The organism is Sphingobium indicum BiD32 (assembly GCF_000382885.1).
Taxonomy (GTDB): domain Bacteria; phylum Pseudomonadota; class Alphaproteobacteria; order Sphingomonadales; family Sphingomonadaceae; genus Sphingobium; species Sphingobium japonicum_C.
Window position 1 is genome coordinate 1 of sequence record NZ_CAVK010000014.1, and the last position, 45,910, is coordinate 45,910.

The 45,910-nt window shown below is 62.1% G+C and carries 33 protein-coding genes and 1 pseudogene; 23 read left to right on the forward strand and 11 right to left on the reverse strand.

Annotated features, from left to right (window positions below):
• On the reverse strand, positions 1-389 hold a 389-nt coding region (locus EBBID32_RS01605; protein WP_037488166.1), incomplete at its 3' end, for a response regulator transcription factor.
• Between the two features lie 341 nt (positions 390-730).
• On the opposite strand from EBBID32_RS01605, the gene EBBID32_RS01610 reads away from it, so the two are divergent.
• The 4 genes from EBBID32_RS01610 to EBBID32_RS01625 all read left to right on the forward strand — a co-directional run bounded on the left by EBBID32_RS01610 (position 731) and on the right by EBBID32_RS01625 (position 7,631).
• Positions 731-1,858: an efflux RND transporter periplasmic adaptor subunit gene (locus EBBID32_RS01610; RefSeq protein WP_231382080.1), complete on the forward strand. Its 1,128-nt coding sequence runs from the start codon at positions 731-733 to the stop codon at positions 1,856-1,858.
• Positions 1,859-1,868: 10 nt separating this feature from the next.
• Positions 1,869-5,030 carry an efflux RND transporter permease subunit gene (locus EBBID32_RS01615; RefSeq protein WP_006949545.1) on the forward strand — a complete coding sequence of 1,054 codons (3,162 nt, stop codon included), beginning with the start codon at positions 1,869-1,871 and terminating at the stop codon, positions 5,028-5,030.
• Positions 5,027-6,382, forward strand: a complete 1,356-nt coding sequence (locus EBBID32_RS01620; RefSeq protein ID WP_006949547.1) for an efflux transporter outer membrane subunit — start codon at positions 5,027-5,029, stop codon at positions 6,380-6,382. Before EBBID32_RS01615 ends, EBBID32_RS01620 begins: the two co-directional genes overlap by 4 nt.
• 106 nt (positions 6,383-6,488) lie before the next feature.
• The gene (locus EBBID32_RS01625) at positions 6,489-7,631 is read left to right on the forward strand and encodes a ThuA domain-containing protein (protein ID WP_006949549.1); all 1,143 of its coding nucleotides are present in this window, start codon (positions 6,489-6,491) and stop codon (positions 7,629-7,631) included.
• A 56-nt stretch (positions 7,632-7,687) separates the two neighbouring features.
• Here the strand turns inward: EBBID32_RS01625 and EBBID32_RS01630 are convergent, their stop codons facing one another.
• Together EBBID32_RS01630 and EBBID32_RS01635 are read right to left on the reverse strand one after the other, a co-directional pair.
• The gene (locus tag EBBID32_RS01630; protein WP_006949557.1) at positions 7,688-8,863 is read right to left on the reverse strand and encodes an FAS1-like dehydratase domain-containing protein; all 1,176 of its coding nucleotides are present in this window, start codon (positions 8,861-8,863) and stop codon (positions 7,688-7,690) included.
• A 305-nt stretch (positions 8,864-9,168) separates the two neighbouring features.
• On the reverse strand, positions 9,169-11,835 hold the full coding sequence (locus tag EBBID32_RS01635) for a glycoside hydrolase family 2 TIM barrel-domain containing protein (RefSeq protein ID WP_156022439.1): 2,667 nt from the start codon (positions 11,833-11,835) through the stop codon (positions 9,169-9,171).
• A 171-nt stretch (positions 11,836-12,006) separates the two neighbouring features.
• Here EBBID32_RS01635 and EBBID32_RS01640 point away from each other — a divergent pair, with 171 nt between their 5' ends.
• The 6 genes from EBBID32_RS01640 (at position 12,007) to EBBID32_RS01665 (ending at position 16,242) form a co-directional block, all read left to right on the forward strand.
• On the forward strand, positions 12,007-12,660 hold the full coding sequence (locus tag EBBID32_RS01640; RefSeq protein WP_006949560.1) for a TetR/AcrR family transcriptional regulator: 654 nt from the start codon (positions 12,007-12,009) through the stop codon (positions 12,658-12,660).
• Positions 12,661-12,836: 176 nt separating this feature from the next.
• A complete protein-coding gene (locus EBBID32_RS01645; RefSeq protein ID WP_006949562.1) occupies positions 12,837-14,012 on the forward strand; it encodes an amine dehydrogenase large subunit in 1,176 nt (391 codons plus the stop codon).
• 2 nt (positions 14,013-14,014) lie between these two features.
• Positions 14,015-14,545 carry a MauE/DoxX family redox-associated membrane protein gene (locus tag EBBID32_RS01650; protein ID WP_006949564.1) on the forward strand — a complete coding sequence of 177 codons (531 nt, stop codon included), beginning with the start codon at positions 14,015-14,017 and terminating at the stop codon, positions 14,543-14,545.
• 6 nt (positions 14,546-14,551) lie between these two features.
• Positions 14,552-15,154: a hypothetical protein gene (locus tag EBBID32_RS01655; protein WP_006949566.1), complete on the forward strand. Its 603-nt coding sequence runs from the start codon at positions 14,552-14,554 to the stop codon at positions 15,152-15,154.
• 23 nt (positions 15,155-15,177) lie between these two features.
• Complete coding sequence (mauA, locus tag EBBID32_RS01660) at positions 15,178-15,723, forward strand: methylamine dehydrogenase (amicyanin) small subunit (RefSeq protein WP_006949568.1); 546 nt, start codon at positions 15,178-15,180, stop codon at positions 15,721-15,723.
• A gap of 12 nt (positions 15,724-15,735) precedes the next feature.
• Positions 15,736-16,242: a hypothetical protein gene (locus EBBID32_RS01665; protein ID WP_006949569.1), complete on the forward strand. Its 507-nt coding sequence runs from the start codon at positions 15,736-15,738 to the stop codon at positions 16,240-16,242.
• Positions 16,243-16,320: 78 nt separating this feature from the next.
• Here EBBID32_RS01665 and EBBID32_RS01670 read toward each other — a convergent pair whose 3' ends face one another.
• Positions 16,321-19,053 (reverse strand): TonB-dependent receptor, encoded by a 2,733-nt coding sequence (locus EBBID32_RS01670; RefSeq protein ID WP_006949571.1) that lies wholly within the window; start codon positions 19,051-19,053, stop codon positions 16,321-16,323.
• A 424-nt stretch (positions 19,054-19,477) separates the two neighbouring features.
• Here EBBID32_RS01670 and EBBID32_RS01675 point away from each other — a divergent pair, with 424 nt between their 5' ends.
• A complete protein-coding gene (locus EBBID32_RS01675) occupies positions 19,478-21,454 on the forward strand; it encodes a tetratricopeptide repeat-containing sulfotransferase family protein (protein ID WP_006949577.1) in 1,977 nt (658 codons plus the stop codon).
• On the opposite strand, the gene EBBID32_RS01680 is transcribed toward EBBID32_RS01675, so the two are convergent.
• Entirely contained in the window at positions 21,442-22,869 is a 1,428-nt protein-coding gene (locus tag EBBID32_RS01680; RefSeq protein ID WP_006949579.1) for an APC family permease, read from the reverse strand. The genes EBBID32_RS01675 and EBBID32_RS01680 overlap by 13 nt on opposite strands.
• Positions 22,866-23,909, reverse strand: a complete 1,044-nt coding sequence (speB, locus tag EBBID32_RS01685; protein ID WP_037488182.1) for an agmatinase — start codon at positions 23,907-23,909, stop codon at positions 22,866-22,868. The genes EBBID32_RS01680 and speB overlap by 4 nt, the downstream gene beginning before the upstream one ends.
• A 106-nt stretch (positions 23,910-24,015) precedes the next feature.
• Between speB and EBBID32_RS01690 the strand changes: the two genes are divergently transcribed.
• A complete protein-coding gene (locus EBBID32_RS01690; protein ID WP_006949582.1) occupies positions 24,016-25,023 on the forward strand; it encodes an Ldh family oxidoreductase in 1,008 nt (335 codons plus the stop codon).
• Here EBBID32_RS01690 and urtE read toward each other — a convergent pair.
• Together urtE and EBBID32_RS01700 are read right to left on the reverse strand one after the other, a co-directional pair.
• Positions 25,020-25,733: an urea ABC transporter ATP-binding subunit UrtE gene (gene urtE, locus EBBID32_RS01695; RefSeq protein ID WP_037488173.1), complete on the reverse strand. Its 714-nt coding sequence runs from the start codon at positions 25,731-25,733 to the stop codon at positions 25,020-25,022. The genes EBBID32_RS01690 and urtE overlap by 4 nt on opposite strands.
• 61 nt (positions 25,734-25,794) lie before the next feature.
• A pseudogene (locus EBBID32_RS01700) lies at positions 25,795-27,777 on the reverse strand (glycoside hydrolase family 3 protein); the annotation flags it as partial.
• A 154-nt stretch (positions 27,778-27,931) separates the two neighbouring features.
• On the opposite strand from EBBID32_RS01700, the gene EBBID32_RS01705 reads away from it, so the two are divergent.
• Positions 27,932-29,011 (forward strand): LacI family DNA-binding transcriptional regulator, encoded by a 1,080-nt coding sequence (locus tag EBBID32_RS01705; RefSeq protein WP_037488174.1) that lies wholly within the window; start codon positions 27,932-27,934, stop codon positions 29,009-29,011.
• 48 nt (positions 29,012-29,059) lie between these two features.
• Here EBBID32_RS01705 and EBBID32_RS01710 read toward each other — a convergent pair whose 3' ends face one another.
• The 3 genes from EBBID32_RS01710 to EBBID32_RS01720 form a co-directional block, all read right to left on the reverse strand.
• Positions 29,060-30,463, reverse strand: coding sequence for a sugar porter family MFS transporter (locus tag EBBID32_RS01710; RefSeq protein ID WP_006949590.1), 1,404 nt, complete (start codon positions 30,461-30,463; stop codon positions 29,060-29,062).
• Positions 30,464-30,558: 95 nt separating this feature from the next.
• The gene (locus tag EBBID32_RS01715; protein ID WP_006949591.1) at positions 30,559-31,344 is read right to left on the reverse strand and encodes an SDR family NAD(P)-dependent oxidoreductase; all 786 of its coding nucleotides are present in this window, start codon (positions 31,342-31,344) and stop codon (positions 30,559-30,561) included.
• A gap of 17 nt (positions 31,345-31,361) precedes the next feature.
• Positions 31,362-32,453: a fumarylacetoacetate hydrolase family protein gene (locus EBBID32_RS01720; protein ID WP_037488189.1), complete on the reverse strand. Its 1,092-nt coding sequence runs from the start codon at positions 32,451-32,453 to the stop codon at positions 31,362-31,364.
• A gap of 155 nt (positions 32,454-32,608) precedes the next feature.
• On the opposite strand from EBBID32_RS01720, the gene EBBID32_RS23155 reads away from it, so the two are divergent.
• From EBBID32_RS23155 to ureC, 10 genes are all read left to right on the forward strand, one after another.
• Positions 32,609-33,091: a hypothetical protein gene (locus tag EBBID32_RS23155; RefSeq protein ID WP_051093246.1), complete on the forward strand. Its 483-nt coding sequence runs from the start codon at positions 32,609-32,611 to the stop codon at positions 33,089-33,091.
• A 4-nt stretch (positions 33,092-33,095) separates the two neighbouring features.
• The gene (locus EBBID32_RS01725) at positions 33,096-34,796 is read left to right on the forward strand and encodes a WD40/YVTN/BNR-like repeat-containing protein (protein WP_156022441.1); all 1,701 of its coding nucleotides are present in this window, start codon (positions 33,096-33,098) and stop codon (positions 34,794-34,796) included.
• Entirely contained in the window at positions 34,793-36,403 is a 1,611-nt protein-coding gene (locus EBBID32_RS01730) for a DUF5597 domain-containing protein (RefSeq protein ID WP_006949597.1), read from the forward strand. The genes EBBID32_RS01725 and EBBID32_RS01730 overlap by 4 nt, the downstream gene beginning before the upstream one ends.
• 35 nt (positions 36,404-36,438) lie before the next feature.
• Positions 36,439-39,303, forward strand: a complete 2,865-nt coding sequence (locus EBBID32_RS01735) for a TIM-barrel domain-containing protein (protein ID WP_006949599.1) — start codon at positions 36,439-36,441, stop codon at positions 39,301-39,303.
• A complete protein-coding gene (locus tag EBBID32_RS01740; protein WP_006949601.1) occupies positions 39,303-40,943 on the forward strand; it encodes an alpha-L-fucosidase in 1,641 nt (546 codons plus the stop codon). The genes EBBID32_RS01735 and EBBID32_RS01740 overlap by 1 nt, the downstream gene beginning before the upstream one ends.
• A 113-nt stretch (positions 40,944-41,056) precedes the next feature.
• Positions 41,057-42,415 (forward strand): cation:proton antiporter, encoded by a 1,359-nt coding sequence (locus tag EBBID32_RS01745; RefSeq protein WP_006949602.1) that lies wholly within the window; start codon positions 41,057-41,059, stop codon positions 42,413-42,415.
• 180 nt (positions 42,416-42,595) lie between these two features.
• Positions 42,596-43,444 carry an urease accessory protein UreD gene (locus EBBID32_RS01750; protein ID WP_231382081.1) on the forward strand — a complete coding sequence of 283 codons (849 nt, stop codon included), beginning with the start codon at positions 42,596-42,598 and terminating at the stop codon, positions 43,442-43,444.
• A gap of 4 nt (positions 43,445-43,448) precedes the next feature.
• Positions 43,449-43,751 (forward strand): urease subunit gamma, encoded by a 303-nt coding sequence (locus EBBID32_RS01755; RefSeq protein ID WP_006949605.1) that lies wholly within the window; start codon positions 43,449-43,451, stop codon positions 43,749-43,751.
• A gap of 40 nt (positions 43,752-43,791) precedes the next feature.
• Positions 43,792-44,097, forward strand: coding sequence for an urease subunit beta (locus EBBID32_RS01760; protein WP_006949607.1), 306 nt, complete (start codon positions 43,792-43,794; stop codon positions 44,095-44,097).
• Positions 44,098-44,143: 46 nt separating this feature from the next.
• Complete coding sequence (gene ureC / locus EBBID32_RS01765) at positions 44,144-45,856, forward strand: urease subunit alpha (RefSeq protein ID WP_006949608.1); 1,713 nt, start codon at positions 44,144-44,146, stop codon at positions 45,854-45,856.
• The last annotated feature ends 54 nt before the right edge of the window (positions 45,857-45,910 follow it).

Genomic DNA, 45,910 nt, shown 5'->3' on the forward strand with positions numbered 1-45,910 from the left:
CTTCGGGCCGACTGGGCCAGGTTGCGGATTCGCACCAGCAATTCGCGCGGCTCGAACGGCTTGGTCAGATAATCATCCGCACCCAGTTCCAGCCCCAGCACCCGGTCGATCGCGCTGCCACGCGCGGTCACCATGATGATCTGCACGTCCGATCCTTCCCCGCGCAATTCGCGACATAGCGACAGGCCGTCGCCATCGGGCAGGTTGAGATCAAGCACGATGAGGTCGACCGGATGATCGCGCAGCATTTGCCGCAATTGACCAAGGTTCGCCGCCGCCAGCAGCCGGTAATTTTCCTGGGCCAGCTGACCAACGATCAATTCCCTGATGTCCGCATCGTCATCGACGACCAGCACGGTGGCGGGACGGGCGGGGGCGGTATCGGGCATCCCCCTTCCCTAGCGTGTCACGCAGCGAAAGTCTGCCCGGCGGCCATCGATGATACAGGCTGATACAAAGCGATACGATAAGCCGCACAGTGCCACAGATCGAAGCCAAATTTCGCTATGCTGTCACGGCCAAAATAGCGAAGAGGCTGAGGTCGGCTGGCCCCCTCGCCGACACCATGCGGAGTCCTTGCGATGCCTGTTCGTCCACCGGGACGGACAATCGCCGCCATCGATCCGACCGTCAGCGTACGCCCCCTCCCCCCGTGCGCCCCGGCGGGTCGAACCAGGCGCGAAAGCGCATCGCAAGGCTCCGCCTGGTCAACAAGGAAATTTGCCCGACCATGTTTGCGCCTTTGTCTGCACGATCCCTGCCCTTGATGGCGCTTTGCCTGGCCATCGCCGCCTGCGGCGACAAGCCGCCGCCGCAAAAGGGACCGGTCGAGGTAGGCGTGGTGACGCTGAGCGCGCACAATGTCACGGTGGCAAGCGAATTGCCGGGCCGCACCGTATCGACGATGATGTCGCAGGTCCGGCCGCAGGTGGCCGGCGTTATCCAGAAGCGGCTGTTCACCGAGGGATCGCTGGTGAGTGCAGGCCAGCCCCTCTATGAGATCGACCAGCGACTGTACCGTGCGTCCCGCGACGAAGCGATGGCCGCGCTGGCGAGCGCGCAGGCGACCGCTGCGGCGGCGCAGGCGAAGGCGCGGCGCTACGCTACCCTGTCGGACAATGAAGCGGTGAGCGCGCAGGATCGCGACGATGTGACCGCGACCGCGCGGCAGGCCGCCGCCGCTGTCCAGCAGGCGCGCGCCAGCCTGGCCACCAGCAACGTCAATCTGCAATTCACGTTGGTCCGCGCGCCGATCAGCGGCCGGATTGGCCGCACCCTGTTCACGCAAGGGGCGCTGGTTACCGCCAGCCAGGCCGATCCGCTGACGACCATCCAGCAACTCGACCCCATCTATGTCGACATCACCCAGTCGAGCGCGCAGCTGTTGCAACTGCGCCGATCACTGGCGGCGGGCAGGACGCTGCCGGCCAGCGCGACGATCCGTCTGAAACTGGACGATGGCAGCGACTATCCGCAGGAAGGCCAAATCGAATTTGCCGAGCCGATCGTGGACGTCAACAGCGGCACGGTGACACTGCGCGCGCGCTTCCCCAATCCAGACGGGCTGCTGCTGCCCGGCATGTTCGTGCGCGTGGTCGCGCCGCAATCGGTGGTGCCGGGTGCGATTCTGGCCCCGCAGCAGGGCATCAGTCGCGATCCCAAGGGCAATGCCACCGCCCTGGTCGTGACCAGGGACAATAAGGTCGAACGGCGCACCGTTACCGCAGATCAGGCGATTGGCGACGCATGGCTGATTACCGCCGGGTTGAAAGCGGGCGACCGCCTGATCGTCGAGGGCACAGACAAGGTGAAGCCGGACGACAAGGTGAAGCCCGTCACCATTGCGACGAAGAAGTAGGAACAGGGTCTTGCTCAGTCGCTTTTTCATCGAACGGCCGATTTTCGCCTGGGTCATCGCCATCGGTGTGATGATCGCGGGCGCGGGGTCCATGCTGTCGCTGCCGATCGCCCAATATCCCGACATCGCCCCGCCATCGGTCGGCATCAACGCGACCTATCCGGGGGCATCGGCGGAAACCGTCGAAACCAGCGTAACGCAGGTCATCGAGCAGCAGCTGACCGGCGTTGACGGGCTGATGTATTTCTCGTCATCATCCTCGGCGACGGGACGATCTTCGATCACCGTGACGTTCGAGAAGGGAACCGATCCCGACACCGCGCAGGTGCAGGTTCAGAACAAGGTGCAGCAGGCATTGAGCCGTCTGCCCAACGCGGTGCAGCAGCAGGGGCTGACCGTCACCAAGTCGCAGACCGACTTCCTGATGCTGGTGGGCATTTTTGACGAGACCAACCGCGCGTCGCAGTCGGATATTTCCGACTATCTGGTCAATAATTTCCAGGATTCGATCGCGCGGATCAGCGGTATCGGCTCCTCCCAGATTTTCGGGTCGCAATATGCGATGCGGATCTGGCTCGACCCCTATAAGCTGGCCGCCGTCAAGCTGATGCCTTCCGACGTGCAAAGCGCGATCGCGGCGCAGAATGTCGAAGTGTCCGCCGGGCAGATCGGTGCCGATCCTGCGCCTGCGGGGCAACAACTCAACGCCACGGTCACGGCGCGGGCGCGGCTCCAGACGCCGGAGCAGTTCCGCAATATCATCGTCAAGACGCAGACCGACGGGTCGATCGTCCATTTGTCCGACGTGGCACGGGTGGAACTGGGCAATGAAAGCTATACCACCGCCGCCCGGCTGAACGGCCATCCCGCGTCCGGCATGGCGTTGCAGCTGGCACCGGGTGCGGACGCGCTCAAGACCGCCGAACTGGTCAAGACGCGGGTGGCGGAGCTTTCGACCAACCTGCCCGACGGCTACAGAATCGTATTTCCGCGCGACACAACGCCCTTCATCCAGTTGTCGGTGAACGAGGTGATCAAGACGCTGATCGAGGCGGTGTTGCTGGTCATTGTCGTGATGTTCCTGTTCCTGCAAAGCTGGCGCGCGACGCTGATCCCCGCGATCGCGGTGCCGGTGGTGCTGCTCGGTACGTTCGGCGTGCTGGCGCTGTTTGGCTATTCCATAAACACGCTGACCTTGTTCGGCATGGTGCTGTCGATCGGCCTGCTGGTCGATGACGCCATCGTGGTGGTCGAGAATGTCGAGCGCATCATGGAGGAGGAAGGGCTTTCGGCGCGCGAGGCGACCATCAAGTCGATGGAGGAGATTGGCAGCGCGCTGGTGGGCATCGCGCTGGTCCTGTCCGCCGTGCTGTTGCCCATGGCCTTTTTCGGAGGATCGACCGGGGTGATCTACCGGCAATTTTCGATCACCATCGTGTCATCGATGCTGCTGTCGGTGCTGGTCGCGCTGATCCTCTCCCCCGCTCTGTGCGCCACGATCCTGAAACCCATCGCGGAGGAGCGCCGGACTCAGGGCTGGTCGGGCAAGTTCAACCGCTGGTTTGAGCGGCTGACCAATGGCTATGTCCGCCGCACCACGCAGATGCTGGGCAAGCGCACCCTATTCTGGGGTGGCTATGGCGTCATCCTCGCCATTCTGATTCTGTTGTTCGTGCGGCTGCCTACCAGCTTTCTGCCGGTCGAGGATCAGGGGCAGGTGATGGTGCAGATGACCCTGCCCGCCGGTGCCAAGTCCAGCCGCACCGCCCATGCGGTCGAACAGATGCAAAATTATTTCCTGAGTGACGAGAAGGACAATATCTCCTTCGCTTTCGTGATGACCGGTTTCAGTTTTGCCGGGCAAGGCGAAAATACCGCGCAGGGCTTCATCAACCTGGCACCCTGGGGCGATCGACCGGGGGCGGTGAACAGTGCCAACGCGATTGTCGGGCGCGCCAACAAGCAACTGGCCGCCATTCGGGACGCGCGGGTGCTGGCGATGACGCCACCCGCCATTCGCGGGCTTGGCCAGTCCAACGGCTTTACCTTTGAGCTGCTCAACACCGGCGGGCTGTCGCGCGCGCGCTTTCTGGAACTGCGCAACCAGTTGCTCGCCGCCGCGCAGAAAGACCCGCTGCTGGCCGGGGTGCGCGCCGCGACGCTGGAGGATACGCCCCAGCTCAAGGTCGATGTCGATTCCGAAAAGCTCGCCGTGCTGGGGCTGACCCAGAGCGATGTCGACAATGTGCTGACGTCCGCCTGGGGTAGCCGCTACGTCAATGACTTTGTCGATCGCGGGCGGGTGAAGCGTGTCTATATGCAGGCCGATGCGCCCTATCGCGCGCTGCCGACCGATCTCGACAAATGGATGGTGCGATCCGGCAGCACGGGGGAGATGGTCCCCTTCTCCGCCTTTGCCACCAGCCACTGGACGATGGGCCCGACCACGGTGGCGCGCTTCAACGGCCAGTCCGCCTATGAAATTCAGGGTCAGGCCGGCCCCGGCGCGAGTTCGGGCGAGGCGATGGACCGGATCGTCGCGCTGCAAAAGCAGCTGCCGACCGGCACTAGCTATGCCTGGAGCGGCCTGTCCTATCAGGAGCAATTGTCGGGCGGGCAGGCGCCGTTGCTCTATGCGCTGTCGGTGCTGATCGTGTTCCTGTGCCTGGCAGCGCTCTATGAGAGCTGGTCGATCCCGTTCGCGGTGCTGCTGGTGATCCCGCTGGGTCTGGTCGGTGCCGTCGTTGCCGTGTGGGCGCGGGGGCTGGAGAATAATATCTATTTCCAGGTCGGGTTGCTCACCACCATGGGTCTGGCGGCGAAGAATGCGATCCTGATCGTCGAATTTGCCGAACTGGCGCACCGGCAGGGCAAGGATGCGCTTTCGTCTGCGCTGGAGGCGGCGCGATTGCGGTTCCGGCCGATCCTGATGACCAGCCTGGCCTTTATCGCGGGCGTCATCCCGCTTGCCATCGCCACGGGCGCGGGCGCGCAGAGCCGCATCGCCATCGGCACGGCAGTGGTGGGCGGCATGGTGACGGCGACGGTGCTGGCGATTTTCTACGTGCCGCTCTTCTTCGTCACCATCGCCCGGCTGTTCGGCAATGATCGGCCCGTGCGGCCAGACCCTGGGCCGGAACCGACGCCGCCCGGCGCAGGCGTGCCCGCATGACCCGCGCCGTCCTTCCTCTGGCCGCTGCGTTGCTGCTGGCGGGATGTAATATGGCCCCGGCCTATGTCCGCCCTGCCCCGCCCGTGCCTGCGGCGCTGCCGACGGGCGAGGCTTATACCCCGACGCAGCTTGGCGTGCAGGCGGGTCTGGCGTGGGGGCAGCTGGTGAGCGATCCGTCGCTGCGCACGGTGATCGAGCGGGCGTTGGCGAATAATCGCGACCTGCGCGCGGCGCTGGCCAATATAATGTCGGCGCGCGCCCAATATCGGGTGCAGCGGGCGGCGCAGTTGCCGACCCTGACCGGCGATGCTGGCGCGAATGTGACGCGGCAGAATGACAGCTATAGTGCGGATATCGGCATCAGCGCGTTCGAGATCGACCTGTTTGGGCGGGTGCGCAATCTCAGCCAATCAGCGCTGGAATCCTATCTGGCGACGCAGGAGGGCGCGCGCGCGACGCGCATCGCCCTGATCGCCGAGACGGCGACCGCCTATGCGACGCTGGCGGCAGACCAGGAGGTGCTGGCGGTGTCGCGTCAGACGCTGGACAGTGCACAGCGCAGCCTCACCCTGACCCAGTCGCTCAATGAGGCGGGGCTGAGCGGCAAGCTGGACGTCTATCAGGCGCAAACCATAGTGGAGCAGGCCGCGTCCGACGTCGCCGCCAATGTGACGCAGGTGGCGCAGGATCGCAATGCACTGGACCTGCTGGCCGGCGCCCCGGTCGAGGAGGCGCTGCTCCCCGCCTCGCTCGACGCTCTGATCACGGGCGTCGCCAGAGTACCCGCCGGTCTGTCGTCGGACATGCTGCTCCAGCGTTCCGACGTGTTGCAGGCGGAACATCAGCTCAAGGCCGCCAATGCCGATATTGGCGCGGCGCGCGCGGCGATGTTTCCCAGGATCAGCCTGACATCGGCCATTGGCGTCGCAAGTTCTGCCCTGTCCTCGCTGTTCACCGGCGACGCCTTCGGCTGGTCGGTCAGCCCGTCCGCCAGCCTGCCGATCTTCGGTGGCCCGGCGCGCGGCAATCTGGACTATAGCAAGGCGCAGCGCGATCTGGCGGTGGCGCAATATGAGAAGGCGATCCAGACGGCATTTCGCGAGGTCGCCGACGCGCTGGCGCGGGATGGCACGATCGATGCGCAACAGGCGGCGCAACGTCGCCTGGTCAACGCCAGCGCGCGTGCCTACGACCTTTCGGAACAGCGCTACCGATCGGGGATCGACACGTTCCTGAATATGCTGGTCAATCAGCGGTCGCTCTACGCGGCGCGACGCACGGCGATTGCGACCGATCTTGCGCTCGTGCGCAACCGGTTGCTGCTCTACCGCGCTATTGCGGCCGACCAGTAGGATCTCAAGGTGAGGCAGGCATTTGCCGGGGAACAACAGACCATTGGTCCCCAACGATGCACATTGGTATGACAGGCGCGACACTCACGCCAAAGGATCAAAGGCCATGCGCGTCAAACAGGCATTTCTGGGTTGCATCGCAGTTCTGGCTGCAACGCTGGCTGCGTCCGGCATCGCCAGAGCGGACACTACCAAAGCCGTCATTGCCAAAGCCGTTACTGACTGTCCCTTGCGCGACGCGCCTTTTTCGGTCGGGTCGCCGCTGATCGACATATTGCTCAGCCCGGCGGCGCGGGCGGTGCTGGACAAGGCGGCTCCCGGCCGCCTCGACAAGCTGCCGCCATTTTTCGCCAGCACGACGCCACCAACCTTCGCCGCCATTCTATCGCTACGTGAAGCAGTCGACATTCTCCAGATCAAGCCGGACATGATCGCCACGATCGATGCCGAACTCAAGGCGTTGCCCGTAACCGCCGCCGACAAGGTGGCGCGCTGCGCCCGCTACGATAATGACGTGCCCATATTCACGCTGCCCGCTGGCCGTCTCCGTCTGCTGCTGTTCGAGAAGATCAACGGCTTCCGCTATGGCGCCTCGGTCAATGCCGCGCGGGAGGCTTTGCAGGCAATGGCCAATCGCAAGGGCTGGTCGATGCTTGTCACCGACAAGGCTGGCGCGTTCAATCGCGCCACGCTGAGCAAGTTCGATGCGGTGATCTGGAACAATGTCAGCGGTGACGTGCTGACGCTTTCGCAGCGCCGCGCGTTTCAGGACTATCTGGCGCGCGGCGGCGGCCTGGTGGGGATGCACGGCACGGCGGGCGACCCGGTCTATTTCTGGGACTGGTATGCCGACACGCTGATCGGTGCGCGGTTCAAGGGACATCCGCAGACGCCGCAGTTTCAGGAAGCCCGCATCGCCGTCAACAAGGCGCATCCTCTGGCCAGCGCCCTGCCCGCCGAATGGCGGATGACCGACGAATGGTATTCGTTCAGCACCAACCCGCGCGCAGCCGGTGCCGATGTCCTGCTGACGCTGGATGAAAGCAGCTATCAGCCGGTAGGGATGATGGATCAGGACCTGCGCATGGGTGACCATCCGCTGGCATGGACCAATTGCATCGGCAAGGGACGGATATTCTATTCCGCCATCGGCCACATGCCCGAAACCTACAGCCAGCCGGAGCATGTCGCTTTGCTGGAAACAGCGATCGACTGGGCCGCGAACCGTCGAGCCGTTTGCAAGCCTTAGGGCAGAAGCGATCACTGGACGGGCTTGCGACACCATCGCAAGCCCGTCCATCCCGGTCATTTTTTGGGGAGCATTACTTCCGCCTTGGCCGTTGCCAGCACGGTGCCGACCTGATTGGCCATTCGCACGTCCACCTGCACCACGTCGCGGCCTTCATCATCGACGAATTTGTCGACGATGGTGCCGGTCATGATCGTGATGTCGCCGGTGAAGGCGGGACCGCGATAGGAGGCGACCGAATGGGTCACCATGCCCCATTCGCCGGCCCAGCCCGACAGATAATCGACCACCCACGCCCCCATCGACGCGCCATAGCCATAGGCGCGCGGCATCCCGATGAAGCGCGCCCAGCGCGGGAAGAGATGCCCGCGCGACGGGCCGAAATAGGCGCCATCCGTCAGCTCAGGATTGATCCGCTCCATCACCGGATCATTTTCATGGCCCGCCATTTCATCGACAAAGCCAAGCGCGGCCAGGTCAAGGTCCGTCCGCCGATGTGTGCCGCCCCAAATGGTGAACAGATAGGCGCGCCATTCTGTGGTGAAGCTGGCAATGCTGTGCGGGCCGAACACCCGTTCGGGCAGGGCATCGCCCACCGCCACATCATCCAGATAGCGTTTGCCATGACCCAGATCGTGCAGCATCTGGACCCAGCGGAACTTGCGCTCCTGAATCCCGGCCAGTTCCTGATCGGTCCAGACCGGATCTTCGGTATTTTCGACAACCTCGGCGGATGTCTTTTCCCGGCCCGCTTCCGCCGAATAGCGGATCGCGGTCGATCGCTGCTTCGCCAGCAGATCGCCATTTTGATTGTAGTAATTATTGTCGCCGCGCTGGAAGCAGGTGGGACCGGCGAATTTGGTGTCCTTGACGACATAGTCGAACGGCACCCGCTCATTATGAACCATGTCGCCGCCCTGGATGCGCGGGCCATAGAACCACCATTCGTCACCGCCGAACAGCAAGTGCGAATTGGGGATGCTGCCGACACAGGCTGGTCCGGCACCATGGCCATCGTCCATCGTCACGGCAAAGCTCTGCGGCGCGACCAGTTTGCCCCAGCGGCTTTCCTCGGCATAGCCGGCGTCATAATGGAGCAGGTTGGGATAGTGCATCGCCTGCACCCAGCGGCGAATGTCGTTATTGTGGATCGGTTCGCGCATCCGGGCGGGCTGCATCGGCTTGCCGAGATATTGGTCGATGTCCGAACAGTCGAAGATGGTCTCGCTCACAGGTCAGATGCCTCTCTTGCGCAATCATGGCGTTGGCCCGCACCCTCGGTTCAGCGGGGCGCATGGCATGGGCGGCCATAACAGGCGGACAAGGCACATCTGCCAAGACCGGGTCATCGGTCCGGGCGCGGACCTGCCGTTCGACCCCGCGATTTTTTGGCGGATTTGCGGGCGTTTTCCGACTTTATCGTCGTGCCGATCTTTGCCATGCCGTCCAAACGAGACGCCAGGCCCGACGATGGGCGCAATGCAGGCTGACTTTGCCGCCAGTGCGACGAATCAGGCGATGCCCGACGCCTACGCTGCTATTTCGATATCTCGATCGCCGCGACCACCGCCTTGCCACCCTGCCCCGCAAAATCGAGCCGCAACAGCCCGTCCCTGACCCTGACAGGGAAGGTCATGGCAAAGCCCTTGAGCGGACCTGCTGCGGCCCTGGCGATGTTGAACGCGGGCACCGCCGTCTTGCCCTGCGCGGTGATCGCCATGCTCTGCCCCTCCGTACCCTCCGTGCGTGGCTCGAAGCTGTGGATGGTCACGCGCCATTTTCCATTGGGTACAGGAATGGCATAGGAAAAGGCATCGCCTTCGCGCCAATAGGCGTAAAGGTCGGGTTCGGTGGCTTCCACCGTCCTTTTCGGTCCCGAACTACGGCCCCCGAAACTGCCCAGATTGAATACGGCAGGCTGGCCGCCGGTGACGAAATGATCCGATCCAAACCGGCGATCGCCCAGCACCCGGCCCGCAATGTCACCCGCATCGATATGGATGCCCAGCGCCGGATCAGGACCATGCCAGACCATGGAATCGCGCACCGTCTGGCCATGCGCCACCGCCGTCACCACCGCATCGTTCGCGCCCGGCGCCAGTGGCACGTTGGTCCAGTTGCAGATGCTGCCGCCACAGGCGACGTCGCCGACCACCCGCCCGTTGATGGTCAATGTCGCCCGCTCGGCATTGCTATAGGCCTTGACGTCCATGATCGGGTAGGCGCGGTCGATATAGCGCTTGCCGGTCAGGTGCAGGACCGGCTCACCCGACCATTGCGCCTTGTAATAATAAAATGCGTCCTTCTTCACTTTGCGATCGAACGTCACCAGCCCCTTGGTATTCAGATCGACGGAATCGCCTTCCTCGCGCAGGTTCGACGGGAAATCGAACATGTTCCATACCCAGCTGGCGAAGATATAGTCGCGCTCCCGGATCGCGGGCCAGTTCGCCTCATGCACCCAGCCCAGATATTCCTCGGTCTGCGGCCGACCGATCGCGTTGATGAACCCGGTCCTGATATTGTCGCTGTGCTGGCTGATTGCGCCACCGGCACCATATTCGCTGACCGATATCGGCAGCGCCGGATGTTCGGCATGGAATTTGTCCATCTGCGCGCCCAGTTGCTGCCGCGCCTCCAGAGGCTTTGGATAATACCAGCCAAAATAGCGATTATAGCCGATCAGGTCCGCCGTCCCCGCCAGTTTCTCCCCGGCGGTCTGGATCATGCTCAACCCCTCGCAGCAATCGGCAAAGGCGGTCGGACGGAACGGATCCTCCTCCTTCGCCACCGCCTGCAAATGTTGCAGCAGTGCCAGCGGTTTGGCGGGTTCCCTGCCCACGCCAAAGCCCTTGGCGGAATCCACTTCATTGCCCACCGACCACAGCAGGATCGAGGGATGATTGTAATTCTGGCGGATCTGTTCGCGCAACTGCTCTTCGGCATTGGTCCATAAAGCAGGCGCGCCCGTGCCACCATCGAGCGACGGCGCGGTCACATAGGGGAGTTCGGCCCACACGACCATGCCCGCGCGATCCGCTTCCCCGGTCCATTCGTCGGCATGTTGATAATGGGCCTGCCGCACCGTGTTGGCGCCCATTTCCCTGATGAGCGCCATATCATCGGCATGGTCCTGCGCCGACAAGGCCCAGCCCTTGCCCGCCCGGTCCTGATGGCGCGACACGCCATGCAGCTTGATCCGCCGACCATTCAGAAAAAAGCCGGCATTGGCGTCGAAGCGAAAGCTGCGAATGCCCAGTGGCTGGTCGACCCGGTCGAACAGCCCGACCTTGTCGCGCAGCTCTACCGTCACCGTATAGAGATAGGGGTCCGCCGTGCCGTTCCACAGATGTGGCCGGGCCACATCCAGGTCGAGCGTAGTCGTCATGCTTCCTGCGGGCAGCTTCACGGGCATCGTCCTGCGCGCGACCTCCACGCCTGCCGCGTCCCGAATGATGGCGCTCGCCATAGCCACCCGCGCCTTGCCCTGATTGCGCAGTCTGGCCAGCACTGTGACATGCGCCGTCTCCGCCGTGATGCTGCTGGCCCGCGCATAGATGCCCGGCCCGGCATGATCGAGCAGGTCGATACCCGCATCGGGCGCTGTAATCAGCGACACACCGCGATAGATGCCGCCATGCACGAAAAAGTCCCCGGCCAGCGGGATGACATATTCGGTCGAACTGCCCTTGGCAGGTTTGCTATTGTCGGCCTTCACCACGATCAGGTTCGGTGCGCCCGCGCGCCAGAAGCGGGTCACGTCAAAGCGGAAGCGCGAGAATGCGCCCTTGTGCTGGCCGACATGCTGGCCATTCACCCACAGGTCCGCGATCGTCCCGACAGCGGCGAAATCCAGATAGTGCCGCTGCTCGCCGGTTGCCACCGGGGCATCGACCGTGCGCCTGTACCATCCCACACCCTGCGCGCTGTTGGCCCCGGCCGACCGCTTCAGGCCATATTCGCCAAAATGATTCCAGCTATGGGGTATGGAGATCGCCTCCCAACTCCCGTCATCATAGCCCGGAGCGGTCACGCCGCTGTCATCGCCGCCAAAACGGAAACGCCAGCCATCGTCCAGCGACCGGACCATGCGAGGCGATGCGGCTTCGGCCACACCGGTTCGCGAGGGCGGCGCATCGGTCGCCAGCGCCTGAACCGGCGTCGCGATCAAAAGCAACGGGGCCAAAAGAGACAATCTATTCATGCGGATATCCATTCCCCGGCCGATGCCAATAGACTTTATGATAACGTTATCATTATGCGGCTGTCGAGCCGCATCCCCGTCGCCGGTGCGATATTCGTCGCGGCGATCAGGACAGGAAGGGTGGCGGCGCGTCCGAATGGATGGTAGGACCGGCGCAAGGCGGATAGTGACATGATATTCTCACCCTCCCGTCCCGGCATCTACGCGCGCGGGACAGAAACGGTCGATCAGATCCTCAAGGCAGCGCTGGCGGTGTTGATCGACGAAGGTTCCGATGCCTTCACCCTGCGCCGCATCGCCGCGCGGTGCGACATGAAGGTCGGCAATGTCAGCTATCATTTCCCGCGCAAGGAAATGTTGATTCAGGTGATGCTGGACGAACTGGTCGATTCCTATGGCGCGATGATGGACAAGACGGTGCGCAGGCCCGGTCTGACAGCCGAAGAAAGGCTGAGGCGCGTCATCATCTTGTGCCTGGACGACATACAGACCAAGCGTACCACCCATCTATTCACCGAATTATGGGCGCTGGCCAATCATAGCGATTTCGTCGCCGATCGGGTCCGCGTCTTTTACGAGCGGGTACATGGTGCCATCGGCGAATATGTCGCAGAACTCAACCCGGCGCTGTCCGCCGACGAAGTGCATAGCGTCGCCCTGTTCATCAGCGCGTCGATGGAAGGATCGACCCCGTTTCTGGGCCATGGCAAGCCCTGGGCGCACAAGATGCCGGCTTTCACCGCGCTTGCCGCTACATCGTTGGTTCACCTCGCTAAAACGGTGACATCGCGCGACCTTGCTGGGTTGATGGCGCAGACCGCATAAGGCCAGCAAACAATCCGGCTCTGCGGCGCATTGCTGCATCGCAAAATATATTTCTGCCCCGCCCGCCAAAGCGCTTGACCAATACCGGACAGCTGTCCAATCTTTGCCCAGATGCCGTTGTGGGGGACCCGATGAGTCCGCCTGGGCGTCCGCACGATCAAGGGGGATCACGCCAGATGCCGAGAACCGCCGCCAGGGGATTGTTCGCTGCCGCCGCATGGGGCTGGGCGCTGCTTGTTAGCCCGGCTCAGGCCGCGCCCGCCGATACCGGCACCGTGCTGGAAATGGAGACATCCGACGTCCTGACCATCACCCCGCCCAAACCGACCTGGTTCTTTGTCGATGGCGGGTGGGACATGCCGGGCACCAGCATTTTCGACGGCGAAACCGGCAAGATGAAGGGCATGGTCGAAACCCGCCGCCTGGCCGACTTCGCGATCGATCCGGCGGGCAAATATTATTATGTCGCCGAAACCATCTGGTCGAAGGGGGATCGCGGCACGCGGCAGGACATGGTGTCGGTCTATGACAGCCAGACGCTGAACCTGATCACCGAAGTCCCCCTGCCCGGCCGCATATTGATCGGGTCGCGCAAGAATAATTTCATCGTCAGCGACGATGGCAAAACCGCCTTTGTCTATGATTTCAGCCCTGTATCCGGGGTGAATGTCGTCGATCTGGTCAAGCGCAAGTTCGTGACTGCGGTGGAACTGCCCGGCTGTGCCAGCATGATGCCCAATCCGGGTGTCGGTTTTTCCGCGCTGTGTTCGGACGGTTCACTCGCCACCGTGGCGATCAAGGGGAGCAAGGCGGACATCACCCATAGCGCGCCCTTTTTCTCGGCCACCGATGATCCGATCTTCGACAATTTCACCTATGACAAGCGCAAGAAGGAAACGACCTTCCTGACCTATACCGGCCAGATCTATCAGGCCAAGTTAGGCCCGACGCCGACCATTTCCGCGCCATTCTCCATTCAGGCCGCTGCGGGCATCCGTCCGGGCGAAACCAAGCCGCTGGAGCTGAACTGGTATCCGGGCGGTCGCCAGCCGATGGCGCTTCACCGCCCGTCCGGCCATTTGTTCGTGCTGATGCATATGGGCGAATATTGGTCGCACAAGGCATCGGGCACCGAAGTCTGGGAGGTCGACCTGGCCACGCAAAAGGTCGTCAAGCGCCGCGCGCTCAAGGAGCCGATGAACAATATCGAAGTGTCGCAGACCGACAAGCCGCTACTGTTCATGAATGGCGAGGAGGCTAGCGCCATCGTCATCGACGTCGCCACCGGCGAGGAAAAGCACAAGATCGAAAAGGCCGGGGGCAGCACCATTACGGTTGCGGACCCGTCCTGACCATGGCGCTGGGGCTGGCAATTACCGGACTGGCCGCATCGCTGGGCGTTGGCCTGATCCTGCTGATCGCGGGCCTCGACAAATGGCGTCATCGCATGTTGCTGCCCGGCGTGATCGCCAATTACCGGCTGCTCCCCACCGGGCTGGTCGTACCTGTCGCGAAAATCCTGCCGATCGCTGAAATAGGGATCGGCGGCGCACTGATCGCGGGCTTCGCGCCACTGCCGGTGATATTGGCTATCCTGCTCCTGACGCTGTTTGGGGTGGCGATGGCGATCAATATCCGGCGCGGTCGCACCCATATCGATTGCGGTTGCGGGCGGTCGCAGCTGCGCCATCCGATCGGCTGGCCGCTGGTCGCCCGCAACATTGTGCTGGCCCTGCTGCTGGTGCCACGCCTTTGGCGCGCGGCTCCGCTCGGCGCGATGGATATCGGCACGGCCATGGTTGGCGGTGTTGCACTCTATCTGGCCTACCTGCTCTGCAATTCCATCGGCGCGCTGATCGCGTCGCCCGCCGCCTACCGGAGATAAGCATTCATGATGACATCGCTCATTCTCTCGCAAATCCTGTCATGGATCGTGATCCTGGGACTTGGCGTAGCGCTGCTCGCGGTAGCGCGCCAGGTCGGCGTGCTGCACATCCGCGTCGCGCCAGCCGGTGCGCTCACCACCAGCGGCGGCCCGTCGGTTGGCGACGCCACGATCAAGGTCGATGCCCGCGCGCTTGACGGTACGCCCGTGACGATCGGCGGACATGCCCATGACGTGCCGCTGCGCCTGTTGATGTTCGTGTCGGCCCAATGCCCGCTGTGCAAGTCGATCATCCCGATGGCCAAATCCTTCGCCCGCGACGAGCGTGTCGCGCTCAGCTTCGTAGGCGATGATGATGCCGCAGCCCAGCGCGCGATGATCGCGCAGCATGGGCTGGAGAGCTATATGTTCGTCAACGGCCCTGAAGTCGGGCAAGCCTTTGGCGTTGCCAAGCTGCCCTATGCTGTGTTGCTCGACGCGGAAGGGACAATCCTGTCCAAAGGACTGGTCAACAGCCGCGAGCATCTCGAAAGTCTGGTCATCGCTCATGAAATGGGGATCAAGACCGTGCAGGAATATATCGGATCGTTAAAGGCGCAGGCAGCCTGAGCGGCATATAGGGGGTCAGTGACATGAAAAAGTTCGACGCCGACGCCATGGGCGAACGATTGTTGCGCAAATTGGCCGGGGGTACTTCGCGCCGCTCAATGCTCTCGCGCCTCGGCGCAGCGCTGGTTGCCGCGCCTGCCTTCCCGCTGCTGCCGGTCAGCCGCGCCGAAGCGGCCAAGCCGGACCGATCACCCGAAGCCAAGACCGGCTTCGCGCGCAATGCCCAGACCAAGGATGACACCAAGTGCGATTATTGGCGCTATTGCGCTATCGATGGCGCGCTTTGCACATGCTGTGGCGGCGGTATCCACAGCTGTCCGCCGGGCGCGGAGCCATCGCCTGTTTCCTGGGTTGGCACCTGCATCAACCCGGACGATGGCAAGGCCTATCTGATCGCCTATCGCGACTGTTGCGGCAAACCCGCCTGCGGCCAGTGCGGCTGCGACAATACCGACCGCGAAACCCAGCTCTACATGCCGCAGCTCAATAATGACGTGATCTGGTGCTTTGGCACGACCAGCATGGAATATCATTGCTCTACCGCGGTGCTGGTGGGGTCTGCCAGCTAGGACTTTATCGCGATGCGCAAGCTATTGCTGGGTTCCCTGCTCCTGATAGGCGCGGTCGGCATAGGCCGTGCCGCGTTGCCGCCATTGGGCGTGTTGCCCGCTGCGATCACCGACCCGGATTTGGCGCGATCCGACTATGCCGAACATTGTGGTGGCTGTCACGGTATCCAGGGCAGCGCGGCGCCTGCGCAATTGCCTGAACTGCGCGGGCGGGTCGGCTGGTTCATGTGTACGCCGCAATCGCGCGCCTATCTGATCCGCCTGCCCAATATCGCGCATAGCCGGATCACCGACAATCAGCAGCTCGCCGATCTGGTCAATTATATGGTCTTTGGCCTGGGCGGGGCGAGCGCGCCTGCCGGTGCCAAGCCTTTCACGGCGGACGAAGTGGCGCATGAACGCAAATTCGCCCTGACATCCGCCTCACTCAAGGCCGAACGCGCCCGCTATGTCGAGGTCGCGATCCGCCAATGCGGCGCGCCGGCGACCATGAGACTGCTCTATCCGGGGCAGAAGTAGCCCGTTTTTGAACCAGATTGGCAAATAAAACGGCCGCCGGATCAGTGATCCGGCGGCCGTTTTGCGTAGCCCCCGCCTTTAGAATTTCTGGCCGAAGCGGATGCCGAAGAATTGCGGCTTGATAATGAAGGTGCGCGACGACCCGGAACAGAAGTCGATCGAGCAGAAGGTATTTTTGGTCAGCTGACCGCGCTTGTCGAAAGCGTTCTGGATGAACAGGGTGAGGCTCCAATTGTCCTTCTTCACCCCGCCGGAAAAGTCGAAGCTGACGAAACCCTTCGTATTGCCGAGCAGCGCATTATTGTCGACGTTCAGATCCTGCGTTGCGCCCGTCTGGTACAGTGCGGCGCCCTGCACATAGGCGCTATAGTCACCCAGATAGGTGTCGTAGCGGATTGAGGTCGTGCCCTTGAACTTGGGCTGACGCGGCAGGCGCGTGCCGTTGGCGGCTGCGACCTGAGGCGTCGGCGGGCTGGATTCCGGCACATCCTCCCCAAGCGTACATGTCGACAATTGCGAGATGGACGATGTCGTCCGGTCCAGCGCAAAGTTACAGAAATTGCCCTTCAACTTGCCGTCATTATAGGCGCCAGAGGTGGAGATCGTCACCTTGCCGAGTTTGAGGTCAGCATCATATTCGATGCCCTTGACGACTGCCTTGCCCGCATTGCCGGTCATGCCTGCGCCCTGCGCACCGGACACGACGACGCCATATTGGATATTATTCCACTTCTCATAATAGACCGCCGCATTGAAGCGGAAGATATTGTTCCAGGTCGTCTTGACGCCCAGCTCGAAATTGGTGAGCGTTTCGGACTTGAACGGGGCGACATCCACCGGGCCGAAATTACGGATGCGCAGCGGACGGTTGAAACCGCCGGGTCGGAAGCCGGTCGAATAGTTGAAATAGACCATCTTGTCGGGCTGGAACTGCCAGTCGAGCGCCACCTTATGCGTCTCGCCTTTTTCCTTGTATCGCCCTGTCTGGTCGGCGGCGCGGAAATTGGTGTTGAGGCATTGCAGACGCTCCGCTGGAAGCGGCGTCGGACAGCCCATTTCCCCGGTCGGAACATAGACGGACGTAACTGTGTTGGCCGCCGACCCAGCCACACCGGCAAAACCCTTGACCGCAAAATCCGTCCAGAAATAGCGGATGCCGCCAGTCAGCTTTAATGTCGGCGTGATGTTGTAATGGCCTTCGGCGAAGATCGCCTTGTCATGATAAAGCTGGTTCTGTTCGTTGATGTAGAAGCCGTCGCTCTTTACCGCCTGCGTTCCCAGCAGCATCGTGCCAAGTGGATTGCCGTTCGGATTGATGACGTTGCTGGTGTCGAAGAAGGGATTGCCATCCTCGTCATAGTCGATTCCGTACATGCCGGGTACGCCGATCAACCCGCCCGGCACGTCGCCGCCCCCTGTCTGGGTGTAACCCGTGATCGTGTCCAGCCCGCGAATGGCATAATAGGTGTTCGTCTTGTTCTTCTGCCGCTGGTAGAAGCCACCGATCGTGACGTCCAGCGGCCAGTCCTTGGGCGTGGACAGGCGCAGTTCCTGGGTAAATTTGTTCCGATGCGTATCGGCATGATAATATTGCGTCGGGTCGATCAGCGAACATTGCTGCGATGCGCCCGACCCGGTGCAATTGTCGAAAAATTGCAGATAGCTTTCATAGCCCGGCCCAAACCCGTCATAAGTGACGGTATAATATGTATAATCGTTGAGCGTTCGGGTCCGGCGTTTGAAGAAGCCGGTCGCCGACACGAGATCCCAGTCGCCGATATGGCCATGGATGCTGAGCGCCGCCTGATACCAGCGATCGTCATTCCTGGTCTGGTCATAATCATGGACTTCCAGATCGCCAACGCGGTGGTCGAAGCCGAAATAACCGTTGGCGACCTGTTTTTGCGCGGTGATTTCCGGCGCGACCGACCACCCATCGACCGGTTCCCACAGCAATTGCACGCGACCGCCAAATTCCTTGATGCTGTTATAGTCATCTTTGGCAATATCGGCATTGTCGAGGTTGAAGAAGGTCGCCGGATTATTGTCGCCCAGCGTATAGACGGCCGGCGCGCCATTGTTGAGCAGACCATTATTGGGCTTGTTATCGATATAGCCGCCATCACGCCGGTAATAGCCCATGGCGCGCACCGCCAATGTGTCGCTCAACGGAACGTTGATGTAGGATTCCAACTGGCCGCCAAAGTCGCCCTTGCCATATTTATTGGCCTCGACATCATAGCCAAACTCGAACTTGTCGAGATTGGGCTTGTTGGTGATGATGCGGATGGTGCCTGCCAGCGATCCCGCGCCATAGAGCGTCCCTTGCGGCCCGGCCAGCGCCTCGACCCGCTCCAGATCATAAGCGTGGATATCGGGTACTGCGGTGCCGGTGATGGGAATATCGTTGAGATAATAGCCGACCGAGGCATAGGCACCGCCCGCTGGCACGATGCCGCGGAAAAAGGCGGTGTTGCGGCCTGGTCCGATCCCCTCGAACGATACGGACGGCAGCAGGGCGGCGAAATCGCTCAAACCCTTGACCTGCCGCTCCGCCAGCGTTTCGGCACCCAGCGCCTGCATGGAGATCGGCACTTTCTGGATGCTTTGCGCGCTGCGCGTTGCCGTGACGACGATTTCGGTGAGGCCGCCACCGGCTTCATCGGCGGGCAGCGCCATCGCCGGATCGGCGGCAGGGTCTGCAACGGCATCGGCAGCGCGCGCCATGCCCGCAGCGCCCAGCCCGGCCAATATGGTTGTCACCCCCAATATCTTCACAAATTGTGACCGGCGGCGAGACTGAATCTTCATAGTGTTGGACTCCCCCTTGAAAAGATGCCCTCCACTCTCCCAAATCGCGGTTTACCCGCGTGATTATGACGCATTGCAGCATAGCGTCGGACAGCGTATTGCTGCCCGATCTTCGCAAGGGCAAAATGGCCCCGCGACCGGAAAACGGCGCACGCTTCCGGACCTGCCGTATAACGGCACGGCATCGCAATTTACCACTATTCCCCTCGGACAGTCGCCATTTCGTACGTTTGTCCAAGTTTGATAATGCTGTAACGATTGCAGGAGTCAACAGCCTAATTATGCTGTTCCTGCCGTTCGATCGCTCCTGTTGTTGCGCAACTGCAATATCCTGTTCATTGTGCAGACGAGAAAGGAATGAAAAGCCTCCGTGGAAGCTGCGCCGCACCCTGCTAGCCCCCCTTCCCTTGCGCTGAAGGAGGCGTTGGGTCGTGCTGCCAGCTTGCTGGATACGCAGCCGGAAGAGGCACTGGCGCGGGCCGAAGCGATACTGAAACACGCCCCCGGTCTGCCGCCTGCCGAATTGCTTGTGGCTCAGGCGCTGCGACGGCTGGGTCAGCCAAAATCCGCCCTGTCACAGCTTGCCGCGCTTGCCCGTCGCCAGCCCGGTGTGCCTGCCTTGCTCTGGGAACTGGCGCAGGCCGCAAGCGAAACGGGTGACAGCGCGCAAGCCATCGTCGCGCTGGAAAGCCTGACCCGGCAGCAACCCGGCGTGGCGAGTGGCTGGTTTTTGCTGGCGCGCGAGTTGCGGAAAGTTGGCCGCGCCGACCATGCATGGCGCGCCGACCTGTCCGGCATCCATGCCTCCTCGCGCGACCGCGACCTGCTCGAGGCGGCGATGGCGATGAATGAGAGCCGTTTGGAGGACGCCGTGACGATCCTCGATACGCGACTCGCCCGGCTGCCCGACGATCCGGCAGGCACCCGGCTGCTCGGCGAAATTCACTGGCGGCGCGGGGACATGAGTGCAGCTCTAACGCTGGTCGAACGCGCCGTCGCCACGGCTCCGGGCTTTGATCTGGCGCGCGATTTTCTGATCCGCCTGCTGCTCCAGAATAATCGCCTGACCGACGCGCTCGCCCACGCCGAGATATTGGCGCAGTCGCCACTGGACAATCCGGGCTATGCGCTGCTGCGGGCGTCGGTGCTGGTGCGATTGGGCGATCAGGCGCAGGCGGCCGCCATTTACGAACGCCTGTTGGCGCAAAAACCGGACCAACCGCAGCTGTGGCAGAATCTGGGCCATGCGCTCAAGACGTTGGGGCGGCAAGCCGACGCGATCCATGCCTATCGGCAGGCGGTGCAGTATCAGCCCACCATGGGCGAAGCCTGGTGGAGCCTTGCCAACCTCAAGACCGTGAAGTTCGACGCGCAGGACATAGCCGCGATGGAGCAGGCGCTGGCGACGCTGGCACCGGAGGCGGCGACGAAAAGCGAGGATATCTTCCACCTCCATTTCTCGCTGGGCAAGGCGCTGGAGGACGCGCGCGATTATGGTGCATCCTTTGGCCATTATGATCGCGGCAACCGGCTGCGCCGCACCCTGCTCAGCTATGATGCCGATGAATTTGCCGCCGAAGTGACAGCCGCCGCCGACAGCTTCACGTCGGCTTTCATCGCACAAAGCGGCACCGGCGGCTGCCCGGCACCCGACCCCATCTTCATCGTCGGCCTGCCCCGGTCCGGCTCGACCCTGATCGAACAGATCCTCTCCAGCCACAGCCAGGTGGAAGGGACGATGGAATTGCCGGAGATGATGATCATCGCCAGTCGCCTGCAATCGCGGATCGACGAAGGCGAATTTCCCGATTTCGCCACCATGATCGGGTCGCTCACGCCCGCCGACCGGCAACGGTTGGGAGAGGAATATGTCGATCGCACCCGCGTCCACCGCCAGAGCGACAAGCCCCGCTTCATCGACAAGATGCCCAATAACTGGCAGCATGTCGGCCTGATCCGCCTGATCCTGCCCAACGCCAAAATCATCGACGCGCGCCGTCATCCGATGGGCTGCTGCTTTTCAGGCTGGAAACAGCATTTCGCGCGCGGTCAGGCTTTCACCTATGACCTGGGTGAGATTGGCCGCTATTATCGCGATTATGTCGGGCTGATGGCCGCCTTCGACAGCGCCGCGCCCGGTCATGTCCACCGCGTTCACTATGAACATATGGTCGCCGATACGCCGGGCGAAGTCGCACGGCTATTGGATTATCTCGGCCTGCCGTTCGAGGATGCCTGCCTTGCCTTCTGGCGGACCGAGCGCGCGGTGCGCACCGCCAGTTCCGAACAGGTGCGTCAACCGATCTTCACCGATGGCGTCGATCATTGGCGTCATTTTGCGCCATGGCTCGGCCCGCTGGAACGGGCATTGGGCCCGGTGATCGCAGCCTATCCCACCTGAAGCTGTGCCGGTGGCTGGCTCCAGAGCCGTTGCCCGACCACCAATGCGATGCCCAACGCCAGCCAGCCCAGCATCAGCCAGATTTCCAGCGGCATGCCCGCCGCCATGCCAAAGGGCGCGACGACCGCCGCACTTGCCACGATCGTTGCGCCGATCGCCACCGGCATGAGCAGCGCCTGTCCACCCGGCAGAATGAAGGCGGGACGGCCCTCGCTCTTATCGACCGTGCGCAGCCGCATCAGCGCGAACAATGCGACCGCCGCGATGGCCGTGGTGCAGATCGTCCCCATCGCGATGATCGGGCTGATCGCGCCGCGCCCCGCCAGCACGCCAAGGCAGGTCCAGCCGCCAACCAGCAACGCCGCGCGCCGGGGGGCACCGCTCTTCGCATCGACATGGGCAAGCCCCGCAGGCAGGAAGCCCGCCCGCGCCTGCGCCAAGATTACCCGCGTCGCAGACAGGTGCATCGCGTTCCAGGTTTTGAGCAGCGACGCCATCGCGACCAGCAATATGCCCTTGGTCGCGATGCCGCCGGCCAGCGCTTGATCGAACGCCGCCGCGACGGGCAGCGCGCCCGACGTCAGATCGCGCCACGGGATGAGCGCGGCGGACGCGATGATGATGAGGCTATAGAAGATCGCCGCGACCACCACCGCCAGCATCATGGCTTTGGCCACGGTGTAAAAACTGGTGCCGGGCGCGCGTTCCTCGACGGCCGACGCCGCCGTCTGGAAACCCGACAGCCACATGCCCGCAACGCCCAGCATCACGAACATGCCGCCCGCAAAACTGCCGCCATGAGCAGGCGTGAACAAAGGCTGCCAGTTGGCGGGATCACCCTGCGCGAAGCCAATCAGCACCAGCAGCGCGGAGGCCGCCAGAAAGGCGAAGGTCACCAGTTTCTGAAAGCCCACCGCGACCTTGGCCCCCGCCGCGTTGAGCAGGGTCATCACGACTGCGCCCGTCAGCCCGATACCCAAGTCCAACGCCGTAATCGACTTGCCCAAAAAGCTGTAGAGCGGCGGCCACCCGGCCATTGCCGACACCAGATTTTCGAGGAACCAGGACAGGGCCAGCCCTTCAAAGGCGCAAATGCCGACGAAATAGAGGGTCAGGAACCAGCCGGTGACAAAGCCCGGCCATGGACCGAACGCCTTTTCGACAAAGACAAACTCCGCCCCGGCGCGCGGCACGCGCGCGACCAACTCGGCATAGGCGGCAGCGACCGGCACCATCAGCAGCGTCATGCCCAGAAAGGCCAGCACCGCGCCGCCCGGACCTGCTGGAGTCACCCACTCGCCCATCAGCACCATCCAGGCCGATCCGACAATGGTGCCGAAGGCGAGCGCAAAGAAGCCGGGACCGGTAACGCCGCGCCGCAGCGCCGGTTCGGGCGGAGCGGATATGTCGCTCATCGCCGCAGATGCACCAGACAGAGGAGTTGGAACAGCATCTGCGCGGCAGCCTGCGCCGTCACCGTGCCTGGATCATATTCGGGCGCTACCTCCACCACGTCACCGCCGATAATGTCGATCCCGGCCAGTCCGCGCAGCAGTTGCAACGCCTCCCGTGTGGACAGCCCGCCCACTTCCGGCGTGCCGGTGCCGGGCGCATAGACCGGATCGAGACCATCGACATCGAAGGTTACATAGGTCGGCCCGTCGCCTACCACCTCCAGCGCCTTGGCGACGACCGCGCCCATGCCCATGGTCGCGACATCCTCGGCATGGATCACGGTCATGCCGCTGGCATAGGAAAATTCCCACAGATATTCAGCGCCACCCCGGATGCCGATCTGGATCGAGCGTTTGGGGTCCAGCACCCCGGCCAGCACCGCTTCACGGAACGGCGCGCCATGGTGGAATTTGGAGCCTTCGTAAATGCCGCCCGTGTCGCAATGGGCGTCGAAATGCACCATGCCCATCGGGCCGCGTGTGGCGGCGAGCCCCTTCATGATCGACCCGGTGATGCTATGATCGCCACCCACAGACAGCGGGATCGCTTTGGTCGCGCCGATCATCGCATAGCAGGCTTCGATATCGGCATGGCACAGCGCCAGATCATAGCGGCTCTGCATCGCCACATCGCCGACATCTGCGACCGTCAGATGGTTCATCGGCGCGACCCGCAGCGCATGTTCATAAGGCCCGATCCGGTCGATCGCGCGGACGGCGCGCGGGCCGTAGCGTGCGCCGGGCCGGTTGGTGACGCCCAGGTCCATCGGCACGCCGATCAGCGCCACGTCCAGCCTGTCAAGCGTCTCCGCCGTCAGCCCGCCCGCCATATAGGGCGCGTCGAGCAGCGTCGAAGGCTCGGCAAAGGGCCAGCGCCTTTTGTCCCCGCTCTTGAACTGAAGCCCCGCAACCTCGCGAAAATGCGGGTCATGAATATCGGCCCCACCACCACCGGCATAGAGGCGGCGCAGGTCGTCAAGGTCGATCGGTTCTTCGGGCATGGCGTTCAGTCTGGACGGCGGCGAAAGCGCGACAATGGGGCAAAGAACGTATGGCTTCGCGCGCACGAAGCGTTGCGCCGTGGCGCAAAGCAGGAAAGGGTGCGCCATGACCCATATGGATTTCGACGCGCTGGTCGCGCTGCTTCGCCGTATCTTCCAGAGCAATGGCACATCGGCGACTGTCGCCGACATATTGGCGCGCAATTGCGCCAGCGCTGAACGAGACGGCGCCATGAGCCACGGCCTGTTCCGCATGGCGGGCTATGTTGCAACCCTGCGCAGTGGCTGGGTCGATGGGCGGGTCCAACCCCGGATGGAAGAAGGCGGAGCATCCTTCCTGCGGGTCGACGCCGCCAATGGCTTTGCCCAGCCTGCGTTGGCCGCCGCCGCGCCATTGGCGATCGAAAAGGCGCGCGCGACCGGTGCCTGCGTCATCGCCATCCGGCATTCGCATCATTTCGCCGCGCTCTGGCCCGATGTCGAACCATTCGCGCAGCAGGGACTCGTCGCCATCGCCATGGTCAACAGCATGGCCTATGTCGCCCCGCCCGGCGCACGGCACCCGGTCTATGGCACCAACCCGCTGGCTTTCGCCGCCCCGCGCGCGGATGGGCGCATTATCGTGTTCGATCAGGCGGTCAGCGTGCTGGCCCATGGCGACGTGCAGATCGCCGCGCGCGATGGCCATCTCCTGCCACCCGATGCTGGGGTCGATGCATCAGGGCAGGCCACGCGCGATCCCCGCGCCGTGCTGGACGGCGGCGCGCTCTTGCCCTTTGGCGGTCACAAGGGCGCGGCCATTGCGCTGATGATCGAGATCATGGCCGCGGCCCTGACCGGCGGGCTATTCTCGCATGAGGTCGACTGGTCCGCCCATCCCGGCGCGCAGACGCCCAGTACCGGCCAGTGCCTGATCCTGATCGACCCGACGCGTGGCGGATCGGCGGCGGGTTTTGCCAACCGGGTCGAACAACTTGTCACCGCGCTGCACGATGCCGGACAGGAGCGTATGCCCGGCGACCGTCGCCTTGCCGCGCGGGCCAGGGCGCTGCGTGACGGCATCCCGGTCAGCGCGGACATGCTGCGCCAATTGGAGGGGTTGATAGCGCCCTAAATCTGAACCAGATGCGCGACATCCTTCGCGCTTTCCCCGGCAATCGCGCCCTGCCGGATGATCCGCCCATTCTGCATCGCGCAATAGCGATCGGCAAAGCGCCAGACGAAATCCAGATATTGCTCGACGACCAGCACCGTCATGCCCAGCTGGTCGCGGACATGGACCAGCGCGGCCTCGATCTGCTGCACGACATTGGGCTGGATGCCCTCGGTCGGTTCGTCCAGCAGCAGCAGGCCGGGTTCACCCGCCAGCGCGCGACCGATAGCGAGTTGCTGCTGCTCACCCCCTGACAGGAACCCAGCCGCGCGGGTGCGGATGTCATAGAGTTTGGGGAACAGGTCGAAAATATGCGGCGGCACCTTGGCGCTACCCTTGCCCCGCCCCGTCAATGCCGACAGGCCGGTCTCCAGATTTTCCATGACGGTCAGCTGCGGGAACACATGCCGCCCCTGCGGCACGAAGCCGATGCCAGCCCGCGACCGTTTATGCGCGGGCAGCGCCGTAATATCCTGCCCGTCGAAGCGGATCGTCCCGCCGGTCACTGGCCGCGTCCCCATGATGGTGTGCAGCAATGTCGTCTTGCCCACGCCGTTGCGGCCGATCAGCGCCATCACCTGCCCCCGCGCCAGCGTCAGGTCGACGTCCCACAAGACCTGGCTCTGGCCATAGGCGCTCGACAGGCCGCCAATTTCCAGCAGCGCGCTCATGCTGTATGGCCCAGATAGACAGCGGCGACTTCCGGGTCGGCGCGTACTTCGGCGACGCTGCCCCGCCATCGACCGTCAACGTGAATGGGGCCGGAACCTTGCCGCGCGCGAAGAACAGGCTGGTATTGGCCAGGCTTGCATCGACCCCGGCTACTTCGCTCAGCACAGGCACGGTCGCGCCCTTTGCATAGTTCAGGCCATAGCCAAATGCGAACAGCGGATCATATCCTGCCATGCCCTTGTTCAACACGAACTGGCCCGCCGTCTTGGGCCAGCTATAGGCCAGCTTGCCGGTAAAATCAGCGCGGGGCTTGCCATCGCTATCGCCGATCAAAACATCGGCAACTCCTGCGCCTTCGGACCCTGGGAACCATGCGGCGACAAACGCATCCGACTGGTTGAGTTCCGGGTTGACCCACAAAGGCCGCCCCGACAGGAACACCGAAACCGTCCGCACGCCCGCCGCCTTCAGCGTTTTCAACAGGGCAAGCGCCTGTTTGTCGCCTGCCTCAAACTCCAGGGTGCGCACATCGCCGCGCATTTCGGCATAGGGCGTTTCGCCAAAGACCACGATTGCGACATCGGGCCGGGTGGAAAAGCGGCCATCGGGCGACAATGTGGCGGTGCCTCCGCCAGCCTTGGCTGCGGCGGCAATTCCGGCATATATAGATGTTGCGCCGGGGAAATCGGCATTGGTGTTGCCATCGCCCTGCCATGACAGGGTCCAGCCTGCCGACTGGCGTCCAATGTCATCTGCCGCATCACCCGCGACGAGAATGTTCGCGCTGGCCTTTATCGGCAGGACACCGTTATTCTTCAGCAGGACGAGGCTCTTGGCCACCGCCTCACGCGCGACCGCACGATGGGCTGGCGACCCGATCGTGTCACTTTTCGCTTCCCACGGACGCCCGGCGTCGAACAGTCCCAGCTTCATCTTCACGCGCAGGATGCGACGCACCGCATCGTCGATCCGCGACGCCGATATCGTACCAGCCCTGGCGGCGGCGAGGGTCGAGTCAAACAGACCCTTCCAGCTATCGGGTGCCATCGCCATATCCAGCCCTGCGTTGAAGGTCGCGGGGCAATCTATATTGGTGCAGCCGGGAATTTGCCCGTGACCGTTCCAGTCGCCAACGATGAAGCCGTCAAAGCCCATCCTGCCTTTCAACACATCGGTCAACAGCGTCTTGTTGCCATGCATCTTGGCATCGTTCCAACTGGAAAAGCTGGCCATGACCGTCATCGCACCGGCGTCGATCGCGGGCGGGTAGCCGACAGCGTGTACCTTGATAAGGGTCGCTTCATCGACTGCCGTATCGCCCTGATCGATTCCGTCCGTCGTGCCGCCATCGCCAAGGAAATGCTTGGGTGATGCCGCGACCTGCCCGCGTTGGATGCCAAATGCGCCGGGCTTCCCCTGCAATCCTTCGATCATCGCGGCGGCATAGGACGCAACGACCGCCGGATCCTCCGAATAACCCTCATAAGTGCGACCCCACCGGTCATCCTGCGGCACGGCCAGTGTGGGACCGAATGCCCAGTCGATCCCGGCAGCTGAGGTTTCGCGTGCGGTCACTTCGCCGATGCGACGGATCAGCGCCGGATCGCGCATCGCACCGAGCGCGCTGTTATGCGGGAAGATCGTCGCACCGATCACATTATTATTGCCATGCACCGCATCGACACCGAACATCAGTGGAATCGCGACATGGCCGGGGCGCTGCTCCAGGGCCACCGCGTTGAATGCGCGGCTGGTGGCGATCCATGGCGCGGCTGGCGAACGATCCGGGCTGCCAATCGGTGGGGAACTACCGCCCGCCAGGATCGAACCGAGTGGGTAACGCCGCAGATCCGCTGGCGTAATCGCGCCAATGTCCGCCTGGATCATCTGGCCGACTTTTTCTTCAAGGCTCATGCGCTTCATGAGCGCGGTAATCCTGGCCTCGGTCGACGAATCGACCAGGCCGCGGCTTTTTGCTTTCGGCCATTGATCGGGATGCGCAACCTGCGCGGTGGCTACTGCTCCGGTCATGCCCATCAACATGACCAGAGTCCATGGTGCCAGACGTGTCATAGCGTTCCCTCCTCATTTTATGATCTGCTTCTTAAAGCGACATTTTTGGTATCGCTATCATTAATTTCATGGAAGATTGTCGCAGATCGCTTTTCTTGGCGCGGTCTCCTGCTACAGGTGCGGCATGACAGGATCGACACGGAAGCCTCGTGAGGGCACATCACGACAGACCGGTGCGCCGACGATTTCCGACGTCGCGCGACTCGCTGGTGTGTCGCCAATGACCGTCTCGCGCGTCATCAATGCAGAACGCAACGTCCGCAACTCGACACGCGATGCGGTTAAGGCGGCGATCGATCAGCTCAACTTTGCACCCAACCGCGCGGCGCGCAGCCTTGCGGGTGCATCGCAACTGCGGTTGGGACTGCTATATTCCAACCCGTCCGCCGCCTATCTCAGCGAATTTCTCGTCGGCAGTCTCGACCAGGCCGGGCGGTCCGACGTCCAATTGGTGGTCGAAAAATGCGAACTGGGCGATCATGAGCGCGAGGTGGTCGAACGGATGATCAGCAGCGGAATAGACGGCGTCATCCTGCCACCGCCCTTGTGCGATTCGCGCGCTGTCCTCGACATTCTGATTGGCGCCTCTGTGCCGACCGTAGTCGTCGCTACTGGCTGTCCACCGCCCCAATGCGCTGCAATTTCGATAGATGACCGGGGCGCGGCGCAGGCGATGGTGCGTCATTTGATCGGCCTGGGCCATGTGCGGATCGGATTTATCGCGGGCAACCCCAATCTGACCGCGAGCGGCCGACGGCTGGAAGGCTATCGCGCGGCACTGGCGGAAGCTGGCCGCGCATTTGATGAACAACTGGTTGCGGATGGCCTGTTCACATATCGGTCGGGCCTGGACGCAGCGGACGAACTGCTTGAGCTTGAAAATCCGCCATCCGCGATTTTCGCCAGCAATGACGATATGGCGGCGGCAACCGTCGCGGTCGCCCATCGTCGCGGGCTCGACGTGCCGGGCGACCTCACCGTATGCGGATTCGACGACAGCGCGCTTGCGACGACGATCTGGCCTGAACTGACGACGATTCACCAGCCGATCGCCGATATGTCTCGCGCTGCCGTGGAAATGCTTGTCGGCATGTTACGCGGCAAACGCGGCGAAGCAGTGATACGGCATATGACGCTCGATTATACGCTGATCCGTCGTCAGTCCGATGCCGCACCCCGTCAACGTCCGCCGGTGCGCATTTAACAATCCGGCCAATTCATCTGGCGACAACACAGCCCCCGACGGCAAATCTCATCCTTCCATCGCCTCCAATTCGCGCCCGCGAGTCTCCTGCACCATCGTCTTGACGAAGAAGAAGGACACCGCCGCCGCCATGGCATAGCCGACATAGGTCAGCGAAAGGCCGGGCGATACAACAAGGCTGGGGAAGCTGACTGAAATCACCGCGTTGGCGATCCACTGGGCAAATCCCGCAACGGCCAGTGCCGATCCGCGAATCTGCGTCGGGAACATTTCACCCAGCATAACCCACATGACCGGACCCCAACTCACGTTGAAGAAGATCACGTACAAATTTGCTGCAACGAGCGCGATCACGCCCGAATGGCCCGGCAGCGATACTGCGCCGCCGGCATCGCTGACGGCGGTCGAAAATGCCCATGCGACCACCGCCAGCGTCACCGCCATACCGGCCGATCCGATCAGCAGCAGCGGCTTGCGTCCGATCTTGTCGATCAGCGCAATGGCCAGAAGGCAGGCACCGATCGACAGCACGCCCGACAGGATGTTGGTCTGAAGCGCATAATCCTCGGTAAAGCCGACCGCTTCCCACAAGGTCGCGCCGTAATAGAATACGACGTTGATGCCGACCAGTTGCTGGAACACAGCGAGGCCGATGCCGATCCACAGGATAGGGCGGATTTTTTTGGTGTTCTTGTCGACCAGGTCAGACAATGTGGGGCGGTGGTGGTCGGCGGAAAGGCTGTCGCGAATTTCGCTGACCTTGCGTTTGGCTTCAGCCGCACCGAACAGGCGGGTCAGGACGCTTTGCGCTTCATCGTCTCGGCCTTTCACGACCAAATAGCGCGGGCTTTCGGGTATGAAGAAAAGCGCCACAAAATAGATTGCGGCCGGAACGACCTGTAACCAGAACATCCAGCGCCATGCTTCATAACCGGCCCACAAAATCGCCGTCGATCCGCCCGCATAACGCGCCAGCGCAAAGTTCGCGACGAATGCGCCGGTAAGGCCTGAAATGATCATCACCTGCTGGATGCTGGACATGCGACCACGAATATTTGCCGGGGTGACCTCCGAAATATAGACTGGCGATGTGACGCTGGCTGCGCCGACACCGAACCCGCCGATGATCCGTGCAAAGATGAAAATCGCCGACGATGCCGCAGCACCTGCCAGCAACGCGGAAATGACGAATAGCGCAGCGGCAATCATCATCGTGTTGCGTCGTCCGATCAGGTCAGACAATCGCCCGGCTGCAAAGGCGCCGATCGATGACCCGACAAGAATCGCGCCGACATTGATGCCGATACCCAGGCGGCCCAGATCGAATGCGGCTTCCAACCCCTTTTGAGTGCCGTTGATAACGCCCGAATCATACCCGAACATAAACCCGCCAATCGTCGCAACGGCGACGACCAGCGTAATGAGCGCCTTGTTGACCTGCCCCGGCTCCATGAAAAATTCCTCTCTTTATCTTCACGCCTCTGGCGGACGCTCAGTTGTTGGCCTGGGTGACGGGGATGCCGGGTAGCGACCAGTGGTCACCTGCATCAGCGCCAACCGGCATCAACGAAATAGTCGTGTCCGGTACACATGCGCGCGTCGTCAGACGCCAAAAACAGCGCCAGCGCGGCGACATCGGCAGGCTGGATGCGACCATCAAGGCATTGGGCAGCGACGATTTCAGCCTCACCCTCTGGCGTGTACCAGCGTTCCTGTCGTGGCGTTTGAACATTGCCCGGCACAATCGTGTTCACACGAATGTTGCTCCGGCCAAGATCGCGGGCGAGCGCGCGGGTCATCCCTTCAATGGCGGCCTTCGATGTCTGATACAGGATCAGGTCGGGCAGCGCGAGATGCCAGCTGATAGACCCGAAATTGACGATAGCGCCTCCGCCTGCACGCTTCATCGCCGGGATCACCGCCTTGGCGGTAAAAAACTGGTGGCGCAAATTGACGTTCAGTCGATCTTCCCACACCGCAGGCGTGACATCATCGATCGTGTGCCGATCGTCATTGGCGGCGTTGTTGACAAGGATGTCGACGCCGCCCAGCGCGCTTTCCAGCGCCGCCATCGTTGCGCCAAGCTGGTCAAGATCGGTCAGGTCGCAATAACGGTACACGGGCGCGTGGCGCGCGGTGCTGGTCAACTGATTGGCCAGCGCCGCGCCCTCGTCTTCCGCAATATCGACAAAACCGACCCTGGCACCCTGTGCGACAAACGCCTCGACCAGCCCGGCGCCGATGCCGGACGCACCACCGGTGATGATTACGCTCTTGTCCTGTAGGCTGCCGTAAATCGCACGGGTCGGGTTCGTGCTTGTCTGCTGTAACATATTGGTTCCTGTCGGTGTCATGCTGCCAGCAGCCCGCGGGCCGCCAGATTGCGCATCAAATCGCCAATGCCAAAGCCCCATGGCGGGGCGTCGCGTGACGTGGTGACGGTGTTGATCAATGTGCCAAGGCGCGCGCTGGAAATCGTCACCACGTCGCCTGGCTTATGGGTGAATCCCCGACCGACATCGTCGCGGTCTTGCGTCGGCGCGAATAATGTACCGCAGAACAGCACAAAACCATCGGGATATTGATGTTCGCTCATCGCCTGCGCCAGAAGATTTTCGGGATCGCGGCTGATTTCGCGCATCGTGCTTGCGCCTTCCAGCAGATAGCCATCGGCGCCCCGGATCGTCAGGGCCACATCCGCATTGCGCACATCGTCCATCGTGAAATCACCGTCGAACAGGCGGATCAACGGGCCGAGTGAGCAACTGGCGTTATTGTCCTTCGCCTTGCCGAGCAACAGAGCGGAACGCCCCTCAAAATCACGCAGATTGACATCATTGCCGAGCGTCGCGCCAACCGCCTGCCCTTGCGAATCGGCCACGAGTACAATTTCCGGCTCTGGATTGTTCCAGGTAGAATCCGACCGCACGCCGATTGGGGCATTCAGCCCAACCGTGGACAACACCGACGACTTGGTGAAAATTTCCGCATCCGGCCCGATCGCGACTTCCAGATATTGCGACCACATGCCACTTTCGATCAGAGCGGCCTTCAATGCTGCGGCTTCGGGCGATCCCGGCACGACCGATCCGATGCTGCCGCCAAGCGCTGCTTCCAGCCGTTCGCGCACGGCAGCGGCGGCGGTGTGATCCCCGCGCGCTTGTTCTTCGATCACCCGCTCCAGCGCGGACACGGCAAAGGTTACACCCGCTGCCTTGACGCATTGCAGGTCGATGGGGGAGAGAAGCTGAGCAGGATCAATCGACGCGGCGTCCCCGATCAGCGTGCCGCCGACAAACGCCCGCGTAGCGATCAGCGCAGAAACGGTGGGTGCGACATGCGACATGTCATAGGCCATCCCGTCACGCACCATGATAGGCACCGGTCCGCAGCCCGGATCGATCCTTCCCAAAAATCGTCCACTCCGCCAATCACACGGCATGGTTTGGTCCAGCCGCAATTCTTCTATCGACACGTCATTCCCTCCATTGTGGTAGCGGTATCGTATATGCCATAAGGGGCGTCAAGAGATGCGATCAAACATCTAAGACATTATCAAATTGGGGAGGGTGCAAACGGATGAGGTGGGGTGCAAGCTTGGCGACCGTGTCAGTCCTTTGCACGGCTGGGAGCGTTCCCGCAATCGCGGCTGCCGACCGTGCTGCGCCCTATCGCTGGACCAATGTGACTGTAGGCGCGGGCGGTTATGCACCCAACATCATCTTCAGCCCCTCCGAACCAGGCCTGGCCTATCTGCGTACCGATATGGGCGGTGCCTATCGCTGGGATGTCAAGGCCGCGCGCTGGATTCCGCTTCAAGACGGCATGGCGATAAGCAGCTACATGGGCGTCGAAAGTATCGCCGTCGATCCGCGCGACGCCAACATCGTCTATCTTGCGGTGGGTATGGCCGCGCGTCTGCCCGCCGCCATTTTGCGGTCCATCGATCGCGGCAGGACATGGACGACGACGCCAGTACCGTTCGCGATGGGGGGCAACGAGCCGGGTCGCGGCATGGGCGAACGGCTGGCGATTGATCCCCATAATCGTTCAACGCTGTTTTTTTGGATCGCGCCATGACGGCTTGTGGCGGAGCGATGATTCGGGCGCGCACTGGGCCAAGGTCACGACCTTCCCGATTGCCGGGCTTGGGGCACCCGCTGCGGGGCAAGCGCATGGCGGCATATCGTTCATCGCGATCGATTCGCGCACCGGGCGCATCTGGGCCGGGATCGCGGATCCGGGCGCGGACCATCTGTTCCGATCCGATGATGGCGGCAAAAACTGGCTGGCGGTCAAAGGGCCGACCCCCGATTTGCTTGCCACAAAGGGGGCGGTGGGCGCAGACGGCACATTATATGTGACATATTCGGACGGCATAGGTCCAAGTGACGCAACGACCGGCGCGGTGTGGCGCTTCGCACCGGATGGGAGCGCGCGCGACATCACGCCGCGCGACTATGGCATGGGCGGCTTCATGGGTCTTGCAGTGTCGCGGGCCGGGATAGTGGCGGTATCGACCATCGACCGCTGGCAGCCCGGTGATACCGTCTGGCTATCGCGCGACGGCGGAGCGCGCTGGAATGATCTGGGCACCCGCAGCAGGCGCAACGTCTCTGCAACGCCTTATCTGCTGCATGAAGGCAAGGGCGCGGATTTCGGACACTGGATTTCGGGACTGGCGATCGATCCGTTCGACGCCGGACGCATGGTCTATACGACAGGCGCAACCGTCTATGCGGCGGACTCGGCCAAGCCCGGGGGCGAAATCCTGTGGAAGCCATGGGTGAAAGGGATCGAACAGACTGCGATCATTACGCTGACTTCCCCGACCGGCGGCGCACATCTGATTTCGGGCTTTGGTGACATTGCCGGTTTCGTCCATGAAGATCTGAATGCGTCGCCGAAGCCGACCTTCACCAACCCCTATCTCTCGAACACCAACAATCTCGATTATGCCGGACGCACACCACATGTCGTCGTGCGCAGCGGCAGCCTCTATGCCGAACGCCCGCGCGATGCGACCCTTGGCTGGTCCCAGGATGGCGGCAAAAGCTGGAAACCGCTTCGGGTTCCGCCGATACGCCTGGCTGACGGCGAACCGGGCAAACGCTATGACCTTGCGGGCGAAGCGGCGGTGATCGTGTCGGCCGATGGCAGCACGTTCGTCGTTGCCACGCCTATGCCGCTGGTCACGCGCGACCGGGGTAAGTCATGGGATCTGGTGCAGGGACTGGGGCTGAATGCCCGCCCGGTAGCGGACAAGGTTGATGCGCGGCGCTTTTATTCGGTCGATTTTGATCATGATCGGCTGCTCGTGTCGAACGATGCGGCACGAACCTTCGTACCGGTCGCGGGCCTTGGCCTACCTGCGCGACTATCGCTCGGCAAAGTCCATGGCCGCGAACAACAATATCGTCTTGTCGCATCACCTTTTGGCACCGGTGACTTGTGGTTTCAGGTGGGTGAACAACTGTATCACAGCATCGATGGTGGACAGAGCTTCGTCATGGCGAGCGGCATGTTGAAGGTCGAACTTTTCGGGTTGGGCCTGCCGATGGCAGGGAAAGACGCGACGATTTTTGCGGTTGGGACGCTGGGGGAGCAACGCGGCGTGTGGCGCTCGACCGACCATAAGAGCTGGACGCGGATCGACGATGACGCACATCGCTGGGGCGGGCGTTATCGCGTCATTTCGGGCGATCCGCGCCATGCGGGCCGCGTCTATCTAGGCACTGACGGGCGCGGACTATTCTATGGCGACCCTGCGGGAGAGACAAAATGAAATTTCTGGCGACGCTGTTGCTCATCACGCTACCCGTTCCGGCAATCGCCCAGCAGGTCACGCCGATTCCCAAACTGGTCAGCAAAAATGGTCGTCATGCGCTGATAGTCGACGGTACACCCTTCACGATATTAGGGGGGCAGGTCAATAATTCGAGCAACTATCCAGAGGCGCTGAAATCCGCCTGGGATGTGCTGGATCGGGTTCATGCCAATACGGTCGAAGTGCCAATCGCCTGGCAACAGGTTGAACCGGTTGAAGGCCAGTTCGACCTGTCTTTTCTGCAAACCTTGCTGGATCAGGCGCGTGCCCATGACAAGCGCGTCGTGCTTTTGTGGTTCGGCACGTGGAAGAATACGTCCTACGCCTATACCCCCGATTGGGTAAAGCTGGACAGTCGCCGCTTCCCCCGCATGAAGACGCGGGACGGCAAAGATCATGGCGTGCTCAGTGCGCACGGCACCGCAACGCTCGCCGCCGACATGCGGGCGTTCGTCAAGGTCATGGAATATCTGCGTGATCATGATGCACAAAATACCGTAATCCTGGTGCAGCCCCAGAACGAGACGGGCAGCTACCGTAACCCGCGCGATTATGGGCCGACCGGCGATGCACTGTTTGCAAAGCCGATCCCTGCGGCACTGGCCAAAGCGACGGGCAAGTCCGGCACCTGGAGCCAGGCATTTGGCGCGCAGGCGGATCGTGCCTTCAATAGCTGGTACGTCGCCGCCTATGTCGATGCGATCGCGGCGGCAGGCAAGGCCGTCAAACCCTTGCCCATGTATGTCAACGCCGCGCTTGCCGGGCCTTCAAACGTGCCTGACCCGGATGGCGTGGCGAGCGGCGGGCCGCAACAGGATGTCCTCGACATATGGAAGGCGGCGGCACCGCATATCGATTTTGCCGCGCCTGATATTTACGACCGGGCAAGTGCCAATGTTGTGCAATATCTCGATAAATATGCGCGTGCCGACAATGCGCTCATGGTGCCGGAAATCGGCAATGCGCGGGAATTTCATCGCTATTTCTACGCGGCTCTGGGGCGCGGCGCGATTGGATATGCGCCGTTCGGCCTCGATGCGAGCGGCTATTTCAACTATCCGCTGGGCGCAAAAGATCTGGACGCCGCCACGCTAGATCCGCTCGCCCTGCCCTATCAGGCGGTCGGGTCAATCATGCGCGATTGGGCGCGCATCGCATTTGAGCGGCCGACCTGGGGCGCAGCCAGGCCCGATGATGGCGCGCCGGTCTCGACCAATATGGGCGGTTGGACGATTTCGGCCTCCTGGGGCGAATGGCAATTCGGGATGAAAGCCTGGACGTGGCTCAAGTCGGAACCCGCCCCATGGAGCAAGGATTTGATCGGCGGCGTTGCGGTGGCGCAACTATCTGCGGACGAATTTCTGGTCGTCGGCGATCATGTACGGCTGACTGTCGCAAGCGCTGACGGAACCCCCAACAGCATGGTGCTGCGTGTCGAGGAAGGCGCGTTTCGGGACGGTAAATGGGTGATGACGCGCGTGTGGAACGGCGATCAGACCGATTACGGCATCAACCTGCTCGATAAGCCGCAAATATTGAAGATCACTATGGGGCGCTACCGCTGAGCGGTGCTGCCAATGACGATTCAGGGAGAAGGACGATGAAGAAGTTAATCCTCACGGCGTTGATGCTGGGTAGTGCGACCGGGGTGGCGCAGGCACAAAGCTATCGCCAGACCGCGACCGGCGTGCTCGTCACGCCCGCCACCGGCCCATCGGCCAGCGTCGAATTGTCTGTGCATGGGACGGGTATCGTCCATGTCGTGGCGCTGCCAAAGGGACAGAAAATCGCTGCCCGTGCGCCCAGTCTCATGGTGCCCAATCCACCGGCAACGGGCGCATTCACTGTAGTGGAAGCCAAGGGTCATGTCGTCGTAAAGGCGCAAAAGGCAACCGCTGATGTCGATCTTTCCACAGGACAGGTGACATTTCTCGACCCGGACGGGCATGTTCTGCTGGGTGAAAGCGGTGCGCCGCAATTCCGTCCGACGACGGTGGATGGCAAGCACTACGTCAGCATATCACAGCAGTTCAATCGCGGCACTGACGAAGGTGTCTATGGTCTTGGCCAGCACCAGAACAGCCAGATGGACTATAATGGCGAGGATGTCGAACTTGCCCAGCACAATATGGACATCGCCGTTCCATTTGTCGTCTCGACGAAGGGCTATGGCCTGTTGTGGGACAATGACGGGATCAGCCGTTTCGGCAATCCCAAACCCTACGCATTGGTGGGCGAAGATATGTCCGTCACCAGCGATGGCAAGCCCGGCTGGAAAGCTGAGTATTTTCTGGATGGCAAACCCGTTGTGACACAACAGGAAGCGACGATTGATTATCAGTTTTTGAACGATCAGTCGAAATGGCCCGAAGCCGCCAAGGCCAAAACCGTCGCTGCGACAGGCGGCCAAAATACGGCAGGCAATGCCGTGCAGAAACAGACGGTGATCTGGAGCGGCGACGTGATGCCCGACGCCACCGGCGTCCACAAGTTCCAGCTCTACGGTTCAAGCTATTACAAGGTCTATGTCGACGGTAAACTGATGCTGGATCGCTGGCGGCAGAACTGGAACCCCTGGTTTGCCAATTTTGAAGTACCGCTGGTCAAGGGCAAGCCTGCCGCGATCCGTGTCGAATGGGAACCCAATGCGGGCTATATAGCGTTGCTGCACAATGATCCCCTACCCGCGCCCGACCGGCATTCGGTCTGGATGACCAGTGATGTGGCGCAAGCGAAGGATTATTGGTTCGTCCCCGGCAGCACCATGGACAACGTCATCGCGGGGTACCGCCAACTGACCGGCAAGGCGGAGATGATGCCCAAATGGGCCTATGGCTTCTGGCAATCGCGTCAGCGTTACGACACGTCGAAGGAAATCACCGATGTCGTTGCCAAATATCGCGAACTGGCCATTCCGCTAGACAATATCGTGCTCGACTGGCGCTATTGGCGCGATGATGACTGGGGCGGCCACCGCTTCGACCCGACCCGCTTCCCCGATCCCAAGGGGTTGATTGATCAGGTTCATGACAATCACGCCAATTTCATGATCTCGGTCTGGCCGAAATTCTATCCGACCACCGACACTTACAAGGAACTGGCCGCCAAAGGGTTAGTCTATCAGGGCAACATCAAACAGGGGAACAAGGACTGGGTCGGCATCGGCTATCAAAGCACCTTCTATGACCCCTACGCCCCCGAAGGCCGCAGCATTTTCTGGAAACAGATTGAACAGCGGCTGGCCAGGTTCGGGGTTGATGCCTGGTGGGCCGATGCCAGTGAACCGGACATGCATTCCAATCTGTCGATCGCTGAACGGATCGACACCATGGGACCGACCGCGATGGGTCCGGCGGCCGAATTCTTCAACAGCTATCCGTTGATGAATGCGCGTGCCTTCTATGATGGCTGGACTGCCTATAAGCCCGACGTGCGCCCCTTTCTGCTGACCCGGTCGGGCTTTGGCGGGTTGCAACGCTATGGTGCCGCGATCTGGTCGGGTGATGTGGCCAGCCGCTGGTACGATCTGCGGGCGCAGATCTCGGCGGGTGTCAATGCATCGCTGTCGGGCATCCCCAACTGGACCCATGATATTGGCGGCTTTGCGCTGGAAGATCGATTTTCCACCAAGACGCCGACTGCTGCGGATCTGGAGGAATGGCGCGAACTGAACCTGCGCTGGTTCCAGTTCGGCGCATTCTCTCCGCTTTTCCGCAGCCATGGCGAGGCGCCCTACCGCGAAATTTACGAAATCAGCCCGGAAGGCTCGCCGATGCGCGAATCGATGGTCTGGTATGACAAGCTGCGATACCGCCTGATGCCTTACATCTACACGATCGGTGCCGACACCTATATGAAGGATGGCAGCATCATGCGCGGAATGGTGATGGATTTCCCCACCGATGCAAAGGTCCGCAAGATCAACGATCAATATCTGTTCGGCGACGCCTTCCTTGTCGCGCCGGTCACCGATTACAAGGCGCGCAGCCGCAGCGTCTATTTCCCCGGCAATACGCAATGGTATGACTTCTCGACAGGCAAGGCCTATCGCGGGGGCGATTCGGTCAAGGTCGATGCGCCCTATGAACGGATGCCCCTGTTCGTCCGCGCTGGCGCTGTGGTGCCGATGGGGCCGGTTACACAATGGGTCGATCAGCACCGCGATGCACCGCTGACCATTGCAGTCTATGCCGGGGCAAATGGCCAATTCTCGCTCTACGAAGATGACGGTCGCAGCCTTGCCTATAAAATGGGGGCATCGAGCCGCATCCCGATGACCTATGACGATAGCAAAGGCACGCTGACCATCGGCGCACGCCACGGCGCGGGCTGGAAGGACATGCCTGCAACGCGCACAATCCGCATCAAATGGGTTGTGCCGGGCAAGCCGGTTACCGACGACAATGCCTTTGATGCGGAAGTAACCTATACCGGCGCAGCGGTGACCATCGGCAAGCGCCGCTGATGCAGGACAACTGGCATCGGCGCGGTATCCTGGCGGGGCTGGCGGCGATGCCAGTCCTGCCAGCCCTTGCACGCAATGGCGGGATCATGTCGGGACCAGTGCAGCCGACCTGGCCATCGCTGGTCGAACATTACAGGACTCCCGACTGGTTCCGCGATGCCAAGTTCGGCATCTGGTCGCATTGGGGCGCGCAGGCCGTACCAGAACAGGGCGACTGGTACGGGCGGTTCCTGTATATGCAGGGTCACCCGATGTATCGCCAGCATCTGGAGGCCTATGGTCACCCGGCCGACACCGGCATGATGGATGTGCTGAACCGCTGGACCGCGGAGCGCTGGGATCCGCAAGCACTGATGCAGCGGTTCGTGAAGGCCGGGGCAAAATATTTCGTCTCTCTCGCCTGCCACCATGACAATCTGGATTGCTATGACAGTCGGCACCATGCCTGGAACAGTATGCGGGTCGGCCCAAAGCGCGATATCGTGGGTATCTGGGCAAAGGCCGCGCGGGCGGCCGGGCTGCGCTTTGGCGTGTCCAACCATGCCAGCCATGCCTGGCACTGGTATCAGCCTGCTTACGCCTATGATGCCGAAGGACCGCGCAAGGGCGAACGCTATGATGCGTACCGGCTCAGCAGGGCCGACGGCGCGGGCAAGTGGTGGCAGGGTCTTGACCCACAAACGCTCTATACCGGCCGCCACATGGTCGCGCCCGATGGCATCGAGAGCATGTCGGCGATGGATCAATGGCACGCGGCGCATAACGGCCAATGGATCGAAACCGCGCCGCCTGGCGACGCACACTATGCCCGGCAATGGTTGCTGCGCCAGATCGACCTGATCGCGAAATACCGCCCTGATTTCTGCTATATGGACAATCATGAACTGCCCTTTGGCCCCATCGGGCTGGCGGCGGCGGCGGATTATTACAACCGGTCGATCCAATGGCATGGCAAGGTCGATGTCGTGCTCACCGCCAAGCAACTCAAACCCTATGCGCGCGGTGCCATGGTACAGGATGTCGAGCGCGGCTTTTCAGACCATTTATGGGAAGAGCCCTGGCAGACCGACACGTGCATCGGCGACTGGTTTTACAATCGCGCGCGGTTCACCGACAAAAGCTATGTGTCGGCCGAAGCCGTGCTCCAGCGCCTCGCCGACGTCGTGTCGAAGAATGGCAATCTGCTGTTATCGGTCCCGCAGCGCGGTGACGGCACGATCGACGCGGAAGCAGAGAATATCCTTGACGATCTGGGCGCTTGGATGGCGGTCAATGAGGTTGCGATTTTCGGTTCGCGCCCATTTCACATCTATGGCGAAGGGCCAACGCAATTGGCTGCCGGCATGCAGAACGAAGGCGCATTCAAAGGGTTCGACACCCGCGATGTTCGCTTCACGGTGAAGGATGGCGCGCTCTACATCTTCTTCTTGAAACCGCCGCGTGCGAAGGCGCGCATCGCCGCGCTGGGCAAGGCCCGCTGGGCCGGACGGATCGCGCGCGCCACACTTCTTGGGCATGGCGAGATTGCACACAGCCACGGTCAGGCCTGTCTGGAGCTTGACATGACCACCAGCCCGGCCATCGTCCCGGTTGTGCGGATCGATGGTTCTGGCATCGGGTCGGGGACCAAGCCCATATGATACGCCGCGCGGGCTGGCAAAGGCCATTCCAACGGCATCGGCCAGAAGAGTCGGGCATGTGCGTAGGCGCTTCATGATCGGGAATTGCATCAAAATTCGGGGTGAATATGGGGATGGATAGTTTTTGGTCAGGCATTGGCGGATTGCTCGGTCCGCATGGTCCAGCGCAGACCGCCACGGCGCACAGTTATGCGCCGGGCGATTTTTCGATCCACTTCTTCCTGCAACTGGCGGTCATACTTGTCGCCTGCCGCCTGGTCGGATGGCTCGGCCGTAAATTTCTTGGTCAACCGCAGGTAGTTGGCGAAATGATCGCGGGCGCCTTGCTTGGACCATCGCTGTTTGGTCTGCTCCTGCCCGATCTGCAACGCGCGATTTTTCCTCCGGAAACGCGGAATATACTTTACGCTGGAGCGCAACTGGGTGTCGGGCTGTATATGTTCCTGGTCGGCACGACGCTGCGGATAGATCATTTCAAGGCCAAAGCCAAAAGCGCGGCGGGTGTCTCGCTGGCGGGCATCGTTGCGCCTTTTGTCGTGGCCGCACTCATCATGCCGTTCCTGCTCGAAATGCCCGGATTGTTCGCGCCCGGCATATCGCGCCTCAATGCGACACTTTTCATGGGCGCGTGCATCGCGCTCACCGCATTCCCGATGCTCGCGCGAATTATCAACGAGCGGGGGCTGGCGGACAGCGCGCTGGGGACGCTGTCGCTTACGGCTGGGGCGTTTGACGATGCCTGTTCGTGGTGCGTATTGGCGCTGGTCCTGGCGACCTTTGGCGGTGGTCCATCGGTAGCGATCATTGCGATCGGCGGCGGGCTTGCCTGGGGGCTGGTCGTCCTGTCGTTCGGGCCACGTCTGTTCGCACCGCTGGCCGCGCAGGTCACGCGCCAAGGGACCATGAGCACCGGCATACTCGCCATCACGCTCGCAGCATTCTGCACTTCCGCATTTTTGATGGATGCGGTTGGAATCCATGCCATTTTCGGGGGCTTCATCCTGGGCGCGGTGATGCCGCGTGGACTGTTCGCGGACGAAATCCGTCGCAAGGTCGAGCCACTCGCAGTCGTCCTGCTATTACCCATGTTTTTCACTTATTCTGGGCTGAATACCCAGATGAACATGGTCAATTCGCTTCCATTGCTGGGCATCGCCCTGCTCATCCTGATTGCCTCCATCATGGCCAAGGGCGGCGCCTGCTATCTTGCCGCCCGGCTTTCGGGCGAGGATAATCGCACGGCGCTCGGTATTGGCGCGCTGATGAATTCGCGCGGACTGATGGAACTCATCATCATCAATATCGGGCTGCAAAAAGGCATTATCGGACCGACTCTGTTCTCGATGCTGGTGCTGATGGCGATCGTCACGACGATGATGGCGGGACCATTGTTTGAACTATTCTATGGCCGTCAGGCACGCGAGCGCGGCGACCTTGGCGCGCTCGATTTGTCACCGAGCGCGATCAAGTAGGGGATATAGGCGTTCGCCAATAATGATTGACCCGCGCCTCGCGGAATGGCCAACAGACTCCCGCGTTCGCGGGAGCATGTAATGGAATAAGCGCGACCGTTGATGGGTATCCCCCGCCCGTTCGTTCCATACGTCATATGCCCCATGTCGTGACCTGCCGCGCCTGATCAGATGGTGTCCATGACCCTGCAACGCGCCATCACCGTGCCGCCCAAGTCCCGGCACCAGCGCGTCGATGGCCGCGCCATGGTCGCATTCGGCGCCCGCGGCATCCGCGACATGATGCAGGTTGCGCCAGCCCGGCTACTGTTTCCGCAAGGGCGGGAGGGCGATTTTCCGCTGGCCGTCACCGTCACCACCTGTGGTGGGCTGACCGGGGGTGATAGGCTGGCGCTCGACATCATCGTCGATCCGGGCGTGGGCGCGACCATCGTGCCGCAGGCCGCCGAAAAGCTCTACCGCGCGCTGGATGAGGATGAGCCGTCGCGCATCGAAACCCGTATCAGCATCGGCGCGGGCGCGACCTGCGAATGGCTGGCGCAGGAAGCGATATTGTTCGATCGCAGCAGGATGCGCCGCACGCTGGAGGCCGACATGGCCCCCGACGCACGGATGCTGGCGATGGAGATGCTGGTGCTGGGCCGCAGTGCCATGGGGGAAAGCTATCAGAGCGGGCTGATCCATGACAGCTGGCGTATCCGACGCGGTGGGCGGCTGATCTGGGCCGATGCGTTGCATGTTGAAGGTGACTTTGCGGCACAGGGGCGCGCGCCGTTCGGCTTTGGCGATGCAGCCGCGATCGCCACTCTGGTCTATGCGGGACAGGATGCTGGCGATTACCTCGACCTGGCCCGCACGCTGGTTGAAACGCCGACCGGCGGCGCGACCAGCTTTGACGGGCTACTTATCCTGCGTCTGACGCGCAATGACGCGCAGGCGCTGCGCAAGGATGTGATGCGCGCGGCAGGCGTTTTGCGCGCCGCGATATTCGGACTGTCGCCCTCCATGCCCACTATCTGCTACTGTTGATCCCATGAACCTGAAGGGACGCGAAAAGGACAAGCTGCTGGTGGCGATGGCCGCCATGGTCGCGCGTAATCGGCTGGCGCGCGGGGTCAAACTCAACCATCCCGAAGCGATAGCGCTGATCACCGACCATGTGGTGGAGGGCGCGCGAGACGGCCAGTCGGTCGCCGCGCTGATGGCGAGCGGAGGCCATGTCCTGACCCGCGATCAGGTGATGGAGGGCATCGCCGAGATGATCCACGACATTCAGGTCGAAGCGACTTTCCCCGACGGCACCAAGCTCGTCACCGTACATCGGCCGATCCGGTGAGAGGCTTGGCGATCAAAATGACCGTGTCAGGGATAGCCCCGTGATCCCCGGCGAAATCATCCCCGCCCCCGGCGACATCGTGCTGAACGAAGGACGCGAAGCCATCACCCTGACCGTCGCCAATAGTGGCGACCGGCCGATCCAGGTGGGAAGCCATTATCATTTCGCCGAGACGAACCCAGCGCTGTTGTTCGACCGCGACGTGGCGCGCGGATACCGGCTGGACATTCCGTCCGGCACTGCGGTTCGGTTCGAGCCGGGGCAGAGCCGGGACGTGCAGTTGATCCCCTATGCAGGCGACCGGATCGTCATCGGCTTTCGTGGCGATGTGATGGGGGCATTGTGATGGAGTGCTACACAACAGCCGCTCGAAACGAACGGAGGGTTGTTTAATGCCCGTAACCATTCCCCGCCGCGCCTATGCTGGAATGTTTGGCCCCACAACGGGTGACCGCGTGCGACTGGGCGACTCTTCCCTCCTTATCCGGGTCGAGGATGACCTGACCGCCTATGGCGAGGAGGTGAAGTTCGGCGGGGGCAAGGTAATCCGCGATGGCATGGGACAAAGTCAGATAAGCCGCGCCGACGGCGCGCCAGACACGGTCATCACCAACGCGCTGATCCTGGACCATTGGGGCATCGTCAAGGCGGACGTGTCGATCCGCGACGGGCGCATCGCAGCGATCGGCAAGGCGGGCAACCCGGACGTCCAGCCCGGCGTCAATATTCCCATCGGTCCCGGCACGGAGATCATCGCGGGCGAAGGGCGCATCCTGACCGCTGGCGGCATCGACGCGCATATCCATTTTATCTGCCCGCAACAGGTGGAGGAAGCGCTCAATGCCGGCATCACCACCATGTTGGGCGGCGGCACCGGCCCGGCGCATGGCACGCTGGCGACCACCTGTACGCCGGGCAGCTGGCACATTGGGCGGATGTTGCAGGCGCTCGAAACCATGCCGATGAATTTCGGCCTGATGGGCAAGGGCAATGCCAGCCAGCCTGCCGCGCTGGTCGAGATGATCCGCGCGGGCGCCTGTGGCCTAAAGCTGCACGAGGATTGGGGCACAACGCCCGCCGCCATCGACTGCTGCCTGTCGGTCGCGGACGAGTATGACATTCAGGTCGCGATCCATACCGATACGCTCAACGAAGCGGGCTTTGTCGAAAGCACGATCGGCGCGTTCAAGGGGCGCACGATCCACGCCTTCCATACCGAGGGTGCGGGCGGCGGCCATGCGCCCGACATCATCAAGCTGGCGGGGCTGCCCAATGTCCTGCCCTCCTCCACCAACCCGACCCGGCCCTATACCGTCAACACGATCGAGGAACATCTCGACATGCTGATGGTGTGCCACCATCTCGACCCGCGCATTGCCGAAGATGTCGCCTTTGCCGACAGCCGCATCCGCAAGGAGACGATCGCGGCGGAGGATATTCTACACGATCTGGGCGCTTTCTCGATGATGTCGTCGGACAGCCAGGCGATGGGCCGCGTGGGTGAGACGATCATCCGCTGCTGGCAGAGCGCCGACAAGATGAAGCAGCAACGCGGGAGCCTTGGCACGGACGACGCGGACAGCGACAATTTCCGCGTCAAACGCTATATCGCCAAATATACGATCAACCCGGCCATCGCCCATGGAATCAGCCATATCGTCGGCTCGATCGCGGTCGGGAAGCTCGCCGATCTGGTGCTGTGGTCGCCCGCCTTCTTCGCGGTGAAGCCCGATCTGGTCATCAAGGGCGGCAGCATCGCCACCGCGCCGATGGGCGATCCCAATGCCAGCATCCCCACGCCCCAGCCAGTCCATTACCGCCCGATGTTCGGCGGCATGGGCCGTGCGGGCGCTTTGTCGGCGGTGCATTTCGTGTCGGCGGCGGGGATCGCGGAAGGGATCGGCGAGCGGCTGCAACTGGCCCGGCCGCTGGAGGCGGTGCGCAATACGCGCGGCGGGATCGGGAAGGCGTCGATGCTATTGAACGACGCGATGCCCGATATTCAGGTCGACCCCGAAACCTATGAAGTGCGGGCCGATGGCGAATTGTTGACCTGCGAACCGGCGACCGTATTGCCCTTCGCGCAACGCTATTTTTTGTTCTGATGGGTCAGCTCACTTTCTCGATCCTCCCCTTTAGGGGGAGGTGGCTGGCCAAAG

What these genes read in the sequence shown, in the direction of transcription:
- EBBID32_RS01610 (WP_231382080.1), top strand. Translation starts at nt 731, where the DNA reads ATGTTTGCGCCTTTGTCTGCACGATCCCTGCCCTTGATGGCGCTTTGC.
- EBBID32_RS01620 (WP_006949547.1), top strand. Translation starts at nt 5,027, where the DNA reads ATGACCCGCGCCGTCCTTCCTCTGGCCGCTGCGTTGCTGCTGGCGGGA.
- EBBID32_RS01625 (WP_006949549.1), top strand. Translation starts at nt 6,489, where the DNA reads ATGCGCGTCAAACAGGCATTTCTGGGTTGCATCGCAGTTCTGGCTGCA.
- EBBID32_RS01635 (WP_156022439.1), bottom strand. Translation starts at nt 11,835, where the DNA reads ATGAATAGATTGTCTCTTTTGGCCCCGTTGCTTTTGATCGCGACGCCG.
- EBBID32_RS01640 (WP_006949560.1), top strand. Translation starts at nt 12,007, where the DNA reads ATGATATTCTCACCCTCCCGTCCCGGCATCTACGCGCGCGGGACAGAA.
- EBBID32_RS01645 (WP_006949562.1), top strand. Translation starts at nt 12,837, where the DNA reads ATGCCGAGAACCGCCGCCAGGGGATTGTTCGCTGCCGCCGCATGGGGC.
- EBBID32_RS01650 (WP_006949564.1), top strand. Translation starts at nt 14,015, where the DNA reads ATGGCGCTGGGGCTGGCAATTACCGGACTGGCCGCATCGCTGGGCGTT.
- EBBID32_RS01655 (WP_006949566.1), top strand. Translation starts at nt 14,552, where the DNA reads ATGATGACATCGCTCATTCTCTCGCAAATCCTGTCATGGATCGTGATC.
- mauA (WP_006949568.1), top strand. Translation starts at nt 15,178, where the DNA reads ATGAAAAAGTTCGACGCCGACGCCATGGGCGAACGATTGTTGCGCAAA.
- EBBID32_RS01665 (WP_006949569.1), top strand. Translation starts at nt 15,736, where the DNA reads ATGCGCAAGCTATTGCTGGGTTCCCTGCTCCTGATAGGCGCGGTCGGC.
- EBBID32_RS01670 (WP_006949571.1), bottom strand. Translation starts at nt 19,053, where the DNA reads ATGAAGATTCAGTCTCGCCGCCGGTCACAATTTGTGAAGATATTGGGG.
- EBBID32_RS01680 (WP_006949579.1), bottom strand. Translation starts at nt 22,869, where the DNA reads ATGAGCGACATATCCGCTCCGCCCGAACCGGCGCTGCGGCGCGGCGTT.
- speB (WP_037488182.1), bottom strand. Translation starts at nt 23,909, where the DNA reads ATGCCCGAAGAACCGATCGACCTTGACGACCTGCGCCGCCTCTATGCC.
- EBBID32_RS01690 (WP_006949582.1), top strand. Translation starts at nt 24,016, where the DNA reads ATGACCCATATGGATTTCGACGCGCTGGTCGCGCTGCTTCGCCGTATC.
- urtE (WP_037488173.1), bottom strand. Translation starts at nt 25,733, where the DNA reads ATGAGCGCGCTGCTGGAAATTGGCGGCCTGTCGAGCGCCTATGGCCAG.
- EBBID32_RS01705 (WP_037488174.1), top strand. Translation starts at nt 27,932, where the DNA reads ATGACAGGATCGACACGGAAGCCTCGTGAGGGCACATCACGACAGACC.
- EBBID32_RS01710 (WP_006949590.1), bottom strand. Translation starts at nt 30,463, where the DNA reads ATGGAGCCGGGGCAGGTCAACAAGGCGCTCATTACGCTGGTCGTCGCC.
- EBBID32_RS01715 (WP_006949591.1), bottom strand. Translation starts at nt 31,344, where the DNA reads ATGTTACAGCAGACAAGCACGAACCCGACCCGTGCGATTTACGGCAGC.
- EBBID32_RS01720 (WP_037488189.1), bottom strand. Translation starts at nt 32,453, where the DNA reads ATGCCGTGTGATTGGCGGAGTGGACGATTTTTGGGAAGGATCGATCCG.
- EBBID32_RS01730 (WP_006949597.1), top strand. Translation starts at nt 34,793, where the DNA reads ATGAAATTTCTGGCGACGCTGTTGCTCATCACGCTACCCGTTCCGGCA.
- EBBID32_RS01735 (WP_006949599.1), top strand. Translation starts at nt 36,439, where the DNA reads ATGAAGAAGTTAATCCTCACGGCGTTGATGCTGGGTAGTGCGACCGGG.
- EBBID32_RS01740 (WP_006949601.1), top strand. Translation starts at nt 39,303, where the DNA reads ATGCAGGACAACTGGCATCGGCGCGGTATCCTGGCGGGGCTGGCGGCG.
- EBBID32_RS01745 (WP_006949602.1), top strand. Translation starts at nt 41,057, where the DNA reads ATGGATAGTTTTTGGTCAGGCATTGGCGGATTGCTCGGTCCGCATGGT.
- EBBID32_RS01750 (WP_231382081.1), top strand. Translation starts at nt 42,596, where the DNA reads ATGACCCTGCAACGCGCCATCACCGTGCCGCCCAAGTCCCGGCACCAG.
- EBBID32_RS01755 (WP_006949605.1), top strand. Translation starts at nt 43,449, where the DNA reads ATGAACCTGAAGGGACGCGAAAAGGACAAGCTGCTGGTGGCGATGGCC.
- ureC (WP_006949608.1), top strand. Translation starts at nt 44,144, where the DNA reads ATGCCCGTAACCATTCCCCGCCGCGCCTATGCTGGAATGTTTGGCCCC.